Source organism: Bradyrhizobium australafricanum (genome assembly GCF_020329495.1).
Taxonomy (GTDB): Bacteria; Pseudomonadota; Alphaproteobacteria; order Rhizobiales; family Xanthobacteraceae; genus Bradyrhizobium; species Bradyrhizobium australafricanum.
On sequence record NZ_JAGKJL010000019.1, the window covers coordinates 1 to 57,445 of the forward strand.

At 65.3% G+C, this 57,445-nt stretch carries 53 protein-coding genes (1 of these 53 cut by a window edge); 38 read left to right on the plus strand and 15 right to left on the minus strand.

Annotation, left to right across the window (positions count from 1 at the left end):
• Positions 1-274 (plus strand): transposase (locus J6525_RS18330; RefSeq protein ID WP_225645691.1); only part of this gene is annotated, 274 nt, incomplete at its 5' end.
• Positions 275-357: 83 nt separating this feature from the next.
• Here J6525_RS18330 and J6525_RS18335 read toward each other — a convergent pair.
• The 3 genes from J6525_RS18335 to J6525_RS18345 all read right to left on the minus strand — a co-directional run bounded on the left by J6525_RS18335 (position 358) and on the right by J6525_RS18345 (position 2,760).
• Complete coding sequence (locus J6525_RS18335; RefSeq protein WP_028341258.1) at positions 358-654, minus strand: hypothetical protein; 297 nt, start codon at positions 652-654, stop codon at positions 358-360.
• 658 nt (positions 655-1,312) lie between these two features.
• The gene (locus tag J6525_RS18340; protein ID WP_092090234.1) at positions 1,313-2,086 is read right to left on the minus strand and encodes a DUF2182 domain-containing protein; all 774 of its coding nucleotides are present in this window, start codon (positions 2,084-2,086) and stop codon (positions 1,313-1,315) included.
• 44 nt (positions 2,087-2,130) lie between these two features.
• Positions 2,131-2,760: a DUF1326 domain-containing protein gene (locus J6525_RS18345; RefSeq protein ID WP_057015186.1), complete on the minus strand. Its 630-nt coding sequence runs from the start codon at positions 2,758-2,760 to the stop codon at positions 2,131-2,133.
• A gap of 265 nt (positions 2,761-3,025) precedes the next feature.
• Here J6525_RS18345 and J6525_RS18350 point away from each other — a divergent pair, with 265 nt between their 5' ends.
• Together J6525_RS18350 and J6525_RS18355 are read left to right on the plus strand one after the other, a co-directional pair.
• Positions 3,026-3,493 carry a hypothetical protein gene (locus J6525_RS18350; RefSeq protein WP_225645692.1) on the plus strand — a complete coding sequence of 156 codons (468 nt, stop codon included), beginning with the start codon at positions 3,026-3,028 and terminating at the stop codon, positions 3,491-3,493.
• Positions 3,494-3,705: 212 nt separating this feature from the next.
• Complete coding sequence (locus J6525_RS18355; RefSeq protein WP_375166553.1) at positions 3,706-4,863, plus strand: MFS transporter; 1,158 nt, start codon at positions 3,706-3,708, stop codon at positions 4,861-4,863.
• Positions 4,864-4,870: 7 nt separating this feature from the next.
• On the opposite strand, the gene J6525_RS18360 is transcribed toward J6525_RS18355, so the two are convergent.
• Positions 4,871-5,275, minus strand: a complete 405-nt coding sequence (locus J6525_RS18360; RefSeq protein ID WP_225160594.1) for a DUF4864 domain-containing protein — start codon at positions 5,273-5,275, stop codon at positions 4,871-4,873.
• 120 nt (positions 5,276-5,395) lie between these two features.
• Entirely contained in the window at positions 5,396-5,779 is a 384-nt protein-coding gene (locus J6525_RS18365) for a hypothetical protein (protein ID WP_141342804.1), read from the minus strand.
• Positions 5,780-5,966: 187 nt separating this feature from the next.
• On the opposite strand from J6525_RS18365, the gene J6525_RS18370 reads away from it, so the two are divergent.
• Positions 5,967-6,719 carry a Crp/Fnr family transcriptional regulator gene (locus tag J6525_RS18370; RefSeq protein WP_225645694.1) on the plus strand — a complete coding sequence of 251 codons (753 nt, stop codon included), beginning with the start codon at positions 5,967-5,969 and terminating at the stop codon, positions 6,717-6,719.
• A 302-nt stretch (positions 6,720-7,021) separates the two neighbouring features.
• Here the strand turns inward: J6525_RS18370 and J6525_RS18375 are convergent, their stop codons facing one another.
• Together J6525_RS18375 and J6525_RS18380 are read right to left on the minus strand one after the other, a co-directional pair.
• Positions 7,022-8,554, minus strand: coding sequence for a lysozyme inhibitor LprI family protein (locus J6525_RS18375; RefSeq protein WP_225645695.1), 1,533 nt, complete (start codon positions 8,552-8,554; stop codon positions 7,022-7,024).
• A gap of 67 nt (positions 8,555-8,621) precedes the next feature.
• Positions 8,622-9,170, minus strand: a complete 549-nt coding sequence (locus tag J6525_RS18380; protein ID WP_018273259.1) for a cupin domain-containing protein — start codon at positions 9,168-9,170, stop codon at positions 8,622-8,624.
• A gap of 160 nt (positions 9,171-9,330) precedes the next feature.
• Between J6525_RS18380 and aptA the strand changes: the two genes are divergently transcribed.
• From aptA to J6525_RS18395, 3 genes are all read left to right on the plus strand, one after another.
• Positions 9,331-10,659 carry an omega-aminotransferase AptA gene (aptA, locus tag J6525_RS18385; RefSeq protein WP_038377699.1) on the plus strand — a complete coding sequence of 443 codons (1,329 nt, stop codon included), beginning with the start codon at positions 9,331-9,333 and terminating at the stop codon, positions 10,657-10,659.
• A gap of 106 nt (positions 10,660-10,765) precedes the next feature.
• Positions 10,766-12,031: a D-amino acid dehydrogenase gene (locus tag J6525_RS18390; RefSeq protein ID WP_225160598.1), complete on the plus strand. Its 1,266-nt coding sequence runs from the start codon at positions 10,766-10,768 to the stop codon at positions 12,029-12,031.
• 155 nt (positions 12,032-12,186) lie between these two features.
• On the plus strand, positions 12,187-12,633 hold the full coding sequence (locus tag J6525_RS18395; RefSeq protein WP_225645696.1) for a GNAT family N-acetyltransferase: 447 nt from the start codon (positions 12,187-12,189) through the stop codon (positions 12,631-12,633).
• 48 nt (positions 12,634-12,681) lie between these two features.
• Here the strand turns inward: J6525_RS18395 and J6525_RS18400 are convergent, their stop codons facing one another.
• Positions 12,682-15,813 carry a multidrug efflux RND transporter permease subunit gene (locus J6525_RS18400; protein ID WP_225645697.1) on the minus strand — a complete coding sequence of 1,044 codons (3,132 nt, stop codon included), beginning with the start codon at positions 15,811-15,813 and terminating at the stop codon, positions 12,682-12,684.
• Positions 15,814-16,198: 385 nt separating this feature from the next.
• On the minus strand, positions 16,199-16,402 hold the full coding sequence (locus J6525_RS18405; protein ID WP_016844551.1) for a hypothetical protein: 204 nt from the start codon (positions 16,400-16,402) through the stop codon (positions 16,199-16,201).
• A 146-nt stretch (positions 16,403-16,548) separates the two neighbouring features.
• Here J6525_RS18405 and J6525_RS18410 point away from each other — a divergent pair, with 146 nt between their 5' ends.
• Together J6525_RS18410 and J6525_RS18415 are read left to right on the plus strand one after the other, a co-directional pair.
• Entirely contained in the window at positions 16,549-16,902 is a 354-nt protein-coding gene (locus J6525_RS18410; protein WP_225645698.1) for a hypothetical protein, read from the plus strand.
• Positions 16,903-17,234: 332 nt separating this feature from the next.
• Complete coding sequence (locus J6525_RS18415; protein ID WP_225645699.1) at positions 17,235-17,495, plus strand: cupin domain-containing protein; 261 nt, start codon at positions 17,235-17,237, stop codon at positions 17,493-17,495.
• Between the two features lie 48 nt (positions 17,496-17,543).
• Here J6525_RS18415 and J6525_RS18420 read toward each other — a convergent pair whose 3' ends face one another.
• Complete coding sequence (locus tag J6525_RS18420) at positions 17,544-18,191, minus strand: TetR/AcrR family transcriptional regulator (RefSeq protein ID WP_225645700.1); 648 nt, start codon at positions 18,189-18,191, stop codon at positions 17,544-17,546.
• A 164-nt stretch (positions 18,192-18,355) separates the two neighbouring features.
• Between J6525_RS18420 and J6525_RS18425 the strand changes: the two genes are divergently transcribed.
• Genes J6525_RS18425 through J6525_RS18435 form a run of 3 tightly spaced genes read left to right on the plus strand, consistent with a single transcriptional unit; the run spans position 18,356 to position 22,167 of the window.
• Positions 18,356-18,853: a (2Fe-2S)-binding protein gene (locus tag J6525_RS18425; RefSeq protein ID WP_225645701.1), complete on the plus strand. Its 498-nt coding sequence runs from the start codon at positions 18,356-18,358 to the stop codon at positions 18,851-18,853.
• The gene (locus J6525_RS18430) at positions 18,850-19,896 is read left to right on the plus strand and encodes an FAD binding domain-containing protein (protein ID WP_225645702.1); all 1,047 of its coding nucleotides are present in this window, start codon (positions 18,850-18,852) and stop codon (positions 19,894-19,896) included. The genes J6525_RS18425 and J6525_RS18430 overlap by 4 nt, the downstream gene beginning before the upstream one ends.
• Before the next feature lie 3 nt (positions 19,897-19,899).
• Positions 19,900-22,167, plus strand: a complete 2,268-nt coding sequence (locus tag J6525_RS18435) for a xanthine dehydrogenase family protein molybdopterin-binding subunit (protein WP_225645703.1) — start codon at positions 19,900-19,902, stop codon at positions 22,165-22,167.
• 219 nt (positions 22,168-22,386) lie between these two features.
• Here J6525_RS18435 and J6525_RS18440 read toward each other — a convergent pair whose 3' ends face one another.
• Positions 22,387-23,046: a cupin domain-containing protein gene (locus J6525_RS18440; RefSeq protein WP_225645704.1), complete on the minus strand. Its 660-nt coding sequence runs from the start codon at positions 23,044-23,046 to the stop codon at positions 22,387-22,389.
• Between the two features lie 182 nt (positions 23,047-23,228).
• Between J6525_RS18440 and J6525_RS18445 the strand changes: the two genes are divergently transcribed.
• From J6525_RS18445 to J6525_RS18475, 7 genes are all read left to right on the plus strand, one after another.
• Positions 23,229-23,996, plus strand: coding sequence for an ABC transporter substrate-binding protein (locus J6525_RS18445; RefSeq protein ID WP_225645705.1), 768 nt, complete (start codon positions 23,229-23,231; stop codon positions 23,994-23,996).
• A 183-nt stretch (positions 23,997-24,179) separates the two neighbouring features.
• Positions 24,180-24,833: an amino acid ABC transporter permease gene (locus J6525_RS18450; RefSeq protein ID WP_092086188.1), complete on the plus strand. Its 654-nt coding sequence runs from the start codon at positions 24,180-24,182 to the stop codon at positions 24,831-24,833.
• On the plus strand, positions 24,830-25,561 hold the full coding sequence (locus J6525_RS18455; protein ID WP_225645706.1) for an amino acid ABC transporter ATP-binding protein: 732 nt from the start codon (positions 24,830-24,832) through the stop codon (positions 25,559-25,561). Before J6525_RS18450 ends, J6525_RS18455 begins: the two co-directional genes overlap by 4 nt.
• Positions 25,562-25,575: 14 nt before the next feature.
• On the plus strand, positions 25,576-26,868 hold the full coding sequence (locus J6525_RS18460; protein ID WP_225645707.1) for an NAD(P)/FAD-dependent oxidoreductase: 1,293 nt from the start codon (positions 25,576-25,578) through the stop codon (positions 26,866-26,868).
• Between the two features lie 80 nt (positions 26,869-26,948).
• The gene (locus J6525_RS18465; protein ID WP_225645708.1) at positions 26,949-30,176 is read left to right on the plus strand and encodes an adenylate/guanylate cyclase domain-containing protein; all 3,228 of its coding nucleotides are present in this window, start codon (positions 26,949-26,951) and stop codon (positions 30,174-30,176) included.
• 47 nt (positions 30,177-30,223) lie between these two features.
• Positions 30,224-30,715, plus strand: a complete 492-nt coding sequence (locus J6525_RS18470; RefSeq protein ID WP_225645709.1) for a hypothetical protein — start codon at positions 30,224-30,226, stop codon at positions 30,713-30,715.
• Between the two features lie 7 nt (positions 30,716-30,722).
• Complete coding sequence (locus J6525_RS18475; RefSeq protein WP_225645710.1) at positions 30,723-31,418, plus strand: class I SAM-dependent methyltransferase; 696 nt, start codon at positions 30,723-30,725, stop codon at positions 31,416-31,418.
• Between the two features lie 73 nt (positions 31,419-31,491).
• On the opposite strand, the gene J6525_RS18480 is transcribed toward J6525_RS18475, so the two are convergent.
• Together J6525_RS18480 and J6525_RS18485 are read right to left on the minus strand one after the other, a co-directional pair.
• Positions 31,492-31,884 (minus strand): PaaI family thioesterase, encoded by a 393-nt coding sequence (locus J6525_RS18480; protein ID WP_249796081.1) that lies wholly within the window; start codon positions 31,882-31,884, stop codon positions 31,492-31,494.
• Between the two features lie 138 nt (positions 31,885-32,022).
• Positions 32,023-33,612, minus strand: a complete 1,590-nt coding sequence (locus J6525_RS18485) for a gamma-glutamyltransferase (protein WP_225645712.1) — start codon at positions 33,610-33,612, stop codon at positions 32,023-32,025.
• A 104-nt stretch (positions 33,613-33,716) separates the two neighbouring features.
• Between J6525_RS18485 and J6525_RS18490 the strand changes: the two genes are divergently transcribed.
• Complete coding sequence (locus J6525_RS18490) at positions 33,717-34,490, plus strand: enoyl-CoA hydratase-related protein (RefSeq protein ID WP_092086169.1); 774 nt, start codon at positions 33,717-33,719, stop codon at positions 34,488-34,490.
• A gap of 18 nt (positions 34,491-34,508) precedes the next feature.
• Here the strand turns inward: J6525_RS18490 and J6525_RS18495 are convergent, their stop codons facing one another.
• A complete protein-coding gene (locus tag J6525_RS18495; RefSeq protein WP_225645713.1) occupies positions 34,509-35,522 on the minus strand; it encodes a zinc-dependent alcohol dehydrogenase family protein in 1,014 nt (337 codons plus the stop codon).
• A 204-nt stretch (positions 35,523-35,726) separates the two neighbouring features.
• Here J6525_RS18495 and J6525_RS18500 point away from each other — a divergent pair, with 204 nt between their 5' ends.
• Positions 35,727-36,596 (plus strand): DUF2066 domain-containing protein, encoded by an 870-nt coding sequence (locus J6525_RS18500; protein WP_225645714.1) that lies wholly within the window; start codon positions 35,727-35,729, stop codon positions 36,594-36,596.
• A gap of 131 nt (positions 36,597-36,727) precedes the next feature.
• On the opposite strand, the gene J6525_RS18505 is transcribed toward J6525_RS18500, so the two are convergent.
• Positions 36,728-37,681, minus strand: a complete 954-nt coding sequence (locus J6525_RS18505) for an AraC family transcriptional regulator (RefSeq protein ID WP_092086160.1) — start codon at positions 37,679-37,681, stop codon at positions 36,728-36,730.
• A 456-nt stretch (positions 37,682-38,137) separates the two neighbouring features.
• Between J6525_RS18505 and J6525_RS18510 the strand changes: the two genes are divergently transcribed.
• The 17 genes from J6525_RS18510 to J6525_RS18590 form a co-directional block, all read left to right on the plus strand.
• Positions 38,138-38,671, plus strand: a complete 534-nt coding sequence (locus J6525_RS18510; protein ID WP_092086157.1) for a hypothetical protein — start codon at positions 38,138-38,140, stop codon at positions 38,669-38,671.
• 21 nt (positions 38,672-38,692) lie between these two features.
• Positions 38,693-39,718: a formylglycine-generating enzyme family protein gene (locus tag J6525_RS18515; RefSeq protein WP_225645715.1), complete on the plus strand. Its 1,026-nt coding sequence runs from the start codon at positions 38,693-38,695 to the stop codon at positions 39,716-39,718.
• Positions 39,715-41,358: an arylsulfatase gene (locus J6525_RS18520; RefSeq protein WP_225645716.1), complete on the plus strand. Its 1,644-nt coding sequence runs from the start codon at positions 39,715-39,717 to the stop codon at positions 41,356-41,358. The genes J6525_RS18515 and J6525_RS18520 overlap by 4 nt, the downstream gene beginning before the upstream one ends.
• A 194-nt stretch (positions 41,359-41,552) precedes the next feature.
• Positions 41,553-43,961, plus strand: a complete 2,409-nt coding sequence (locus tag J6525_RS18525; protein WP_225645788.1) for a fused MFS/spermidine synthase — start codon at positions 41,553-41,555, stop codon at positions 43,959-43,961.
• Positions 43,962-43,965: 4 nt separating this feature from the next.
• Entirely contained in the window at positions 43,966-45,000 is a 1,035-nt protein-coding gene (locus tag J6525_RS18530; protein ID WP_225645717.1) for an AAA family ATPase, read from the plus strand.
• 8 nt (positions 45,001-45,008) lie between these two features.
• Positions 45,009-45,995, plus strand: a complete 987-nt coding sequence (locus J6525_RS18535; RefSeq protein WP_225645718.1) for a DUF58 domain-containing protein — start codon at positions 45,009-45,011, stop codon at positions 45,993-45,995.
• Entirely contained in the window at positions 45,988-46,479 is a 492-nt protein-coding gene (locus tag J6525_RS18540; protein ID WP_176937044.1) for a DUF4381 domain-containing protein, read from the plus strand. Before J6525_RS18535 ends, J6525_RS18540 begins: the two co-directional genes overlap by 8 nt.
• Complete coding sequence (locus tag J6525_RS18545; protein ID WP_225645719.1) at positions 46,472-47,470, plus strand: vWA domain-containing protein; 999 nt, start codon at positions 46,472-46,474, stop codon at positions 47,468-47,470. Before J6525_RS18540 ends, J6525_RS18545 begins: the two co-directional genes overlap by 8 nt.
• Complete coding sequence (locus J6525_RS18550) at positions 47,463-48,983, plus strand: VWA domain-containing protein (protein WP_225645720.1); 1,521 nt, start codon at positions 47,463-47,465, stop codon at positions 48,981-48,983. The genes J6525_RS18545 and J6525_RS18550 overlap by 8 nt, the downstream gene beginning before the upstream one ends.
• A complete protein-coding gene (locus J6525_RS18555) occupies positions 48,980-50,374 on the plus strand; it encodes a BatD family protein (RefSeq protein ID WP_225645721.1) in 1,395 nt (464 codons plus the stop codon). The genes J6525_RS18550 and J6525_RS18555 overlap by 4 nt, the downstream gene beginning before the upstream one ends.
• 85 nt (positions 50,375-50,459) lie before the next feature.
• On the plus strand, positions 50,460-52,130 hold the full coding sequence (locus tag J6525_RS18560) for an arylsulfatase (protein WP_225645722.1): 1,671 nt from the start codon (positions 50,460-50,462) through the stop codon (positions 52,128-52,130).
• A 37-nt stretch (positions 52,131-52,167) separates the two neighbouring features.
• A complete protein-coding gene (locus J6525_RS18565) occupies positions 52,168-53,184 on the plus strand; it encodes an HAD family hydrolase (protein WP_225645723.1) in 1,017 nt (338 codons plus the stop codon).
• Positions 53,181-53,423 (plus strand): DUF3302 domain-containing protein, encoded by a 243-nt coding sequence (locus J6525_RS18570; protein WP_225645724.1) that lies wholly within the window; start codon positions 53,181-53,183, stop codon positions 53,421-53,423. Before J6525_RS18565 ends, J6525_RS18570 begins: the two co-directional genes overlap by 4 nt.
• Positions 53,423-54,364 carry an HlyD family secretion protein gene (locus J6525_RS18575; protein ID WP_225645725.1) on the plus strand — a complete coding sequence of 314 codons (942 nt, stop codon included), beginning with the start codon at positions 53,423-53,425 and terminating at the stop codon, positions 54,362-54,364. The genes J6525_RS18570 and J6525_RS18575 overlap by 1 nt, the downstream gene beginning before the upstream one ends.
• 15 nt (positions 54,365-54,379) lie before the next feature.
• Complete coding sequence (locus J6525_RS18580; protein ID WP_225645726.1) at positions 54,380-55,816, plus strand: DUF1254 domain-containing protein; 1,437 nt, start codon at positions 54,380-54,382, stop codon at positions 55,814-55,816.
• Positions 55,813-56,835 carry a DUF1254 domain-containing protein gene (locus J6525_RS18585; RefSeq protein WP_225645727.1) on the plus strand — a complete coding sequence of 341 codons (1,023 nt, stop codon included), beginning with the start codon at positions 55,813-55,815 and terminating at the stop codon, positions 56,833-56,835. The genes J6525_RS18580 and J6525_RS18585 overlap by 4 nt, the downstream gene beginning before the upstream one ends.
• Before the next feature lie 49 nt (positions 56,836-56,884).
• Positions 56,885-57,445, plus strand: partial view of a SphA family protein gene (locus J6525_RS18590; RefSeq protein ID WP_225645728.1) — the 5' portion only. Its footprint extends 465 nt past the window's final position; 561 of the gene's 1,026 nt are visible here — the first part of the coding sequence; it begins with the start codon at positions 56,885-56,887; its stop codon lies beyond the right edge, outside the window.

Sequence of the window (57,445 nt, forward strand, 5' to 3'; positions counted from 1 at the left end):
TGCCGACCGGGTCTACCGCGGAAATCAACTCCTCGACGCGCTCTCAGACTGCGGTCCATGGACTGTCGAGATCGTCGAGCGGCCTCAAGGCGTCAAAGGCTTCCAGCTTCTGCCGAGGCGGTGGGTGGTTGAACGCACATTCGCTTGGTTCGGCAGATGCCGCCGCCTCGCCAAGGACTTCGAGGCGACGGTGGCAACCGAAGCTGCCTGGCTGCTGATTGCACACATCAGGCTCCTGACCCGCAGACTCGCGGCTGCAGCTAAGGTTGGGTGATTTATGAGTCAGACTCTGAGGAGCCCGCCAAGGGCGGGCGTCTCGAAGGATGGCCACGGATAAGGCCGCCGGCCTTGCGGCCTCTATCTGAGCGCACCGAGCACGACGCCCGATGCGGCGATGATGCCGAGCGTGATGACGCTGGCGCGCCATAAGAACTGCTGCCGGGCGGCGCGCCGGTCATGAAAGGCCAGCCAGTCGTGGACAAAGCCCGCGGGGATGTCGAACACCACCGCCGACTTGTTGCGACGGTGCGTTTCATGCTCGCAGTACATCGTCCGGACTGTCGGCACGCCCAGCCGCTCGAGCTCGCAGTGCCATTCCCAGGCATGCTTGCCGTTGGTCCAGCGATTTTCGAAAGGGATCACGTGTGATTCCATGACGAGCCTCCTGGCCCACCCTTGAACCTCACGCGATAAGTCTAGCCGATTTCATGGGCTGGCGCGAGATTGACGCCGCACCGGGGCTCGTGCCCGTGCGGTGCGATGGCGGTAACTCGTCCGGGCGCGCCATGGAGCGTCCCCGGCGGCCCTGCGCCGGGTCCGCCCGGCGGTGCAGGGGCCCGCTTTAGGCGGGCTCAGTCCAACTGCGCCAATGCGTCGGTTGAACATGGACGTGGTTATTTGAACCAACGACCCAGTCGGTGCCGTCCTTGTGGCAGGGGACCACGAGCGCATGGACCATTCCATCATAGTCCAGGACACAGACTTCGAGATCCCGGTCTGCTGGCGCAGTTGAAACGGGTAGCCATTCTGCGGGCAAGGTATGCATGATGTACCCTCCGATGAAATGCATGCGGTTCTCTCGGCGCGACGGCCGGGGGCGTGGGGCATGGCTTGACGCCAGCACGCGAGCGTCTGTCGCTCGTCAGTTCCGTCACAAGCAGCGCTGCCGGCCTGCGACGCACAATCCACCGTCCGAACGATCTTGGCACGGATGACGATTGGCAAGTGTGAACCAGCTCGCACTGCTTTCAATCTTCTTCGACAGGATGATCGCCGTCGCGCGATCGATATTCCTACACGTCCGGACACTTTCTCAAGTCGTATGCACGAGCACGATCAGTCCCGCCACAATCAACGCGGCGCCGGCGGCATAGCTGAGGCGGTGGCCGACCGGGAGCAGCTTCTCGCAGGCGACGTAGACGGTGATGCCGACGATCCAGAGCAGGTTCATCACGCCGCCGACGAACAGCAATGCCATCAGGAACCAGCAGCAGCCGAGGCAGTAAAGGCCGTGCCGCAGCCCCATGCGCAGCGCACCGGCCGTGCCCGGTTGCCAGTGCCGGCTCAGGAACAGCACCGGGCTCTGGCAGTAGCGCAGGCAGGCGCGCTTGAGCGGCGTGAACTGGTAGAGCCCGGCCAGCAGCAGGACGCCGCTGGCGAGCGTCGCGCTGGTAGCAGCCATCGCCATCGACAAGAGGCCGGCGAGGTCGAGTTGCCATTGCGCCAGCGTCGCGGCGAGGCTGAAGCCGGCCCAGATCACGAGATAGCCGCACAGGAAGATCCAGGCCTCAGCGAAGGGAGAGGGCGTTGCCGATTGCTTGCGCTTCAGGGCGGCGAACAGCAACACCATCGGCGCGGCGCTCGAGATCATCATGGCGACCATCATCGTCAGCCACATGACGAACACCAGCACGGCATGGGAAGGCGTCCATGGCGTCGGATCCATCGGCATATCAGCCATGCTCATGTCGATGCCGGCGCCGGCCAGGAGATAGGCCCAGGCCAGCGCCATCACCGCGGCGATGCCGCCTGCAAAGATCAGGCGGTCATGCCGCAGGACGTTTTCGAGCGCCGATGTCTCGCTCATGGTGGGATCCCAGCAGCCGAACGGCCGAACCGCGCCCGGCTGTGTCAGGCCGCGACGCCGTCCGGCGTCTGCACGACGTTGGCGAGCGAGCTGTGCGAGCCCTTGGTCTCGTACTTGATTGCCCCGGTCGAGCGGATGTTGGAGGAGGCCACTTCGGCCCCCCTGTGCTCGAACCCCTCCGGCATCACGACCTGGATGCGATGCGGCGTGCCGGTGACAGGATTCTTGATCGGCTCGACCTCGGTCTCCAGCACGCCCTTGGCGACGAGCTTGGCGACGCGCCCGTTCTTGTCGAAGGAGAACTCGATCGGCACGAACACCGGATCATGGATCTTGGTCACGATCAGGCTGAAGATCTGGAACAGCGTGCCTTCGGCCGAATTCTTGCCGGACAGGATGTTGAACAGCGCTTCGCGCTGTTCCGCCGTGGCGCGCTCGTCGATGATCGGCTGCATCTGCCCGTTGCCCTCGTGCAGCGCGCCGGGAAAGTCGACGGTTGCCGCGAACACCAGGCCGTCGAGCTTGGTGCTGCCGAAATGCCCCTTGGTGATCCGCATGCCGACCATGCCTTTGCAGGAACCATGCGTCGGCAGCGCATTGAAATCGCAGGGGCAGCCAAATGCACAATTGCAGTTCTTGATCCATTCGCCTTCGAGACGCCAGTCAGAAGCCATGGCAAACCTCCATATGACTGTCGGTGATCAATGCAGGCGCTTCAGAATGCTTTCCGCTTCAAAAAAACCGGATCAGTTCAAGTAGGCCGGGATCATAGCAGCAACCGGTCCGGCGGTACAGGAAGCGCTGACGCCCGATCGCCCAAACATCGCCGCGGCGGCGCACGGAGGCGCCGATCGGGGAGGGAGGACGGACCGGGATTGAACGTCCAAGCCTCGACGTCAGACGAAATACCGAGCAAGTGGCTTCGTGTCGGGGGATTCCATGACAAGCCAAGGAGACCGTGCGGCGGCAACGACCGGCAAACCCTGGATTGGTGGTTTCGGGTCTGTCGCGGCTGTCACCCTTTCCGTCGCGACGGGTGCTGCCGCAAAGCCTCCGGGCCAGGACGCCGCCATGATGCGCATGCTGGCGTGCGACGGCGAAGGCGTCAGGATGGAGGTCTATCTACCGCTATCGGTTGCATTGGCAGGCCAAGGCCTGCGCGCCGGCCAGACGGAGATCGGCTACTACGCACTCGACCTGACCGAGGCCAACAAGGGCAAGCCGCTTGAGCCGGTTCGCGTCACGATGAGCGCGGACAAGAAGACGGTGACCGTCGACCAGTACACAAGGGGACTGCCGCCGACACAGATTCCGGTGGGCGGGGGCACGGTCGATTTCGATCAGCGGTTTGCGAAACGCGCCAAATGCGGCCCCTTCCAGTCGCAGGACCCGAACTTCGGGAATTGATGCGACGCTAGCCGCGCGCGAATCCGCCGCGGAGCGTGCCGTTTCAAGGGGCGGCGTCCCCTTGCTGGCGCATGCCTAATCTCTCGGCAATGTGGCTTGACCCGGAGGCAAATGCCGACGAAGTTCCGCCTGCCGTGGTAATTTCTTCTGAATTTTCCCCTGAAGTCGCTACGTTCATTCCCGACTCGCGCCGGGCATGGCTGCGCCTTGTCGTGGCCGTGGTGATCGGCTCGCTCGGCAGCGTCGGCATGTGGTCGGTCGTGGTGGCGCTGCCGGTGGTGCAGACCGACTTCGGCGCGACGCGCGGAACGGCCTCGCTCGCCTTCACCATGGTGATGCTCGGCTTCGGCCTCGGCCAGGTCGTGACCGGCAAGATCAGCGACCGCTACGGCATCGTCGCGGCGATCGGCGCCGGGATCGGCATCCTCGGCCTCGGCTATGTCGGCGCCGGCTACGCGCCGTCGATCTGGGCCTTCATCCTGCTGCATTTCGCCATCGGCCTGTCGTCTGCGGCGACCTTCGGCCCGTTGATGGCGGAGGCGTCGCACTGGTTCGAGCGCTACCGCGGCCTCGCGGTCGCGATCGCCGCGAGCGGCAATTACGTCGGCGGTACGGTGTGGCCGCCGCTGGTCAATTTCGGCATGCAGAGTGTCGGCTGGCGCACCACCCATATTGCAATCGGCATCTTCACCGCGATCTCGATGCTGCTCGCACTCATGGTGCTGCGCGTGTTGATGGGCGCAGCGACCAGGCGCAGCCATGGCAACGCGGCACCGCCCCGGGTCGACCTCAAGCTTTCCACCAACGCGCTGACCGCGATCCTGTCGCTCGCGTCGATTTCCTGCTGCGTGGCGATGTCGATGCCGCAGGTCCATATCGTCGCCTATTGCGGCGATCTCGGCTACGGCGTGGCGCGCGGCGCCGAGATGCTGTCGCTGATGCTCGGCTTCGGCATCATCAGCCGGATCGGCTCCGGCTTCCTCGCCGACCGGATCGGCGGTATCCGCACCCTGCTGATCGGCTCGATCGCGCAAGGCGCGGCGCTGTTGTTCTATCTGTTCTTCGACAGCCTGACCTCGCTCTACATCATCTCGGCGATGTTCGGCCTGTTCCAGGGCGGCATCGTGCCGAGCTACGCGATCATCGTGCGCGAGGCGATGCCGGCGTCGGAGGCCGCGACGCGGATCGGCATCGTGATCTTCGCCTCGGTGTTCGGTATGTCCTTTGGCGGCTGGATCTCGGGCGTGATCTTCGACGCCACCGGCTCCTATGCCGCCGCCTTCGCCAACGGCCTCGCCTGGAACCTGCTCAATGTCAGCATCATCCTGCTGCTCATGATGCGGGCGCGGCAGCGGGTGGCGCTGGCGTAATTTTCGATCACACCGCCTGGCCGGCCTTGAGCAATGAGCAGCCGGTGATCTTCAGGCTGCCGTCGGCCTGCCGCTCCAGCGTGTAGAGCGCCTCCCACGCCTCGCCATTGGCATCGACGATGTGGACGCGCTGCGCGATCCGGTCGCCGTCGCTGCGCGCCTCGCCGAACTCGAAGCTTCTGTGCCGATAGACCGGCGCGTATTGGTTCTGCACCATCGACATGAAGATGTCGGCTTGCGGAAAGATCTGCCGGATCGCCGGTGCGGCATGCGAATAGGCCGCCGCGGCGTCGTCGCGGCCGAACGCCTGCTCCTGCGCGCGGATCACGGCCTGCGCGGCGCCGACGTCGTCGGCCGCTGCGGGAGCGAGCGAGCCGAGCAGAATAGCGACGAACATCAGGATGATGCGCATGCGGTGGCACCGTCGACAGTCGGACCTTCCAGCCGCCGCAAGGCTACTCCCCCACGACCACGGCGGCAACGGAGCAGGGCGCATTCGGCGGCTGGCTCCGAACGACCGAGCAGTGCGATGTTAGTTGACGCGCCGATGGTGCCGCAGCGCCTCGGCAGTCGGGCATCCGGCGTGCCGTGCATGACGCGTTGCGAATGGCTGCTCGATGGTGACGATCTGGCAACCGTATTGCGCCGAAACCTCGGCGATGACGTTCGACACCGCGTCGTCGATCCGCGAGCCGGGCAGATGCGCGACGATCAGGTCGCCGATGCTGAGCCGCTTGCGGACGCGCAGGTCGTTGTCGATGCGGTAACTGAACAGGGCATGGATCACGCCGCGGCGATCGCGAATCGCGATAAGCCCGGTCTCGGGCGAGCTGCCGCGGCAGCGCCGGCGCACGAACCGCAGCCATTGATCCGTGGTAATACTGGCATCATGCATGAACACCAGCGGATAGGCCACGATCGCATGCTGATGGTCGATCGGAAGTGCCTGGAATTGCTCGTTCATCGCCGGATTCCCCGATGATGGCGAAACTGCTGGGGAAAGCGCGGCGCAGCATTGATCTGCATCAATGCCGCCGGCGGTTGATCCAGATCAAATCGGGGTTGATAGTGTCAAGCACCTAACCAAGCGGACACCCGAAGCCATGACCATTGCCGAGCCACTGCAGGATTCCTGTGCAGGCGCGACGCGTTCCGACTGCAGGCACGGCCGCGCCACGAATGGCTGCGAAGACTGCAAGGTCAGGCTGTTCAGCGTCTGCGCTGCGCTGGAGCCGTCCGAGCTCGAGGAGCTCGACCGGATCAGCCAGGCAAAGCAGGTTCCGGCGCGAACGACGCTGTTCGAGCAGAGTGCGCTGGCGGGGAGCGTGTTCAATGTCACCGAGGGGGTCGTGCGGCTTTACAAATCATTGCTCGACGGCCGGCGCCAGATCGTGGGTTTCGCGCTGCCGGGCGACTTCCTCGGACTTGCGCTGCAGGACCGCTACGGCGTCACCGCGGAGGCGGTCAACGACGTCGCGGTTTGCCGTTTCGTGCGATCGGCGTTCCTCGCCTATGTCGACGGCAAGCCGCATCTGCTGCGCCGCCTGCATGAGTTCGCGGGGCACGAGTTGAGCCTGGCGCAGGACCAGATGTTGCTGCTCGGACGGCGCAGTGCCGAGGAAAAGATCGCTGCATTCTTGCTCAACATGCAGACGCGATACGCCCGGATCGGAAGCGTGTCCGTCACCGTGCCGCTGCCGATGAGCCGGCAAGACATCGCCGACTATCTCGGTCTCACCATCGAGACGGTGAGCCGCACGCTGACCCGCCTTGCGCGCGAGAAGGTGGTGTTGATCGTGCCTGATGGCGTGCGGCTGCTCGACCTCGAACGGCTCAAGCTGAGCGGCGCGAGCTGACGCTTCGGCGTCGGCTTTTTGATCCAGCACAAGGCGATGCGCGCGCAGGCGCGCTAGGTCTCTCCATCACATGCAGGAGACGACCCATGCCTCTCGACACCATCCTCGTCATGATCGCAGTCACAGCGATGTTCGCCACCATTGCCGCCGTTATTGCCTGGGGCGACCGGCAGACGCGCGATCTGTGATACTGTCGTGTGACCAGAGCCATTCCGGTCCGATTGAATCGGAACGGGTCTCTGGATCGTTGTCCTGACGCGTTTTCGTCACGCGAACCGGTATCCACTTCGCCTGAAGACGCTCTATCTGATCGAGCCCTTGAAATTATCGATGTCCGACGAGGGGCGGGCGGGAAACATCCGCGCGGTCGAGGAATTGTCGAGCCGGCGCTTGCATTTCGCTTCGTCGGCGTCCTTGTTCTCGGTGCCGTCCTTGTTCGAGTAGCGCTTCTTCGCGAACAGACCGTCCTGCCGGTTGACGATCAGCATGGAGTGATCGCGCTCGAGCGTGTCCGGGTTCTTGCGCTGCTCGTCGGAGCGGAATGTGCCGCCGACGATCTTGCCCGTCATCTCGTAGTCGCAGCCGGCCTTCCAGTCGCCCTGGTCCCACTTCCATCCCGTCGCCTTCACGGCGCCGTTGCTCTCGGTGGTGATCTTGATGATGGCGTTATGGGCGAGCCAGATGCCGGCAAGCCCGCTGCGCTTGTCGTCAAAGCCTTCGAGCAGCGCCAGGCGTTCGCGCTGCAATCCGTCGACGTGGTCGCGGGCATCGAGGGTGAAGTGAAACTGGGAGCTCTGCTTGTTCCAGGCCGGGTGCAGGAATTCCGGATATTGCTGCGCCTGGCTCTTCACCCAGTTGCGCTGGTCGTCGATCAGCGCGCGCCGCGTCGCCTCGTCGAGGTGCGGCTGCAATGCCTTCCAGGCGCGGTTCAGCCGCCGGTCGTTGTCGGCCAGATCAGGGTCGGCGCAGATTTCCTCGTCGGTCGCCGTCTCCGGCCTGGTGCAGTCGAAGGTCGGGACGACGAAGGCGGTGTCCGCACTGTCGGATGCCGTATCCTTGCCGGCGGCAAAATAGCTGCCGGTGACCTGCCACATCGACGAGCAGTCGGCGAAGCCGTGCCACTCCTCGTCATCGATGGTGCCGACGATCCGCAAGGTCTCGCCCTGGCGGCGGAGTTTGACTGACGGCGGCCTGGCGGCAGGGGCCGCTGCGTCGGCTTTCGGCTTGTCGGCCGCCGTGTCCGTATTGATCACCACGGTGCCGGCGAGCCAGCCACTCCCCGAAGGCTTCAGGTCGGCGGTGAGCTTGCAGCTTCGCCTGCGGTCGCCGCCATAGTCGCCGCGCAGATCGGCGGCGAGGCGATAGGCACCGCCGTCGGCCGGCGTCAGCGTGATGTTGCCGAAGGCATTGACCCAGTTGCCGGCGATGCCGGAACGGCCGGATGCCATTCCCTCAAGCGCGGCGGCGCGGCGCCGCAGGGTTTGCGCAAAACGCTCCTTCAATTCGTCCGCGTCGCTATCGGCCAGCACCTCGGCGGCGTCGATGATCATCTCGTTGAACCAGGCCTGGTCGCGCTTCAAGAGCGGCTTGATGTTCGCCGGCATCTTGCCGAGCGCCACGTCGAACGCCCCGTCGATCTGCGTCACCAGCCTGTCGGTGCCGGCCTTCCTGCAGTCCGCGATCTTGATCGTGCCGTCGCCGCCATCGCCGCACAGCCTGATCGCGGTCGGCCCGCTGCTTGATGCCAGCAGATCATCGTCCAACGCAACGGACGGGCCGGATGCAAGGACCGCGATGGCCGCGACGGCGGCCGCAAGCCGTGGAGAGCAAGGCATCAACGTCACCCGCACGGCCGCGCCATGCGGCCCCTGCGGCTTGGGTCGCCCGCCGCGCGCGCCGGGTTCAAAATGTCGGCGGCGTGCAGGCCGAGATCACTTCGCACGGCTTGGCGCCGATGCAGCGGAAGCGGTGCGGGCGGCGGCTTTCGAAGTAATAGGCGTCGCCGGCGTTGAGCACCCGCCGCTCGTCGTCGACCGTGACCTCGAGCCGGCCCGAGACCACAATGCCGCCTTCCTCGCCCTCATGCACCAGCGGCACCCGGCCGGTGTCGCTGCCGGGCTCGTAGCGCTCCTTCAGGATCTGCAACGCCCGGCCGAACAGGCTGTCGCCGATTTGCAGGTAGGAGATCGGCTTCTTGCCGATCTCGGTCAGCTCGTCGGCGCGATAGAACGCCTTGCGCGGCCGCTCCGGCTCGATCGCGAAGAATTCGGCAAGCCCCATCGGGATCCCGTCGAGGATGCGCTTGAGGGCGCCGACCGACGGGTTCATCTGGTTGGATTCGATCAGCGAAATCGTCGAATTGGTCACGCCGGAGCGCTTGGCGAGCTCGCGCTGCGACAGCTTGTGCCGCGCGCGGATGAATCGAAGCCGACCGCCGATGTCGACGCTCATGGCAGTCCCCTTGGCAAATCCCTGTTGCAGGTGTTGCGGATCGAACAAATCTTGGCAGACCGCCTCAACAAGATCAATGGCTTGCGGTGCAGCAGAAAAGGACTTGTTGAGTGCCTGGAAGAGTGGTCCGACTAGCATCAGTCAGCAATGGAGCGCCGCCGTGACCGTTCATCAGATTCCGAACACCATCAAGACCGACTCGTTTTGGATGCCGTTCACGGCCAACCGGCAGTTCAAGAAGGCGCCGCGGCTGTTCTCCTCCGCCAAGGGCATGTACTACACCTCGGTCGACGGCCGGCAGGTGATCGACGGCTCAGCCGGCCTGTGGTGCGTCAACGCCGGCCACGGCCGCCCGCAGATCGCGGCCGCGGTCGAGCGGCAGCTGTCGACGCTGGACTTCGCGCCCTCGTTCAACATGGGCCACCCCTTGGCGTTCGATTTCGCCGAGCGGCTCGCCGAGATCGCCCCGAAGGGGCTGGATCGCGTCTTCTTCACCAATTCGGGCTCTGAATCGGTCGATACCGCGCTGAAGATCGCGCTGGCCTATCATCGTGCCGCCGGCCAGCCGAGCCGCACCCGTTTGATCGGCCGCGAGCGCGGCTATCACGGCGTCGGCTTCGGCGGCATGTCGGTCGGCGGCATGGTCGCCAACCGCCGCCAGTTCGCGACCCATCTGCCCGGCGTCGACCACATCCGTCATACCCACGATCTCGCCCGCAACGCCTTCGCCAAGGATCAGCCGGAGCACGGCGCCGAGCTCGCCGACGATGTCGAGCGGATGGTGGCGCTGCATGGCGCCGACACCATCGCGGCGGTGATCGTCGAGCCGGTGCCGGGCTCGACCGCGGTGCTGCCGGCGCCGAAGGGTTATCTGCAGCGGCTGCGCGAGCTCTGCACCAAGCACGGCATCCTGCTGATCTTCGACGAGGTCATCACCGGCTTCGGCCGCCTCGGCACCCCGTTCGCCGCCAACTTCTACGGCGTGACGCCCGATATGATGACAACCGCGAAGGGCATCACCAACGGCACCGTGCCGTGCGGCGCTGTGTTCACCAGCCGCCAGATCCACGACGGGCTGATGGTTGGCCCGGACAACGCCATGGAGCTGTTCCACGGCTACACCTATTCGGCGCATCCGGTGGCCTGCGCGGCGGGTCTTGCCACGCTCGACATCTACAAGGACGAGGCTCTGCTGACCCGCGGCGCCTCGCTCGCCGACTACTGGCGCGATGCGCTGCATTCGCTGAAGGGCCTGCCGAACGTGGTCGACATCCGCAACCAGGGCCTGATGGGCGCGGTCGAAGTCGCGCCGCGCGATGGTGCCGTCGGCGCGCGCGGCTACGACATCATGGTCGATTGCTTCAACCGCGGCCTCTACTTCCGCATGAGCGGCGACTCGCTGGCGTTGTCGCCGCCCTTGATCGTCGAGAAGTCGCACATCGACGACATCGTCTCGATCCTCGGCGACTCCATCAAGCGCGTGGCCTGATAATTGCTAGCTATATTTTAGCTGGCTCTACAAATTGCTGTCGCCGTTGCGAAGCAGAGTGGTTTCGCAGCGGCGATTGCGTTTTCGCTGCAGGATGTGAAGAAAAGTGAAGGTCCTTGTTCTCGGCAGTGGCGTGATCGGCGTCACCTCTGCCTATTACCTTGCGCGCGCAGGCCACGAGGTCACGGTGATCGACCGTCAGCCGAAGCCCGCGCTGGAAACCTCCTTTGCCAATGCCGGCGAAGTGTCGCCGGGCTACTCATCGCCCTGGGCCGGCCCCGGCGTGCCGGTCAAGGCGGTGAAGTGGCTGTTGATGAAGCACGGCCCGCTGGTGATCCGCCCCAAGCTCGATCCCGTGATGTGGCTGTGGCTTTTGAAGATGCTGCGCAACTGCACGACGGCGCGCTACGCGGTGAACAAGAGCCGGATGATCCCGATCGCGGAATACAGCCGCGACTGCCTGCAGGCGCTGCGTAGCGAGATCGGCATCCGCTATGACGAGCGTGCGCGCGGCACGCTGCAGCTGTTTCGCGAGCAAGCGCAGCTCGATCACACCGGCGACGACATCGCGGTGCTGAAGCAGTACGGCGTGCCGTTCGAGGTGCTCGGCCGCGAGGGCTGCATCGCCGCCGAGCCTGCGCTGGCCGGCGTGAAGGAAAAGTTCGCCGGCGGGCTGCGGCTGCCGCATGACGAGACCGGCGACTGCCACATGTTCACGCAGGCCCTGGCGCTGGAAGCCGAGAAGCTCGGCGTGCGCTTCAACTTCAATGTCGGCATCGACGGACTGAATGCGGACACGACCCGGATCACCGGCGTCGCGACCAGCGCCGGGATGATGACGGCGGACGCCTATGTGCTGGCGCTCGGCAGCTACTCGCCGATCCTGCTGCGGCCGCTCGGCATCTCGCTGCCGGTCTATCCGGTGAAGGGCTATTCGATCACCGTTCCGATCAAGGACGCGACCGGCGCGCCTGAATCGACCGTGATGGACGAGAGCTACAAGGTCGCGATCACCCGGCTCGGCGATCGCATCCGGGTCGGCGGCACCGCCGAGATCTCGGGCTATTCGACCAAGCTCTACGCCGCGCGGCGCGCGACGCTGGATCATTCGCTGACCGACCTGTTTCCGCGCGGCGGCGACCTTCCCAGGGCCACCTTCTGGTGCGGGCTGCGCCCGATGACGCCGGACGGCCCGCCGGTGATCGGCGCGACGCGCTTCGCCAATCTGCATCTCAACACCGGCCACGGCACGCTCGGCTGGACCATGGCTTGCGGCTCGGGCCGCGTGCTGGCCGACATGCTCTCGGGGAAGAAGCCCGAGATCGACACCAAAGAGCTGTCGATCAAGCGCTACGATGTCAGGTTCGGCTAGCTCGTTTCGAGCGAAGTTTCGTAGCCCGGATGAGCGCAAGCGATATCCGGGTCTTTGTCCCGCATGTCGCTTTCGCTCATGCGGGCTACGCGGCTTCGGTTCTGATTCAATCAGAACCGAGAATGCTCTAGCGGCTTGATCGAAGGAACGCGCCAATGCCGATGCAGCGGATGCCTGCCGACTACGAGATATCAGCCGATCCGCACCGCCTGGACGTCGAGGTCATTCACACGTTTCTGGCGAAGGATAGCTATTGGGCGCGGGGCATTCCGGGATCGACCGTGGAGCGGGCAATCGACAACTCGATCTGCTTTGGCGTCTATCATCGCGCCGCACAGGTTGGCTTCGCGCGTATCGTCACCGACAGGTCGACCTTCGCATTGCTTGCCGACGTGTTCATCCTCGAGGCGCATCGCGGCAAGCGATTGTCGAAATGGCTGGTGCGTTGCGTTGTCGAGCATGAAGACCTGCAGGGCCTGAGGCGCTTCCTGCTCGCGACCTCGGACGCCCATGGACTGTACCGTCAATTCGGGTTCGAAGCGCTCGGCAACCCGTCGCGCTTCATGGAGATCGTCCGGCCGGATATCTACCGGTCGGCTTGACCGCCCCGCCAGGGCGGTTGCGATCGCGGGTTCGCTTCCACTCCGGGGCTATTCGGCGGCGTTCTTCACGGGCGGTTCGACATCGTCGTCTCGCTTCGTTGCCGTCCAGTTCGACAGCGCGTTCGAGAATCGGTCGAGATAGAGATACACGACCGGCGTCGTGAACAGCGTGAGCGCCTGGCTTACGATCAGGCCCCCGACCATCGCATAGCCGAGCGGCTGACGGATTTCCGATCCCGTTCCGGTGCCCAGCATCAGCGGGACGCCGCCGAGCAGCGCCGCCATCGTCGTCATCATGATCGGGCGGAAGCGCAGCAGGGCCGCTTTCCGGATCGATTCACGCGGCGATAGGTGCTCGTCCCGTTCGGCGGTGATCGCGAAGTCGACCATCATGATACCGTTCTTCTTCACGATCCCGATCAGGAGGATGATGCCGATCAGCGCGATCAGGCTGAAATCGAACCCGAACGCCATCAGGATTGCCAGCGCGCCGACCCCGGCCGATGGCAGCGTGGACAGGATCGTGAGCGGATGGATGTAGCTTTCATAGAGCACGCCGAGGATCAGGTAGACCACGACCAGCGCGGCCAGGATCAGCAGCGGCACCGAGCTCAATGATTGCTGGAAGGCCTGCGCGGTGCCCTGGAAACTCGAGCTGAGCGTGGCCGGAGCGCCGAGATCGGCGACGGCGCTCTGGATCGCGTCGGTGGCCTGGCCGAGCGCCACCCCTTGCGCGAGGTTGAAGCTGATCGTGGTCGCAGGAAACTGCCCCTGGTGCGCGATCGCGAGCGGGCGCACCGGAATCGTGGTCCACTTGCAGAACACGGAGAGCGGTACCTCGTCCCCCGTGGTCGGCGACTTGATGTAGATCTTGTTGAGCGTGTCGAGCTTGCCCTGCAATTCCGGGAGGATCTCCAGGATGACGTGGTAGCTGTTGAGCTGGGTGAAGTATTGGGTCACCTGGCGCTGGCCGAACGCGTCGTACAGCGTGTCGTCGATCAGTTGCGGCTGGATGCCGAAGCGCGACGCGGTGTCGCGATCGATGGTCAGCGTCAGCGTCGTTCCCTCGGTCTGCTGGTCGGTGGCGACGTCGCGCAGTTCCGGCAGCGTCTTCATCCTGGCCAGAATCTTCGGCGCCCATTCGTTCAGCTCGTCGAGCTTTGCATCCTGCAGCGTGTATTCGAACTGGGTCCGCGTGGCGCGGCCGCCCAGCCGGACGTCCTGGGACGCCTGCATGTAGAGGCGCGCGCCCTCGACCGCCTCGAGCTTCGGCCGCAGCCGTTCGATGATCTGCTGCGCGCTCGCGTCGCGCTCCTCGCGCGGCTTCAGCGTGATGTACATGCGACCCGAATTGAGCGCGGTACCGCCGCCGCCGATGAACTCGGCCATGCTGTCGACCGCGGGATCAGCCCGGACGATGCTGCTGAGTTCTTCCTGATGCCGCTTCATGTCGGTAAACGAGATATCTTGCGCCATCTGCGACACGGCGATCAGGAAGCCGTTGTCCTGTTGCGGGAAGAATCCCTTGGGAATGATCACGAACAAATAGACCGACAGTGCCACCGTCGCGAAGAAGATGCATAGCGTGGTGCGGCTCCAGCGCAGCGCCAGATCAAGGCCGCGTTGATAGCCATTCAGCATCCTGTCGAATGCCGCTTCGCTCCATTGGTAGAGCCGGCCGTGCCTCGTTTCGGCACGCGCGCGCAGGAAGCGCGATGCCATCATCGGCGTCAACGTCAGCGACACCACCAGTGAGACGAAGATCGCCATTGCCAGGGTCACCGCGAACTCGCGGAACAGCCGGCCGATCACGCCGCCCATCAGGAGCAGAGGGATCAGCACCGCGACCAGTGAGATGCTGATCGACAGGATGGTAAATCCGATCTCGCCGGCACCTTGCAGTGCCGCGGCGAGCGGCCGTTCGCCCTGCTCGACATATCGCGTGATGTTTTCCAGCATGACGATGGCGTCGTCGACCACGAAGCCGACCGCAATCGTCAGGGACATCAGCGAAAGGTTGTCGAGCGTATAGCCGAATACCCACATCAGCGCGCAGGCGCCGAGCAGCGCGAGCGGTACCGTGACGGCCGGAATCACCGTGGCCCAGAAGCTGCGCAGGAACAGGAAGATTACCATCACGACCAGAACGATGGTGATGAGCAGCGTGATCTGAACGTCCTCGACGGCGGCGCGGATGGTCAATGTCCGGTCGCTGATGATCTTGATCTTGATGGCGGGCGGAATGGCGGCAATAAGTCTCGGAAGTTGCTCCTTGATCCTGTCAACCGTTCCGATCACATTGGCGCCGGGCTGCTTGAAGATGACGAGGAACACGCCGCGTTGGCCATCCGCCCAGGCGGCCTGTTTCATATCTTCCGGCGCGGCGACCGCTTGGCCGATGTCGCGAATCCGCAACGGGCCGCCGTTGCGGTAGGCGACGATGACGTCATTCCAATCCTTGGCATCCGGGAGCTGATCGTTGGCGTAGATCGTGTAGGCGCGGCTGGCGCCGTCGATGTTACCCTTCGGACTGTCCGTCGTCGTGATGGCGATCTGGCTGCGGATATCTTCTAGCGAGAGCCTCTTGGCGACCAGCTTGGCGGGATCGATCTGCACGCGTATGGCGGGCTTCTGCTGCCCTCCGATGAACACCTGGGCGACGCCCGAAATCTGGCTGATTTGCTGCCCGAGCTGGGCGTCGACCGCATCGCTCACCCTGATGAGCGGCAGGGTGTCCGAGGTCGCCGACAATATGAGGATGGGCGAGTCCGCCGGGTTGACCTTGCGGTAGATCGGGGGCGTCGGCAGATTCTTGGGCAACTGACCGCCTGCGGCATTGATCGCCGCCTGAACATCGTTGGCGGCGCCGTCGATGTTGCGGTTCAGATCAAACTGGATGGTGACCGCGGTCGACCCGAGCGAACTCGTCGAGGTCATCTGGGCAATGCCGGGAATCTGCGCGAATTGCCGCTCCAGCGGCTGCGCGACGGAGGACGCCATGGTTTCGGGGCTGGCGCCGGGCAGGCTTGCGGAGATCTGGATGGTCGGAAAATCGACCTGCGGCAGCGGCGCGACCGGCAGCAGCGGATAGGCGACCAGGCCGACGAACAGAATGCCGGCCATCAGCAGCGAGGTGCCGATCGGGTAGCGGATAAACGGAGATGAGATGCTCTCGCTCATTTCTGCAATCCAAATGAACGGCAGGCGCATCTTTTCCCGGATATCGGGAGTCGTCCTCGAAAGCTCGAGCGCGAACGCGCGTTTTCCTCGCCATGGCCAATCGGCAGATCGTGGAGTTTGCCTCCGCGTCTACCTGTTTTTTGCCAGCATAATCATTCCGGGGCACGCCGCGCGAATGGAAACGTCGGATCGGCCATTCGACGTTCGTTCAATGGCCGGAATTCGCGTGCCGTTATCGCCGTTTGGGAAGCGTCAAACATGTCCCCTGGCGCAGAATATATCGTGGGACGATATATTATTGCACGCGCGGTCGGCCCGACGCCGCGAGGGGCGTCATGATTGTTCAGGCGCGGCTCGTCCGGTGCAACGTGCTCGTGCGGCGGTCCTAGGCGATGTCGAACTCGTCCTGCATCCTGGTCACGATGTCGCGAAGCTCTTTTTCCTTCGCCTCGTCCAGCGCCGTCTCGCGGGTGCCGCCGAGATCCCAGCTCGGCGTATAGCCCTTGAGCCGGATCAGCTTCAGGCCAGTGACACCGGATCGTCTTTCCAGCTCGGCCGTGATCTCGTGCTGCATTTGAAGCGTCTTCATCGCGCATCTCCGGGAACGCTATCCCGCTCAACAGGACAGCCAGCATCATGTTCCTCGCGAGCCCGCGCCGGATGTGTGTCCCGCCGTGCGGGAACGTGCGCCGTGCGGTCCACGTTGCTTCCGGTCGAACCAGGAAAGGATATCACATGAAGAAACTGGCAACGATCGGATTGGCTGCGGCCATGATACTGTCGACATCGCACGCCTTCGCGCAGGGTGGCGGCGGTGGTGGGGGCGGCGCCGGTGGCGGATCGGCCGGAGGCGCGAGTGCAGGCGCGGGGCCTGGAAGCTCCGGCGCAGGAACCGGCACCGGCGGCACCACCGGGATGGGAACAGGCTCGGGAATGAGCAATCCGCCCGGCAGCACGACCGGGAACATGAACAACCCAGGCACCTCGACGCCGAACTACTGGACCGACCCAAACAACAATTCGGCGACCGGGACTGGGACATCGAACCTGCCCGGCAACAACAGCGGAACGCGGACCAATCCGCGATGATCCGAAAGCCCCGCCTCAGCGCGGGGCTTTTCGTTACGCCCCCGATCGCGAAGACCAACAATGGACGTAGCGACAAAGCGCCAAAGGTGATCCATATTGCGCTAAGATTGACGTTTATCGAGCACGTAATGAAGCTCCTGCTATTGGCAAGAAAGGAGTATTGGCATGACGTTGCGCAATCTCTCTTATAGCCTCCTAATCTCTTTATTATTTGATTATTTGCATTTGGCGTAGAGATCGCTGTCTCGCGGGCCGCAGATGCACCGAAGGACAACAAGGGATACACAACGAGCAAGACGACAGTCGTCGAACTGGGCCCCGAATTTCCAGGCATGGAAGGTCGGCAACTGAGGCTCCGTTTGCTCACAATCGAGCCGGGAGGCCACATCGGCCTGCACGATCACAAGGAACGGCCTGCCGTCGTATATTTCTTGCAGGGAACCGACACCGTCATTCGGGACGACGGCACCTCTCAGACCTTCAAGGCTGGGGATGCGACGGGCGAACCTGGAACGACAATTCATTGGCACCGCAATGATGGCAAGGATGCCGTCATCTTCGTCACGGCTGATATCTTCAAACCAAAGAACTGAGGCGATCGGCAGAACCGGCGATTGTATCAGACCGCTGTTGGCCGGTAGCTATGCCTTGCGCGGGGCTTTTCGTGCGGTCTTGTTCGCAGGCTTTGCCGCGGAGGCCGCCTTGTCTGCCGGCTGCACCCGCAGCCCGTCCACGAATACGTCCAACAGCCTGAGCGCGGTGGTCTGCCAGCCGGGCTGGTCGTGCATGTAGCACATGCCGATCAGCGCGCGCAGCACGTCCTCGGCGCTGATGTCGCCACGGATCGCACCGGCCGCGACCGCGCGCGCGAGCAGGGTGCCGATCGCTTTGGTCAGGCGGTCGAACGAATAGGCGTGCAGCTCGGTCGAGCCGTGAGCGACCAGCGCCAGTGCTGCGACCATGCCCTTCTTGGTGGCAACGAATTCCACGTTAGCGCGCAGCCAGCGCCGCAGCGCCTCGACCGGCTCGGGCGCGCATTGCAGTTGCTCGGCCAGATCGCCGAGCTGCTCGACCTCGCGGCGGTAGACCGCCTCATAGAGCGCTTCGCGCGTTGGGAAGTGGCGATAGAGCGTGCCGATGCCGACGCCGGCATGGCGCGCCACCGCCTCGAGACTCGCCTCGCTGCCGCCGGCCGAGAACACGGCCTTGGCCGCTTCCAGCACGCGCTCGCGATTGCGCACGGCGTCGGCGCGGGGCTTGCGTGCAATTTCTGGTGATCGACCGGCCATTAGTTTTTCATCGGCTTTTTCTTTTCACCCTCCCTTGTAAACGGAGGATGCCTCCGTATATGGCGACCAGCACCGGACCTGACAAGGCGCGCCGATCCTGCATCGGCGGCCACGGGCTTCCGTTGCCTCGATTCAACCCGACCATACACGGATCGGAGCCCTGCATGAATCTCCCACTCAGCCTCACCATCAACGGTGTCCGCCGGGAAATTGCCCTCGACGACCCCCGCGTTACCCTGCTCGACCTGTTGCGCGAGCGCCTCGACCTCACCGGTACCAAGAAGGGATGCGACCGCGGCCAGTGCGGCGCGTGCACCGTCCTGGTCGACGGTCGCCGCATCAATTCCTGCCTCGCGCTTGCCGTCAGCCATGACGGCGCCGAGATCACAACCATCGAAGGCGTCGCGCGCGGCGACCAGCTGCATCCGGTGCAGGCCGCCTTCATCGCCCATGACGGCTTCCAGTGCGGCTTCTGCACGCCGGGCCAGATCATGAGCGGCATCGGCCTGATCCAGGAAGGCCAGGCCGGCGACGATCCGGAGCGCGTGCGCGAATGCATGAGCGGCAATCTGTGCCGCTGCGGGGCCTATCAAGGAGTCACCGAGGCCGTGCTCGAGGCGCAGGCCGACATCAACGCGACCAAGCAGAGGCGCTCCGCATGATGAACTTCGATTATGTCAGGCCGGCCAGCGTCGCGGACGCGATCGCGGCGGCATCCGAGAAGGGCGCGAGCTATCTCGCCTCCGGCACCAATCTGCTCGACCTGATGAAGGGCGGCGTCAGCCGGCCGAGCCTTCTCGTCGACGTCACGTGTCTGCCGGGGCTCGACCGCATCGAGCATCTGGCCGACGGCGGCTTGCGGATCGGCGCGCTGGTGCGCAATGCCGATCTCGCGCATGACGCGGAGTTTGCGCGCGACTATCCGGCGGTCGCCGAGGCGTTGCTGTCGGGCGCGTCCGCCCAGCTGCGCAATGCCGCGACCGTCGGCGGCAACCTGATGCAGCGAACGCGCTGCGCCTATTTCTACGACGCCGGCAGCGCCTGCAACCGGCGCTGGCCGGGCGCCGGCTGCGACGCGCTGAAGGGCGAGAACCGCCTGCACGCGGTGCTCGGCTGGAGCGAGGGCTGCATCGCAACCCATCCGTCGGATTTCTGCGTGCCGCTGGTCGCGTTCGACGCCGTCGTCGAGATCGAGGGCAAGACCGGCCGGCGCGAGCTGCCGCTCGAGGCGCTGCACCGTCTGCCGGGCGAGACGCCGGAGCGTGAGACCGCGCTGGAGCGCGGCGACCTGATCGTCGCGCTGCGGCTGCCGGCCGAAGCGCAAGGCTTCTCCGGGCATGCCCGCTACATCAAGGTGCGCGAGCGCACGTCCTACGCGTTCGCGGTGGTCTCGGCCGCGGCCGGCTTGCGCATCGAGGATGGAAAGATCCGCGAGGCGCGGCTCGCGCTCGGCGGCGTCGCGGCAAAGCCGTGGCGGGCGCGCGAGGCCGAGCAAGTGCTCGCGGGCGCCGCGCCGGATGCGGCGACCTATCGCGAGGCGGCGCGCGCCGCGCTCGCGGGCGCAAAACCGTCCGGCGACAACGCCTTCAAGATCGAGCTCGCGCAACGCATCGTCGTGCGCGCGCTCACCCTTGCTGCCGCAGGCACGCCGGACCGGATTCCCGCGCTGCCGGGCTCTCCCTTCTCATCCGTTGCAGGAGCGTAACGCATGACGGCTGAACTCAATCTGACCCGCGACCCCGCCCATCTCAGGCACGGCTCGAATATCGGCCAGCCGCTGACCCGCACCGACGGCACGCTGAAGGTGACCGGCAAGGCCCGCTATGCCGCCGACAATCATCCGCCCGGCATGGTCTATGCCGTGATCGCGACCAGCTGCATCGCGCGCGGCCGCGTCACCGCGCTCGACGTCGCTGCCGCCAAGCGCCACCCCGGCGTCATCGACGTGATGACGCCGGCGCACAAGCCGGAGCTCGCCGAAGACCCCGACGCCAAGGGCAATCCGTTCGCCTTCCGCATGGAGCTGTTGCAGAGCGACGAGGTGCGCTACGCCAACCAGGCGATCGCGGTCGTGATCGCCGAGACGCTGGAGGCCGCCACCGAAGGCGCCGCGCTGCTGTCGCCGCGCTATCAGGTCGAGATCGCGCGTGTCGGTCTCGACGCCGGCGAAGCCTACGCGCCGCCGGTGGTCGGCATCGGTAATCCCGCCGAGGTCCGGCACGGCGATATCGATGCCGGCCTTGCCGCTGCGTCGAAGCGGATCGACGCAACTTACGAGACGCCCGCGCAGTACCACAACGCGATGGAGCCGCACGCGATCGTCGCGGTGTGGGACGGCGACCGCCTGTTCCTCGACACGCCGAGCCAGGGCATGGCGATGGCGCAGATGCGGATCGGCGGCCTGTTCGGCATTCCGCCCGGCAACATCCACATCAACAGCCCGTTCCTCGGCGGCGGCTTCGGCTCCAAGGGCCTGGTCTCCGGGCCGCAGGTGCTCGGCGTCATGGCGGCGAAACTGGTCGGACGTCCGGTCAAGCTGGTGCTGCGGCGGAGCCAGATGTACGGCCCGGTCGGCCATCGTCCGCAGACCCGCCAGCGCATCCGGATCGGCACTGGTGACGACGGCCTGCTGACCGCGCTCGATCATGAGGCGCGCGTCACGACGTCGAGCTTCGACGATTTCTACGAGCCTGCGGCGGACGCCTCGCATACGCTCTATGCCAGCCCGGCGATCCGCACCGCGCATGAGGCGGTGCGCGTCGACACCGGCACGCCGCTGTTCATGCGCGCGCCGGGCGAGGCCACCGGATCGATCGCGCTGGAAAGCGCGATCGACGAGGCGGCGTTCGCCTGCGGCATCGATCCCCTGGAATTCCGGCTGAAGAACTACGCCGAGGTCGAGCCGACCACCGGCAAGCCGTTTTCCTCCAAGGCGCTGCGGCAGTGCTACGCCAAGGCCGCCGAGCGTTTCGGCTGGGCGGGGCGGCCGCTGCAGCCAACGCAGATGCGCGACGAGAACGGCTTTCTGATCGGCTGGGGCATGGGCACCGCGACATTCCCGGCGCTGATGTTCCAGGGCAATGCGCGCGCCGTGATCCGCGCCGACGGACGCGGCGTGATGGAGAGCGGCGCGCATGACATGGGGCAGGGCGCCTGGACTGCGCTCACGCAAATCTCGGCCGACGCGCTGGCGCTCGATCTCGAGCAGATCTCGTTTCTGTCGGGTACGTCGGACCTGCCGGATGCCGGCATCGCCGGCGGCTCCGCGCACACCGCAACGGTCGGTGCCGCGATCCACAATGCCGGCGCGGCGGTGATCGCAAAGCTCGCCGAGCTTGCGACCTTCGACCAGCGCTCGCCGCTGTTCGGCGCCGGCAATGCCGGCGTGGTGGCGCGGGCCGGGCGGCTCCATCGCCGCGACGATGATGCGCGCAGCGAAAGCTACGCCGAGATCCTGGCGCGCGCCGGCGTTGCCGAGGTCGAGGCCTCTGGCGCGGGTGCGGCCGATCCGGCGGCGCAATCGCAATATGCGATGCACGCGCATGGCGCTGTCTTTGCCGAGGTGAAGGTCGATCCGGATCTCGGCCAGATCCGCGCCACGCGGCTGGTCGGCGCGTTCGCCGCAGGGCGTATCATCAATCCGTTGATGGTGCGGAGCCAGCTGCGCGGCGGCATGATCTGGGGCCTCTCGTTCGCGCTGCACGAGGAGGCGGTGATGGACAAGCGGTCCGGCCGCATTCTGAATGCGAACCTTGCCGAATATCATGTGCCCGTGAATGCCGACGTGCCGCCGATGGAGGTGATCACGGTCGACGAGCACGATCCCCATGTGAACCCGCTCGGCATCAAGGGCGTCGGCGAGATCGGCATCACCGGCAGCGCCGGCGCCGTCGCCAACGCAGTCTTCCACGCCACCGGCATCCGCGTGCGGAATTTCCCGATCAAGATCGAGGAAGTGGTGATGGGGTTGAAGTGATGCGGCTCGATAGGATCACGGTGTAACCATCATCGTCGTCCCGGCGAAAGCCGGGACCCATAACCACAGGGTCGTGTTGTTTAACAAGGCTGCGGCCCCAGCGTCGTGCAATCACTCATATTCGTGGTAATGGGTCCCGGCCCCCGTGCGCAATTGCGCACCAGGCCGGGACGACGCTGGATGGTTTTCGCCGGGACGACGGCGGAGGGAGATGGGCCGTCACCCCGCCGCCGTCACGCAATTCACCCACAGCACCACGGCCTTCGCATCCCGTGCCGGATTGGAGAACCGGTGCGGCCTTCGGCTCGCGAATCTGAAACTGTCGCCCTGCTTCAGCGTCCAGGTCTCCGTGTCCACCGTCAGCGTCATCTCGCCCTGGAGCACGAGGCCGGCCTCTTCGCCGTCATGGGTATAGAACTCGTCGCCGGTGTTGCCGCCGGGTTCGAGATGCACCAGGAACAGGTTGAGCCGGCTCTCGCTGCCGGCCGGGCTCAGCAGCTGCTTTGAAATTCCCGTGCGCCACAGCTTCAGCTCGGCGCGCTGCACCTCGCGGGTCACGATGCCGCTGGCGCCGTCATCCCTGGGCGTCGCGCCGAACAGCGCAGCGATGCCGACGCCGAGCACGTCGGCCAATGTCGCCAGCACGCGCAGCGAGGGCGACGACAGGCCGCGCTCGATCTGGCTGATGAAGCCGATCGACAAGTCGGTGCGCGCGGCGACCACCTCCAGCGACATTTCCTTGCTGCGGCGCAGGTCGCGGATGCGGCGTCCGACCGCGAGATCCATCGCGGGCTCGGCCGGCTTGCTGGCCGGTTTCTTGACCGGTTTCCTGGCCGCGCGGCCTGCCGTTGCGGGCTTCGCTGCCGCGCCTTTACGCATTCTCTTGCCGCCGCTCACGTCAATCCGCTTCCTTCATGTGCATGAAAACCGCTTGCATTGGCCGCGGTTTCGTGACCACAATTTCATATTGGTGAAAATAGGCCGGAACGGCGTCGACCGCAACCAAAAGCCCGAAACGCGCGGGCGATGCGGCGCCAAGGCCAGCTTCGGGAGGTGTTGCGATGTCGTTTCAGCGTCTCGTCCAGGCCGCGGTGGCGGCGCTCGCCCTTGCCTTGACCGCGCCGTCAGGGGCGCAGCAGGTGCTCAAGGTCGGCTCGACCCCGACCGGCATTCCCTTCACCTTCCTCGACACCAAGACCAACTCGATCCAGGGCATCATGGTTGATCTCGCCACCGAGATCGGCAAGGACGCCGGCTTTGCCGTGCAGATCGAGCCGATGCAGTTCTCGGCGCTGATCCCCTCGCTGACCGCGAACAAGATCGACATCATCGCAGCCGCGATGTTCGCCACCGCCGCGCGCAAGGAGGTGATCGACTTCTCCGAGCCGGTCTACACCTATGGTGAAGGTTTGGTGGTGCCGAAGGCCGACACCAAGGCCTATGCCTCGCAGGAGGATCTGAAGGGCACCGTGGTCGGCGCCCAGGTCGGTACGGCGTTCGTCGATGCGCTGAAGAAGACCGGGCTGTTCAGCGAGGTCAAGGTCTACGATACCATTCCCGACATCCTGCGCGACGTGAATGCGGGCCGCCTCAAGGCCGGCTTCGCCGACTATCCGATCCTCGCCTACAATCTGCAGCAGGGCAATTTCGCCGACGTGCGGCTGGTCGACGGCTACAAGCCGTTTACCGTCGGCACCGTCGCGATCGGCGTCCGCAAGAGCGACACCGAGCTGCTCGCGAAGAGCAACACCTCGCTGGCGAAGCTGAAGGCGAACGGCACGATCGCAAAGATCCTGGAAAAGTGGGGCCAGAAGGCCAACGCGTCGTGACGCGCGTGTGCTTCTACTGGGCTTGCCGGGCTACGCAAGAGTGACCCGTCACCCTGAGGAGCGCGTAGCGCGTCTCGAAGGGTCGACGGCCACCAGCCGGGCCGATTCATCCTTCGAGTCGCGGCGAAGACGCCGCTCCTCAGGATGACGGGAGCGGGTGACGGGACGGGATAAATTTAGCCGATGCAAAAATTCTTCCATGACGCCGTCGAGTTCGTGCCGATCCTGCTGCAGGGTGTCTGGCTGACCATCGTCGTCACCGTCGGCTCGCTGTTGCTGTCGACCGTGCTCGGGCTTGTGTGGGCCTTGATGCGGGTGTCCGGCATCGGCGTCCTGGTCGGGCTCAGCGCCTCGTTGATCAACGTGATCCGCGGCATCCCGATCATCGTGCTGCTGTTCTACATCTATTTCGTGATGCCCGATTTCGGCATCGCGCTGTCGGCGCTGCAGGCCGCGATCATCGGGCTCGGCATCGCCTATTCGGCCTATCAGGCGGAAAATTTCCGCGCCGGCATCGAGGCGATCGACAAGGGGCAGATCGAGGCAGCGCAGACCATCGGAATGGGCTGGTGGCTCACCATGCGCCGCGTGGTGCTGCCGCAGGCGGTTCGGATCATCCTGCCACCCTACGGCAACATCATGATCATGATGCTGAAGGATTCCTCGCAGGCGTCCACCATCACGGTCGCCGAACTGGCGCTGCAGGGCAAGCTGATCGCATCCTCGACCTTCAAGAACACTAGCGTGTTCACCCTGGTGGCGCTGATGTATCTCACCATGAGCATCCCGCTCATCCTGCTGGTTCGACACTTCGAGAACAAGGCGAACCGCAAATGATCGAGCTCAACGACGTCCACAAGAGCTTTGGCAAGGTCGAGGTGCTGAAGGGCATCACCGCCTCCGTCGCCAGGAGCGAGGTGGTCTGCATCATCGGTCCGTCCGGCTCCGGCAAGTCGACCATCCTGCGTTGCATCAACGGGCTCGAGAGCTACGATCGCGGCGAGATCAGCGTCGAGGGTGCGCGCGTCGACAGCAATGACCGCTCGATCGTGGCGATCCGCACCCAGGTCTCGATGGTGTTCCAGCGCTTCAACCTGTTCCCGCATCGCACCGCGCTCGAGAACGTCATCGAGGGGCCGCTTTATGTGAAGAAGGAGCCGCGCGAGCAGGCGATCGCCCGCGGCCGCGCGCTGCTCGCGCAGGTCGGGCTCGCTGACAAGGCCGAGGTGCATCCGCCAAAACTCTCCGGCGGTCAGCAGCAGCGCGTCGCGATCGCGCGTGCGCTGGCGATGCAGCCGAAGGCGATCCTGTTTGACGAGCCGACCTCCGCGCTCGATCCGGAGCTGGTCGGCGAGGTGCTGTCGGTGATGCGCAAGCTCGCCGACGACGGCATGACCATGGTCGTCGTCACCCACGAAATGGGCTTTGCCCGCGACGTCGCCGACCGCGTGCTGTTCATCGACGGCGGCGTCATCGTCGAGCAGGGCGCCGCCAAATCCGTCCTCAACCAACCCCAGCACCCGCGCACCCAGGATTTCCTGCGCCGCGTGCTGCATCCGCTGTGATCAGGTCACCTGTAATGAACGCGCCTATTCGCCTGCCGCTGCCACCGAGCCTCTATGCCGACACCGCGGTGGAGGCCACGCCAACGCCGCCGCTGATGTCAGACAAGAGCGTGCCGGTGGCGATCATCGGCGGCGGCTTTACCGGCCTGTCGACCGCACTGCACCTCGCCGAGCAGGGCGTGCTGGCGACCGTGCTGGAAGCGCAGGAGCCGGGCTGGGGCGCGTCCGGCAACAATGGTGGGCAGACCAATCCGGGACTGAAACACGACCCGGATCAGATCGAGCGGGATTTCGGCGACGATCTCGGCCGCCGCATGATCGAATTCTCCTACGGCACCACCAACTTCACGCACGATTTGATCCGCCGCTACCAGATCCCCTGCGAGGCCAGGCAGAACGGCACGCTGCGCGCCGCCTACAACGAAGCCAGCGCAGCGGCGATCGAGACCACGGCCAAGCAATGCATTCGGCGCGGCATGCCGGTGAAGTTGCTCGACGCCGCCAAGATGCGCCAGATGACCGGCAGCGACCGTTACCTCTGCGCCATGCTGGATGCGCGCGGCGGCGATTTGCATCCGCTGAGCTATGCCCGCGGGCTGGCACGCGCCGCGATCGGGGCCGGCGCCGCCGTCCATGGCGAGACCCCGGCGCTGCGGCTGCGCCGCGACGGCGGCCGCTGGCGGATCGAGACGCCGCGCGCGGTCGTGCTCGCCGACAAGGTGCTGCTCGCGACCAACGGCTTTACCGATGATCTCTGGCCTGCGCTTCGCCGCAGCATCGTGCCGGTGTTCTCGTCGATCGCGGCAACCGCGCCGCTGTCCGAGGCGATCGCGCGCGCGATCATGCCGACCCGGTCGGTGCTCTACGAGAGCGGCCACATCACGGTCTATTACCGCATCGACCAGCACAACCGCCTCTTGATGGGCGGCCGCGGCCCGATGCGCTGGATCAGCAAGCCGACCGACGTCGCCTATCTGATCCGCTACGCCGAGCGGCTATGGCCGCAGCTCACGGGCGTCAGCTGGACCCACGGCTGGAACAGCCGCCTTGCCATCACCGCCGATCACTACCCGCATGTCCATGAGCCCGCGGAGAATTTGCTGATCTCGCTCGGCTGTAACGGCCGCGGCGTCGCGCTCTCGACCGCGATGGGCGCACAGCTGGCGCGCCGGCTGATCGGCGGCCCCAAGGCCGAGATCGACATGCCCGTGACCGGTATCAAACCGATCCCGATGCACGCCTTCTGGCGGGTCGGCGTCACCACGGCCGTGCTGACCGGCCGGGTGCGGGACTACCTCGGTGTGTGAGGCATTTAACACAATTACAGAATGTGCTGGGCTAATCTCGCGCGTCGGATATATTCGCAGTCTTTACTGGAAGGCTGTTCATGCAGTGCGAGCGATGCGGCCGCGCAAACCGGGCTGGCAACGATTATTGTGAAGATTGCGGTGCGCCATTAGGCCTCAAATGTGACTCCTGTCAGCATGTGAACGGACCCTCCAGCCGCTTCTGCGGCCGCTGCGGCACCGCGCTCGCCGCGGGCAGCGTTCGTCCCGACGCGCCCTCGCAGCGGCTGCTGCGTTCGCTCAGCACCAAGGGCGGCGAACGCAAGAACCTCACTCTGCTGTTTGCCGATATCCGCAACTCGACCAATCTGATCGACAGCCTCGGCGATCCCGAACTCGGCATGCGGCGCCTCGAGCCGGTGCTCGACCTGATGAAGGAGGCGGTCCACCGCTACGACGGAATCGTCAACAAGATCCAGGGCGACGGCGTCATGGCGCTGTTCGGCGCGCCGCCGCGCCCGCACGAAGATCATGCGGTCCGCGGCTGTCTCGCCGCGCTCGCCATGCAGGATTCGGTGGCCAGGCTCGCCGATCCCGGCATGCAGATCCGGGTCGGGCTGCACACCGGCGAAGTCGTCGTTCAAACGGTGGAAAACACAATCTATCAGACCTACGACGCCGCCGGCGCCAACGTCCATATCGCCAACCGGATGGAGCAGATGGCCGATGAGGGGGCGATCCTCATCACGCGGGACACCTATCTCGGCGCCAGGCAATTCGTCGAGGTGATGCCGCTCGGCATGCAGACCATTCGCGGCATCTCCTCGCCGGTTGAGGTCTTCAGGCTGACCGGGCTGCTCAGCGCGCCCGCCAGCGACGTTTTCCGCAGCGGCCGCCGCCTGACCTCGATGGTCAACCGGACCGAGCAGATGGCGGCGTTGGAGCATGAGCTGTCGCGTGCAGTTGGCGGCGACGGCCGGGTCGTCGGCATGGTCGGCGACGCCGGCATCGGCAAGAGCCGGCTCTGCTTCGAGTTCGCCGAAAACTGCCGCCGCAAGGGCATTCGCGTCTACGAGGCCCGCGTGCTGGCGCATGGCCGCGCAACACCGTTCCAGCCCGTGCTCGAGCTGTTGCGCGACATCTTCGGCATCCGCGCCAAGGAGCCGATCGAGACATCCCGGCGTCGCGTCATCGACCGTTTTGCCGAGATGGCCGCGTCGGAGCAGGAATTGCTGGTGCTGCTCGAATTCCTCGGGCTTGCCGATCCGGCGTATCCGGCACCGAAGCTCGATCCGCGCGCGCTGCGGCTGCAACTGCTCGATCTCGTTCGAACGCTGGTGCATGCACGCCCCGGGGACACGCCGGCGGTCGTCATGATCGAGGACCTGCACTGGATCGACGCCGCGAGCGAAGAGTTCGTCGAGACGCTGGTCGATGCCATCGTCGGCACCGCGACGTTGCTGGTGGTCAATTTCAGGCCGGGCTTCACGGCACCTTTCATGCAGCGGTCTCACTACCGTCAGATCGCCATCCCGCCGCTGCCGTGGTCCGATTCGAACGAGCTGCTCCGCGAGCATTTCGGCAGGCATCCCTCGCTGGCCTCGCTGAGCAGCAATGTCATCGAACGCGCGCAGGGCAATCCGTTCTTCATCGAGGAGCTTGCCAACACCGTCGTGGAGCGCGGCAATGTCGAGGGCGAACGCGGCAACTACCGGCTCAAGCATGGCGTCGATGCGGTGCCGCTGCCCGCGACGGTGCAGGCCGTCGTGGCCGCCCGCATCGATCACCTCGAGGATATCGCCAAGCAGGTGCTCGAGACGGCGGCGGTGATCGGCCGGCTGGTCGCGATGTCGGTGCTGCGTCCGGTCGCGGCGTTGCCGAACGACGATTTGCAGAACGCCATCGCGCAGCTGCGCCAGGCCGAGCTGCTGTACGACCTGCCGCCCTACGACAAGGGACTGCTGGCGTTTCGCCATCCATTGATCCAGGAGGTCGCCTACGCAACGCAGTTGCGGTCGCGGCTGACCACGCTGCATGCGACCGTCGCCAAGGCGATCGAGGGCTTCGACTGGGGCAAGCTCGACGAGTTTGCCGGGCTGCTCGCCTATCACTACGAGGCCGCGGGCCAGCCGCTGGAGGCGGTCACCCATTTGCAGCGTGCGGCGCGCTGGATCGGCAAGACCAACTCCGCCGAGGCAATGAAGAGCTGGAAAAAGGTTCGCGCCCTGCTGCAGGACCAGCCCCCGTCCGAATATGTCGACCGGCTGCGGGCGATGTCGAGCGGCCAGATCCTCAACTTCGGCTGGCGTGAGGGAATGTCCGCCGAAGAGGTCAAGCCCTACGCCGAAGAGGCGATCAAATACGCACGCGCGGCGGACCCGGTGCACGAGCCGATCCTGCTCGGCGCCTACGGCAGGATCCTGGCCGCGACCGCGGCCGCCGATGACTATGTCAATCTCGTGCAGGACGCCTTGAAGCTCACCTCCGGCACCGGGGACGTCGGACGATTTGCGACGGTCAACGCCATGCTAAGCCAGGCGTTCTTCCTGTCGGGCCGTCTTGCCGAGGCGCTCGACGCGGGGCAGGTGGCGGTTGCCGCGATTGCCGAGCAGGGCGGCTTTCACAACAACGTCACACTCGGTCTCAACCCGAACCAGATTCTCGGCTTCGACGTCGAGCACTGGATCAGGTGTCTCGGCACCAGAATTCTGGTGCGGCTCGGCCGATTCGACGAGGCCGAACGGCGGATCGCCGAGGTGCTGCGGGCCGAGCCGGAGCGCTTCGCCGCCGTCGTGCAGTTCATTCCGCATTTTGCGATGGTGGAGATGGGCTGGAGCCGCGGCCGGCCGGAACTCGCCAAGCCGCACGCGGCGAGGATCGCCGAACTGGCCGAGCAGTCCGGCACGCCCTATCTGCGGGTCGCGGCGCTCGCCAGCGCCGGCCTCGCCAGCGGCGCCGCGGGCGATTTCAAGGTTGCCGCCGCCCAGCTTCAGGAAGCAATCGACTTTGCGCGCTCTGCGCGAGCCGGCCTCGAATTCGAGGCGCGCATGCTGGCGGATCTGGCCGAGGCGCTCTATCGCGCCGCCGACCACCATGCGGCCCTGCAAGCGGTGGACGAGGCGCTGACGGTCGCGCGGCGAAGGACCGATCGCGTCGCCGAGTTGCACGCGACCGTGCTGCGCGGCCTGATCGTTTGCGCCTTGGGCAGCACGTCACATGAGGAGCTTGACGAGATTGTCGGCGACGCTCAGAATCTGCTCGATGTCTCGGGGGCAGTCTATTTCACACCACAACTCGATCAGCTTCGATTGCATCTTGAGCGACGCTAGACGCGACGATTTTTCATTTCTGGAAACAGGGTACTGAGGGGGTTTTAATGGGACGGATGATCCAAGACGATACGACGCGCGATGTCCTTGATCTGCTGAACAAGCGGTTTGGTCCCGGCGGGATCATGGAGATGGTGGAGCTGCAAAAGGAGTTCGACATCTTCTCTCCCAATCATCCCCTCGAACAGTCGTTCCGGCTGATCGGGATCGAGCCGGCCGACCGGGTCGAGCGGAAGCGCTGGTATACTTTCCTCGGCACGCTGAAGGACTATCCTTCCGATCAGCCCAATGTGAGCGGATACAAGCGGGTGGTCCAGGCGTTCCGACAGGCGCTCACGCAGGGTCCGTATCTGCCGGTGCTCGTTAGCGTTCACGCCATGAAGGAAAATCCGAAGGTGACGTTTGCAGATGGCCATACGCCGCTGATCTACTCGACCCAGTCGTATCGGGTTCTGTCGATCCCGACCAAGCCAAGCCAGGTCGCCCGCAAGGAGCTTGCTGCGATGGCGAAGCAGCGGCGGGCCAAAGCCAAGAAATGAGCAAGACGTGAGCATCGCAGCGGAGACCGCAGGTTTCGGCGCCGAAGGCGACCGGGCGCGGTTCTCCGACCTCTATGCCGATGTCGAATCCTACTACAGCGCGCGGGTCGCCAAATACGGCGCCACCCCGCGCGGGGTGGACTGGTCCTGCCAGGCCACCCAGGACCTGCGCTTCGTCCAGTTGCTGAAGCTCTGCGACTTCTCCGCACCGTTCAGCCTGAACGACATCGGCTGCGGATACGGCGCGCTGTGCGCCTATCTTGCAAGGCGCCATCCGCAAGCCGAGATCGACTATCTCGGGATCGACCTGTCGTTCGCCATGATCAGCCGCGCGCGCCGCCGTTTCTCGGCGCCGGGGCGCCGCTTCAAGGTCGGCAAGGGCAGCCTGCGTCGCGCGACCTATTCGGTCGCGAGCGGCATCATGAATGTCGATGTCGGCGGCTGCCGCAGATCCTGGGAGGCATTTGTCGCCGGGATGCTGGCCGACCTGCGCCGCGCCAGCCTGCGTGGCTTCAGCGTCAACTTCGTTACCGGCGGGACGGAAGGCACGGCGGCCGCCGATGCGTCGCCGGTGCAGCTCTATTGCACCAGCCCCGAGCCGTGGATCGATTATTGCGAACGCGAGCTTGGCTGCACCGTCGAGACCATCGACGGCTACGGACTGAACGAAGTCACCCTGCTGGCGCGATGTAGGGATTGCTGATCGATCGGACCTGCGCCACCAGGCAGATGGGAGCAGGTCGAGAGGCGTGACGCGATCGAATCCTGCCGCACGGCTATCGCTTGTCCAGAATCCGCAACTCGGCGGTGGCGCTGGCGACCGTCACACCGCTGGCGTCGATCAGATCGGCTTCGACGATCATGTCGCGGTCGGTCTGCGAGACGACCTTCGCCTTGGCCGTGATCGGGCCGATGCGCGCCGGTTTGAGAAACCGCGTGGTGAGGGTCCTGGTCACGACGGTCCGCGTTGCGGGCAGCGCTGCGAGGGCGCCGAGACCGGTGGCTGAATCCAGCATCGCGGCAAGGAAACCGCCCTGGATCGTTCCATGGCGGTTGGTGAACGAGGGTTGCGCCTCGAAGCGGACCGTGGCGATTTCACCGTCGAAGCCCAGCCACTCGCGTCCAAGAAGTCGCGCGCCGGGCGGCACGTCTGCGCTTGCTTCACTCAAGCCGGTCACCGCGATTGTTGTCGGTCCAAATGTATCAGCCCGTTCGGGTCATGCAATGAACTCGGTGTCGTCCCTGCCTAGTGCGCAATTGCGCACGGGAGCAGGGACGACGACGTCAATGAACCGCGCGACTGGCCGTCACCCCTCCGCGACCGCGTCGCCCCAGGGCTGGAACGGCTCGGTGACGCCGCTGTTGGTGGTGCCGTCGCGCAGCACGACGCTCGGGCAGGCGAACTTCATCGGCAGGGTCTGGATGCGGGCCTCCTCGAAGTCGAAGCGGCCGCGCAGCGCCTCGCGCACGCTGGCGGGCAGGCGCTTGTCGCCGATCACCACGGCGCCCTCGCTGGCGTCGATGCGGGGCTGGTGGATCGCGGCGTCGAGATCCATGCCGAAATCCATCACGAAGGAAAGTAGCTGCGACACCGCCGGCAGGATGCGGCGGCCGCCCGATGCGCCCGCGGCAAGCGTGCGGCCGTCGGCGGCCTGCGCCACGACAGGCGTGTAGTTGGTCAGGCAGCGCTTGCCGGGCGCGAGCGAGTTCGGATTGCCTTGCGTCGGATCGAACCACATGATGCCGTTGTTCATGGTCAGCCCGGTGTTCGGCGTCACGAATTTGGAGCCGAAAGTCGACAGCAGCGTCTGCGTCACCGCGGCCATGTTGCCATCGCGGTCGACCGCGGAAAAATGCGTGGTGCAGCTTGGCGCAATCGCTTCGGCGCCGAGCGCGCGCCGGCCATCGACGTCGCCCATGTCCTTCAGCCGCTCGCGATAGGCGGCTTGCAGCGCCTCGGCATAGGCTGCGTAGGCCGCCGCATCCGGACCGCCCTGCGCGGGCGCCAGCGCCTTTTGCAAAAGGCCGAGCGTGCGCGCCATGGTCGGACCCGCGGTCAGCTCCGGCGTCGCATAGACCGTGCCGCCGCGATAGGGAATTTTCAACGGCTCGCGCAGATGGGCACGGAAGGCGGCGAGGTCGCGCACCGACAGCGCGCCGCCGGCGGCCTGGATGTCGTCGGCGATGCTGCGCGCCAGATCGCCCTCGTAGAAATCGCGCGGGCCGGCCGCGGCGAGCTGCGCCATCGTGGCCTTCAGCCTGTCCTGCGGCATGCGGACCACCGACCTGATGCCCCATTGCGCATTCGGCGGCAGGCCATCCTGCAGATACGCCGCCGCGCTGGCGGGATAGCGCCGCAGATCGGCGGCGGAGCTTGCGATCATCGCGGTGGTCCACCAATCGACCAGAAGGCCCTCGCCGGCGAGCTTGACGCTCGGCGCCAGCAGGTCCTTCCACGGCATTTTGGCGTGGCGACGATGCGCTTCCTCCATGCCGGCAACGACTCCGGGCACAGCGATCGAGCCGGGGCCGTGCAGGTTGCGGTCGTCCTTGACCCGCGCCCAGGGGAACAGGTCGGAGGCCGCGCCGCCGGTCAGCGGATAATCCTCGATGCGCAGGCCGTCGGGCGCGCGCATGCCGTAGTCGATCACCTCGACGCGGTTCTCCTTGGCGCGATAGAGCACCATCGCGCCGCCGCCGCCGGCGCCGCTCATCCAGGGCTCAACGACGCCAAGCGCGAAGGTGGTTGCGATCACGGCGTCGACGCAATCCCCGCCCGCAGCCAATACCTCCGCGCCGACCGCGGCCGCCCGGCGCGACTGTGCGGCGACGATGCCGCCCTTGGCGCTGACGGCCGGCTTGCGGATCACTTGCGAGTTGGAGAACTGGTCGGACATGGCGTTGCTTTCGCTGTTCTTGTTGCGGGTGGGACACGTTGGCGTAGCATGCCAAGCATGGCACTGTCAGTGCAACAACAAGAACCAATTTCAGGGAGCGGAAAATGACTGGTGTGAAGCGTGAACGGGACGGCAAGGTCGGCATCCTGACGCTCAACGATCCCGCGAGCCTGAACGCCATGACGCCGGAACTGCTCGGCGATCTCGCGCGCGCCGTCGGCGAGATGAGCCTCGATCCGGACATCCGCGCGCTGGTCCTGACCGGGGAGGGACGCGGCTTCTGCTCCGGGCAGAACCTCAAGGCGTTCCAGTCGCTCGGCGACAACATCTACACCGGCGTGATGAGGCATTATTGGCCGGCGATGCAGGCCTTGCGCGAATGCCGCATGCCTGTCGTGGTCGCGGTCAACGGCGTCGCGGCCGGCGGCGGCTTCAGCCTCGCGATGTCCGGCGACATCATCCTGGCGGCGCGCTCGGCGAGCTTCATCCAGGTGTTCAGCCGGATCGGCCTGGTGCCCGATCTCGGCTCGACCTGGCTGTTGCCGCGCCTGATCGGCCGCCAGCGCGCGCTCGACCTGATGCTGCTGAACGAGCCGCTGCCGGCCGAGCGGGCCAAGGAGTGGGGATTGGTGCGCGACGTGGTCGACGATGCCAAACTGCTCGATGAAGCAAAGGCGCTCGCCGGCCGTCTCGCCGACGGACCGACGCGCGCGCTGGTCGCGACGCGGCAGCTGCTCGAGGAGAGCGAGCACGCCAGCTACGCGGATCAGTTCCGCCGCGAGATCGAACTGCAGCAGGTGATCCGCGAGAGCGCCGACGCGAAGGAAGGCCGCCAGGCCTTCGTCGAGAAACGCAAGGCTCAGTTCACGGGACGGTAATCCTTGATCGCAGGCACGCTAGCCAATCGCAATCGCGATCTTGCCGAAATGCGCGCCACTCGCCATGTGGGCGAACGCGGCCTTGACCTGGTCGAACGCGAACACCTTGTCGATCACGGGCTTGACGCCGTGCAGGCTGATGCCGTCGCACAACGCCTGCAGGTCCTCGATCGAGCCGACGGTGACGCCCTGCAGCCGCTGCTGCTGCATCACCATCAGCGGCAGCCGCGTGTCGGACGCGGCGGGACCCGCGAGCACGCCGATAAAGGCGATGGTGCCGCCGATCCTGGTGGCGCGGATCGATTCGTTCAGCGTGCCGACGCCGCCGACCTCGACGACGAGGTCGACGCCGCGCCCGGTCAGCTCGCGCGCCCTCTTGCCCCAATCGGGCGTGGACTTGTAGTTGAGCGTGACATCTGCGCCGAGCTGCTTCAGCCGCGCGATCTTGGCGTCGCTGGAGGAGGTCGCGATGACGCGGGCGCCGCACATCTTGGCGAATTGCAGCGCGAACAGCGAGACGCCGCCGGTGCCCTGGGTCAGCACCGTCTGCCCCGGCTTGATGTCGCCGAGCTTGACCACCGCGCTCCACGCCGTCAGGCCGGCGCATGGCAGTGCCGCGGCCTCGATGTCGTTCAGATGATCCGGCGTGCGCACCAGCGCATGCGCGGGGAAGACCCGGTACTCGGTCAGCACACCGTCGACGCTGCCGCCGAGCGCCGCGCGCATCCGCGCCTCGCTCGGCTCGCCGGCGAGCCAGCTTTCGAAGAAGCTGCCGATCACGCGATCGCCGGGTGCGAAGCTCCTGACGCCGGCGCCGACCGCCTCGACCACGCCGGCGCCGTCGGAGACCGGCACCAGCGGAAATTTCTGACGCGAGCCGTAACCGCCCTTGACCGTGAGCAGGTCGCGATAGTTCAGCGTCGCCGCCTTCAGCCGTACCAGGACCTCGCCCGGGCCGGCTTGCGGAACCGGCTTGTCGACCAGCGCCAGCGCATCGACGCCGCCGGGGCCTTGCAACTCATAGCATTTCACGGAACGTCTCCTGCTCGGTGCTCTTGTGTTGGGCAGCGCTTGCGGCGCCGCCGCGCATGCGCCGAGCATATGTCAGGCCTGCCGCGCGTGGCCATAGCGCGCAGGGCGGCCGATGGAATGGCGCGCATGCCCGAACGCGTTGGCGCGCGACCGGGAAATACCGCCAATCTGTGGCGGCAATGAAGTGACCGTGCGGAGGTGACCATGGCTGCCTTGCTTGAGACGAAGCGCGATCTGATCGCAACGCTCGCACGCGGCGCGGTTTGCGTGCTGCTTGCCGCTGCATGGATCGCTTGCAGTGGTGCGATGGCCGCGGCAGACGACAGCCTCTACCGCGCGCAGACCGTCGTCACCGGCCAGGGCGAGCCGAACCGCATCATAGGCTTCGGTGCGTGTCTGGAAGATGTGCTGATCAAGGTTTCCGGTCAGCCGATGCTGGCAGGCGACCGCCGGCTAGCCGCATACAAATCGAAGGCCAAGGCGTTCGTCAGCAGCTTCGACTATCACGATCAATATGCCGGCAAGCCGCATCATGACGAGCAGGGCACCCGCGACCGGCCTTACGACCTGACGGTGGATTTCGACGAGAAGAAGATCGACGGCATTCTCGCCAGGCTCGGTCTCAAGCCGTGGCGGTCGCAGCGGCCGGTGCTCGGCGTCTTCGCCGAGATGCAGCACGGTCCGAAGGACTACATCGTCACATCCGACGGGACGCAGTCCGACCTGCAACGCGACGCGCTTGCGGCTGCGGCCGGAAAACGCGGCATGCGCTTCGTGCTGCCCGATACAGCGGCATTGACGAGCGCCAGCGTCACCGCCGCCGAACTGTTGAAGACGCCGCCGGCGAAGCTGAGTTCGATCGTCGCGGCGCAAGGCGGCGAGGCCACCCTGCTCGGTCGGCTGGTCTGGGACGACAAGGATCTCGGCTGGGCCACGCAATGGCGGATGGCCTGGCACGGCAAGGATTACAAATGGCAGTTTCGCGGCGTCACCTTCGATGAAGCTTTCCGCCGCGGCATCGGCGGCGCCGCGCAGGTGCTGTCAGGCAATGGCGATCCGGCGCGAGCGAGATGAGTTTGCGCAAGCGTAGCGGCTGGATCGCGCTAGAGCCATTTCCGTTCCGATTGAATCGGAACGGGGCTCTAGACTCTCATTTTGACGCGCTTTCTTCACGCGAACCGGTATCCACTTCGCTCGAAAACGCTCTACCCCGCGTAACCGAGCGTCTGCGACGGATACTCCCCGAACATCGCGCGGTAATATTGCGAGAAACGCCCGAGCTCGATGAAGCCCTGTTCGATTGCAACCTTGGAGACGGTGGTCTGGTCCGGGGTGCTTTCGCGCAGGATCGAACGGATCATGCAAAGCCGCTTGTAGCGCAGGAACGTCACCGGGCCGACCCCGAACACTTCGTGGAAGGCGCGGTGCAGGCTGCGTCGCGACAGCCGAAGCTCGGTGCAGATTTCCGAAACATGGACCGGGCGCGTGCCCGCGGCGTGCAGATAGTCCTCGACGTGGCGCACCAAGCGCATCGCCGACGGCAGATAGCTCGTTCCGTCGGGCGGCAGCGATGTCACGACGGTCGCGGTCACGCAGTCGACGATCGCGCGCTTCCAGAAGTCGGCCGACGCGTCCGTCAAGGCGTCCGGATAGCGCGCGAGGTGCGCAACGATCCGCGGCAGTTTGTCCGCCGCGCCCATGCCGATCGTGGGGTCGGCGCGAAAGTGGTTCTTGGCCTGCCAGGTTTCGGCGTCGGCGAGCCGCGGCTCGCCGCCGAATATGTCGGGCAGATCAGCCAGATCGAAGCGGATGGCGGCGTAGGACGAAGCGCTGTGAAAGACCCCGTCATGCTCGACCGACGGTGGAATCACCAGCACATCGGCCGGCTGCATGTCGAACGCCCAATGCGTGACACGGTCGGTCGCGTTCAGCAGCATTCCGATGATCAGCTTGGGATCGGTCGAGATGCGCTGGGTGCGGACCCCGACATTGAACGCGCCGATGCTGAGCGAAAAGTCACCGATCCCGACGTGAGACAATGTGCCGCGCAACTTGCCGCGCTCAAGCTGCATGACTTCGACATGCGAGCCTTTGACGGCATCGTGGAGACCCTCGAAGCCGTCAAGCTCGCCGGTGCTGACCGTCAGGTGCTGGCCCATATCCACGTTCACAACTGCAGCGCGATTAATCTACTAAAACCAAATGCTTGAAGTTGGTACAAAAAGTGCGGCCGCGACAATGTGCCTAAATTGGTTTGAGTCGCATGGCGAGATCGTGGTGGTGGATTTGCTAACGTGCAGATTTTCGCTTGTTTTTCCGAGAAAGCAATAAGGCCGACCGGATCGGATTGATCGAATTGGAGCATCTTTCGTTAAGCCTGCACGCCTCGGGGTTGAGATTGGCACAAAGTGCACATCACTTGTATAGTGCGTTCCGCTATCGTTTGAACTGACAGCAGAATTCGCTCGTGACAACGTCCAGTGGAACGGGTCACGATGGAGAATCCTGTGCACGCAAGTGTGCACATGGATTGGCAACGGAGGAAAAAAGGGAAGAAGGCCTGACTGATCAACGCTGCCGAAAAGTGCAGCACAGAAAAATGGAAGGGCGCGACAATGCACTCAGGCACGACGCAATCATGGACGACGTTCGGTCACCGGGATCGTAAGGCTGCGATCTTCAACAGGATTTTCCGTCTGGCGCTCATTGGAGCAGCCGCGATCGTCGCGCAAGCCGGCCCGGCGTCGGCGGTCAGCATCGGCTCTTCCGCTTCACTGCCGATCATCAAACAGCAAGAAGGCAGCGGTAACGTTGTGCAGGTGCGCGCTGTTGCGCGCCGGGGCGGGGTTGCGGTGGGACCGCGCGGCGGTGCGGTTGCTTATCGTAGCCGGACGGTTGTGCGCCCAGGAGTGAGGCCCGGCTGGCACGGCGGCGGCACGCGCTGGGTCGGACCACGGCCGGGAGGTTGGGCGCGGCCCGGCTGGTACGGCTGGCCGATCGGGGGCGCGGTCGCGGCCGGCGCAGCGATCGGTTTCGTCAGCGCGGCGAGCGCAGCCGCCTGGGCGGGACCGCCGCCGGCGGCGGGCATGTGCTGGTACTACACCGACCCGTCGCGAACACAGGGCTTCTGGGACTATTGCTCGCGGTAATGCGCAAAGAGGTGCATCGCCATGTCCCGGGTAGAGATCGCCCCCACTGAGCGAGAGCGTGAGGACCGCGTCCAGACCGACGACATGGTCTGGATTCCCGGTGGCACGTTCCGCATGGGCTCCGACCAGCACTATCCTGAGGAGGCGCCGGCGCATCGCGCGTCGGTCGACGGCTTCTGGATCGACCGCACCCCGGTGACCAACGCTCAATTCCGCGAATTCGTGCGGGAGACCGGGCACATCACGGTTGCCGAGCGGCCGCCAGACCCCGCGCAATATCCGGGTGCGCTGCCGCATATGCTCTACGCCGGCTCGCTGGTGTTTCAGCCGCCGCGCCGGGTCACCACCCTGCGGGACTGGAGCCAATGGTGGACCTTGATGAAGGGCGCGAACTGGCGCCGCCCCTACGGCCCGCGCAGCAACATCAACGTGCTCGGCAGCCATCCGGTGGTCCACGTCGCCTATGCCGATGCGCTCGCCTACGCCAAATGGGCCGGCAAGGAACTTCCGACCGAAGCGGAGTGGGAGTTCGCGGCGCGCGGCGGGCTCGAGGCCGAGGAGTTCGCCTGGGGCAATGCCTTGACGCCCGGCGGCAAGCACATGGCCAACACGTGGCAGGGCAACTTCCCGATTCAAAACCTCTGCGAGGACGGCTTCGACCGGACTTCGCCGGTGACCGCGTTTCCGCCCAACGGCTACGGCGTCCACGACATGATCGGCAATATCTGGGAGTGGACCGCCGACTGGTGGTCCGCCCGTCATGAGGCCGACGCCGCGAAGCCCTGCTGCATCCCCCAGAATCCGCGCGGCGGTCGCGAGGAGGCGAGCTACGACCCCGTCCAGCCCGCGATCAGGATTCCGCGGAAGGTGCTGAAGGGCGGCTCGCATCTCTGCGCCCCGAACTATTGCCGCCGTTATCGCCCCGCCGCGCGGCATGCCGAACCGGTCGATACGTCGACCAGCCATGTCGGCTTTCGTTGCGTGGTGCGCCGACCCGATTCTCAATCGTCACAAAGACCGTTCGACAAGCAAGGAGCGTCAGAATGAGCGATGAGAGCAATATCGTTGCCAGGCAGTCCGGTAGTCGCGGAGGGTTGCTTCGTGGCTTGTTCGCGGCGGCGTTGGTCGCGACAAGCCTGGCGCCATTTGCCGGGTCTCCCGCCTCAGCGCAGCAGCCGAACGCGGCCAAGCCGAACATCCTCGTGATCTTCGGCGACGATGTCGGCCAATCCAACATCAGCGCCTACACGCGCGGTGTGGTCGGCTACAGGACGCCGAACATCGACCGGATCGCCAATGAAGGCATGATCTTCACCGACTACTATGCCGAGAACAGCTGCACGGCCGGCCGCTCGACCTTCATCACCGGGCAAGCCTGTCTGCGTACCGGGCTCTGCAAGGTCGGCGTCCCCGGCGCGACGGTGGGCCTCCAGAAGGGAGACATCACGATAGCTCAAGCCCTCAAGCCGCTTGGCTATGCGACCGGACAGTTCGGCAAGAACCATCTCGGTGACCGGGACGAATACCTTCCGACGGCGCACGGCTTCGACGAATTCTTCGGCAATCTTTACCACCTGAACGCCGAAGAGGAGCCAGAACGACCCTATTTCCCGAAGGACGATCCCGCCTTTATCAAAGCCTATTCTCCACGCGGTGTCATCAAGGCGTCCGCCGACGGCAAGATCGAGGACACCGGACCGCTCACGCGCAAGCGCATGGAAACTGTCGACGACGAGACGACGGGCGCCGCGATCGATTTCATGCAGCGACAGGCGCGGGCCAACAAACCCTTCTTCACCTGGATGAACTTCACCCGCATGCACATCTTCACGCATGTTCGGCCGGAGTATCGCGGCAAGAGCGGCATGCCTGGCAATGAATATGCCGACGGCATGTGGGAGATGGACCAGAATGTAGGCAAACTGCTGAAGATGCTCGACGATCTAAAGATCGCCGACAATACGATCGTTATCTACTCGACCGATAACGGTCCGAACGCCTTCACCTGGCCGGACGCGGCGACCACGCCGTTCCGTTCGGAGAAGGACACCAACTGGGAAGGCGCGTTCCGCGTTCCGGCGATGATTCGTTGGCCGGGCCGCGTGAAGGCCGGCGAGACAGCCAACGGCATCGTTTCGGGTCTCGACTGGTTCCCAACCCTGCTTGCCGCGGCCGGGGATACCTCCGTCAAGGAGCGCCTCTTGAATGGTTGGCAGCCCCAGGGCAACCCGACCACCTTCCGAGATCACCTCGATGGGTTCAATCAGCTGGACTACATCACAGGCAAGACGGACAAGAGCGCTCGCGACGAATTCTACTACTTCAATGACGACGGCGATCTCGTCGCCATGCGCAGCGGAAATTGGAAGCTCGTTTTCGAGAAGCAGGAACTGCCTGGACAATTCGACGTTTGGGCGAATCCGTTCAAGGCGCTGCGTGTTCCGAAGATGTTCAATCTGCGCATGGATCCATATGAACATGCGGAGATATCTGGCAGCCTTTATGATCAGTGGCGTCTCGAGAATGTCTATCTCGGCTTCCTGGGCGCTCAAAAAGCGTCGGCGTTCCTGGAGACGTTTGTCAATTATCCGCCGAGCCAGCGCCCGGCGAGCTTCAGCATCGATCAGGTTCGCAAGCAGGTCGACAAGAAGATCGACGAGTCGTTCAAGAAGCGCGGTCTCGAATAGTCGCGAGGCCTTGCGAGACAGGCCAGTGGTATTGGCCTGTCTCGCACTGTATCCAAGGGGACTAGCGGATGGATGCTCGATCAAGCCTAGGGTCTGCATCGACCGCGACCCGAGCACAGCGAAAGAATCTGGACGCCGGTGCGAGCCGGAGGCTTGTCGCAGCGGCGCTGGCATTCGTCTCGGGTGCCGCCGGCCTGATCTACCAGGTGATCTGGATCAAGCAGCTCTCGCTGGTCGTCGGCGCTGATGTCTATGCCATCACGACCGCCGTGAGCGCCTTCTTTACCGGCCTGGCGTTGGGCGGCCTGATCTTTGGTGGAAGGGCTGACCGCGCCAGCCAGCCGGCGAAACTCTACATCGCGATCGAGATCGGCATCGGCATAACCGGCGTCGCCACCACATTGATCCTGGCGAATATTGCGCCGGTCTTCGTGGCGATCGAGAGCGCGAGCGGCCTGCTCGCATGGGCCATGGTGTTCGTTCTGGTCGGCATCGCCCCGCTTCTGATGGGTGGGACGCTACCGGTCCTTGTGCGTGCGGTGCTGCAGAATTCTGGCGATGCCGGCCGCGTCGGTGGCCGGCTGTACGCCGCCAACACCGCCGGCGCGATTGTTGGCGCTCTGCTGCCGATGTTTGTCCTCATTCCGCTGTTCGGGGTGCAAGGGACCTCGGTCGCGGCGGCGACACTCAATGTCCTCGCTGCGGCGGGAGCGACGGTGCTCGGCCGCATTCCCCTGGCTTCGGCGAGGATCAGGCCTGCCCGCGGCGCGGCAGCGCATCAACCGCGCCGGGTCGGATTGGCCGTTGCCCTCTATGCCGCCGCCGGTGCAATTGCCCTCGGCTATGAGGTCGTCTGGTCCCAGTCCATCGTTCAGTTCATGAGTACGCGCAGTTTCGCGTTTTCGGTGGTGCTTGCCACGTACCTCGCGGGACTTGCGGCCGGCGCCGCGATCGTTGCGCGGATAATCGACCGGATCCGCGATCCCTGGAGTGTCTTTGGCCTTCTGATCGCCGCCGCCGGGTTCCTGGCCTTGATCGAGATCGCGGCACTTGGCCATTGGCTCGTGGTCGCGCAGACAGCGACCGAGGCGTTCGTGCTCCGCCTCACCGAGAACCAGTTCGCCGGCATGTGCGCCCGCTTCGCGGTGGCCGCGTTCTGCATCGTATTCGTGCCGACCTTGCTGCTCGGGGCGGCCTTTCCGGTGGCGCTGCGCCTGGTGGTGCGGGATGCGCACATCGGGCAGGACGTTGGCGCGGTCGTGGCGGTCAATACGCTGGGCGGTGTGGGCGGCGCGCTTCTCACCGGCTTCGTGCTTCTGCCCTGGCTCGGGCTTGTCCATACCCTGGCATTGCTCGCAATTGGTGCCAGCCTGCTGGGTGTCTTGGCCTGCTGGGGCGGTCGCTCGAGCCGCACCGGCCTTGGACTGGCAGTCGCGGTCGGCGCAGCCTGCATCGTCGCTGCGGTCGCCACGCCGTCCGACCGATTTGCCCAATTGCTGCCGGCAGCGCGTTCGGGAAAAATCATGTTCTATGAGGAGAGCCCGGGTGGGACGGTCGCGGTGGTCAACACCGGCCGCTTCCGCCGGCTCTATATCCAGGGCGTATCCAATTCCGGCGACGCGATGCCGTCGCTGCGCTACATGCGGCTGCAAGCGCTGCTGCCTCTCATCATTCACAACGGCGAGCCGAAATCAGCCCTGGTGATCGGCTACGGCACGGGCATTACGGCCGGCGCTCTCTCGCAATTCCCTGCTCTCGACAGGAGGGTGGTGGGTGAGCTGCTCCCGGCGGTCCTTCGCGCGGCTCCGATATTCGACGGCACCTTCAACGCCGCGACCGACCCGGGATTGGAGAAGCGCTTGGGCGACGGCCGTCGCCTCCTGCAGCGCGAGAGCCAGACCTACGACCTGATCACGCTGGAGCCGCCGCCGCCATCGGCGGTGGGCGTCGTCAATCTCTATTCTCGCGACTTTTATCGCCTGGCTTCGTCGCGACTGAACGACGACGGGATTGTCGCGCAGTGGTTGCCGCTGCCAACGCAGAACGATGAGGACACGCGCGCACTGGTTCGCAGCTTCATCGATGTGTTTCCGTACGCGTCTCTGTGGACATCGGAGCTGCATGAGATGTTGCTTGTCGGGTCGCGTCGTCCGATTCAGTTGGATGCGCAGCGCATCAGCGCGAGATTCAACCAGCCCGAGACGTCCGCGGCGCTTTCCGCGGTCGGCGTCAACTCGGTCGCGGCGCTGATCGCAACCTGGATCACCGACCGCGACGGGCTCAAGCGCTACGCGGCGGACGCGCCGGCAGTGACGGACGACAGGCCGCGGATCGAATACGCGACATGGGTTCGTCCGGACGAGTTCAGCCGGACGATTTCGCACATCTGGCAGTACCGTAGCGAACCGCCGCTCAAGGGAGCGGACGAGCAATTCACCACTTCGCTGCTGGGCGAAAGGCGAGATCTTGATGCGTTCTATCGTGCCGGCCTCAGCGCCTATGCAGGCAACAGGCAGGCTTACGCGCGCGAGATGGCGAGCCTCAGCCAAGCGGCGAGGCGAAACCCCTATTACAGGTGGTTTACGGGGTCCAAGGAGCCGTAGTGCAATGTCAGACCACGCCGCAACACAGTTAGCGGCCGCCCCGGCGCGGCGAACTGCCAAGGACTCGGCGGCCCGCGACGCCGTGCTCGATCTCAAGGCGCGCATCGGCAAGTCGGTGCTCGGGCAGGATCATCTGGTCGAGAGCATGCTGATCGGCTTGCTGGCCAACGGCAACCTTCTGATCGAAAGTCTGCCGGGACTAGCCAAGACACGCGCGGTGAAGACGCTGGCGAAGAATCTTGCCGCCGACCTGTCGCGCGTGCAGTTCACGCCGGACCTGCTGCCGTCGGACGTGACCGGCGCGGAGATCTACCTGCAGACCGAGAAGGGCGGCCAGTTCCAGTTCCAGAAGGGGCCGATCTTCGCCAACCTCGTGCTCGCGGACGAGATCAACCGCGCGCCGGCCAAGGTGCAGTCGGCGCTGCTGGAGGCGATGGAGGAGCGTCAGGTCACCGTTGCCGGCAAGACCTACAAGATGCCTGACCTGTTCATGGTGCTCGCGACCGAGAATCCGATCGAGCAGGAGGGCACCTATCCGCTTCCCGAGGCGCAGCTCGACCGCTTCCTGATGCATGTCGTGATCACCTATCCCGACGAGGCGACCGAAGGCGAGATCATCAAGCTCAATCGCGCCGAGAATGCGCGGAAACCGGAAGCCGGAGCTGCCGAGCCGCCGCCGGTGCCGCAGCAGGCGATCCTCGACGCGCGCGGCGAGCTCGACGGCATTTTCGTCTCCGACCTCGCGCAGAAATATATCGTCGACCTGATCTATGCGACGCGGTTTCCCGGCCGCTACGGCGAGCCGTTGAGCAAATGGATCCAGATCGGCGCCAGCCCGCGCGGCAGCCTTGCCATCGACCGCTGCGCGCGGGCGCGCGCATGGCTCGACGGGCAGGATTTCGTCACGCCCGACCACATCCGCGCCGTCATCCACGACTGTCTGCGGCATCGGCTGATCCTGAGCTACGAGGCCGTATCGCAGGGCATCAGCCCCGACCAGGTGATCGACAAGATCACCGAGCTTGTCGCTGCAGCGTGAGGGCCATGATGACGGAGACATCAGCCAGAACGCCCGGTGTCTACGTCAGCCTCGACGATCTGATCGCGCTCGAATTCAGGGATCGCAGGGTTTCGTTCCTGCCGCGCCAGCCGGTGCATAGTCTGCTGTCCGGCCGGTTCGCCTCGCGCATGCGTGGCCGCGGGCTGAATTTCGAGGAGATCAGGGACTATCGCCCGGGCGACGATGTCCGCGAGATCGACTGGAAGGTCACGGCGCGGCTGCAGAAGCCGCATGTGCGCGTCTTCAACGAGGAGCGCGACCGTCAGGCGCTGCTCGTGGTCGATCAGCGGCTGTCGATGTTCTTCGGCAGCCGGCGCGCCATGAAGTCGGTCACCGCGGCCGAGACCGCCGCGATCGGCGCCTGGCGTGTGCTCGGCGTCGGCGACCGGATCGGCGCGATCGTGTTCAATGACAGCGATGTCGTCGAGCTGGCGGCGCGGCGCAGTCGCGCGACGGTGTTGCAGATATTGTCCACCATCGTCGCGCAGAACCAGGCGCTCGGCGTCGGCCGCGGCATCGTTCCGGCGTCAGGCATGCTCAACCGGGCGCTCGAACATGCAGAGCGGCGGACGATGCACGACGCCACGGTGATCCTGATCAGCGATTTCGATGGCGCGGATAGCGCGACGCGCCGGATGATCGGGGCGATCGCCCGGCATAACAACGTGGTCGCGGTGCTGGTCCACGATCCCTTGCAAAGCGATTTGCCTGCCTCGAGCCGGATGACCGTCACCGATGGCGAGCTGCAGATTCAGCTCGAGGTCGGCCGCGAGAGCGTCCGCAAGAGTATCGCGCAGGCGTCGCAGGAGCGGCTGCGCGGCGTATTCGCGTGGACGCGCGAGCTCGGCATTCCGGTGCTGCCGCTGAGCACAGCCGAGGAAACGGCGCCGCAAATCCGGCGTCTCCTGGGCGGGCTGCCGGCCCGGCACGGACGCGGTGGCGGTCACACCAGAGCGGAGGCGGCTCTTGGCTGACACCCAACCCGGCATTGTGGATCCCGTCGCGGGCCTGATCGATATCCCGCTGCCACCGTCGGTGAGCCTGCTTCCGGCGACATGGGCGTCGCGGATCGTGATCGTGCTGGTTGCCGCGGGCGTTGTTGTTGCGACGTGGCGCCTGCTGCGGCGTTTCCGCGCCAACCGCTATCGGCGCGCGGCGCTCGCGGAGCTTGACCGGCTGCTGCAGACACAAGGCGGCGTCCCGGAGGGAATGGCCGCGAGCCTCGCGCTGCTGGTGCGGCAGACTGCGCTCGATGCCTTTCCGCGCGAAACCGTCGCGCCACTTGCCGGCGCGGGCTGGCTTGCGTTCCTCGACCGCAGCTATGGCGGGGACGAATTCTCGCAAGGCGCGGGACGGCTGCTCGCGACCGCGCCGTACGGGCGGACGACGGCGGATGCCGGCGATCTAACGGCGCTGCAGGATCTGGTGCGGCGCTGGATCAGGGGGCACCATGTTTGAGTTCGCATGGCCCTGGATGCTCGCGTTCCTGCCGCTGCCGATCCTGGTGTGGTGGCTGTTGCCGCCGTATCGCGCGCGGCAGGCCTCAGTGATGGTGCCGTTCTTCGACCACCTTGCGGCGGCAACCGGACAGACGCCGCAGCGCGGCGCTGTCGTGCTGCAGCGGCGGCGCATCCAGATGGTGACGGCCGCATTGATCTGGGCGCTCGTCGTCGCGGCGCTGGCGCGGCCGCAATGGGTCGGTGATCCCGTCACGCGCGAGGTTTCGGCGCGCGATCTCATGCTCGCGATCGATATCTCCGGCTCGATGGACCAGCGCGACTTCCGCGGCAGCGACAGCGCGATGTTGACGCGGCTCGACGGCGTCAAGCGCGTGGTCACGGATTTCATCGCGCACCGGCACGGCGACCGCGTCGCGCTGGTGCTGTTCGGCACCAGGCCCTATGTGCAAGTGCCGTTCACGCAGGATCTGCAGACCGCGACCGCGCTGCTGGCGCAGACCGAGGTCGGCATGGCCGGACAGCAGACTGCGATCGGCGACACCATCGGGCTTGCGATCAAGACCTTCGAGACAAGCAAGGCGCGCGAGAAGCTTCTGGTCCTGCTCACCGATGGCAACGATACGGCGAGCCGCGTCCCTCCGGAGCATGCCGCCGACATCGCGCACCAGAACGGCCTCGTGATCGACACGATCGGCGTCGGCGATCCGGCCGCGACCGGCGAGAACCGCGTCGATCTCGGCGTGCTGCGGTCGGTCGCCGCCACGACCGGCGGCCATTTCTACCGTGCCGAGGACGGTGCGCAGTTGCAGGCGATCTATGCGGACATCGACCGTCTCGCGCCGGCCAAGCTCGATACGCTGTCATGGCGGCCGAAGCAGCCGCTGTTCCAGTGGCCGCTCGGCGCCGCCGTGATGCTGTCGCTGCTGCTGTGGCTCGGCCTTTCGCTGGAAAGCGGGCTGGGGCGAAGGGGAGCGATCGGCCATGCATGACGCGGCCGCGATTCCATTCCATCTGCTGCGGCCGCTGTGGCTGCTCGCGCTGATTCCCGTCGCTGCCGTCTTCGCGTGGGTGCGGTGGCGGCAGAGCCCGCAGGCGCAATGGGGCGGGGTGATCGCGCCGCATCTGCTCAACCATCTCATCGTGCAACCGGGCGCGGGACGCGGCGTCAGCCCGCTTTATCTGGTCGCCGCCGCGCTGTCGCTCGGCATCGTCGCGTTGTCGGGCCCGACCTGGCGGCGCGAGCTGCCGCCCTTCGTCGAGGACAAGGCGCCGCTGATGATCGCACTGTCGCTCGATGCAACGATGGGTCAGAGCGACGTCGCGCCGACGCGGCTCGAACGCGCCAAGCAGAAGATCAGGGATCTGCTTGCGGCGCGCGCCGGCGCGCGCACGGGGCTGATCGCCTATGCGGGCACCGCGCATCTGGTGATGCCGCTGACCGACGATCGCGCCGTCATCGAACCCTTCCTCGCCGCGCTTGCCCCGGGCCTGATACCGTCGCCCGGGAAGAACGCCGTCGCGGCGGTGGCGCTCGCCGCGGAGGCGCTCGCGACCGAAACCGTGCCCGGCACGATCCTGCTTGTCGCCGACGACGGCGGTGACGAGGAGGGAGCGGTTCGTCAGGCCGCCGGACGGAACGGCCTGGTCAAGCTGAGCGTCACCCCGAACAGGGGCGAAAGGTTCGCGCTCGGTTCCGACGTCGTCCAGGTCAGCATCGACGACGCCGACATCGCGGCGCTCGAGCGCGGGATCGAAACCCGCTATCAGGCCGCGCAGGGCGACGCGTTCGGTACGCAATGGCGCGATGAGGGCTTCTGGCTGCTGCTGCCGATTGCGCTGCTCAGCCTGCTCTGGTTCCGGCGCGGCACGACGGTGGCCTGGGTTGTCGCCTTCATCTGTCTGTCGCACGTGTCGTCCGCGAGGGCGGAGGAGCCGCGCCGTTTTGCCGACCTGTGGCTGACGCCGGATCAGCAAGGACGCATCGCCTTCGATCGCGGCGACTATGGGACCGCGGCCAAGCGTTTCTCCGATCCGATGTGGCGCGGCATCGCCGCCTATCGGGCGTTCGACTTCCTGACGGCCGCGCAGGAATTTTCGCATGTCGATACGCTCGAGGGACGCTTCGCGCTGGGCAACGCCCAGGCGCAGAACCACGCCTATGAGAAGGCGATCGCCGCCTATGATGCGGTTCTGAAGATCGCGCCCGGCCATGTCGCCGCGAAGACCAACCGTGCCATCGTGGTAGCGGTGCTGAAGGCGAAAGAGGAGAAGCGGAAGAAGCAGGAGCAGGACGACAGCGCGCCGCCGGACGAAAAGGCCGACGAGATGCGGGTCGACCCGACCCAGAAGGGCGGCAAGCGGATCGAGGTGAAGCCGACGGATCTCACCACGGCCGGCGCCGCCGAAGCCTGGATGCGTCAGGTCCAGACCACGCCGGCTGACTTCCTCAAGCTGAAATTCGCGATCCAGGACGCGGCGCGGCCGATGGGGGCGAAGCCATGAGGCACCCGCTCGCCGCCGTAGCCCTGATGCTCGGACTGCTCATATCCTGCGCGGCGCTCGCCCAGCAAAGCGCGCCGGAGCCGATCCTGCGGGTGACGATCGATCCGCCGCGCGTCGTGGTGGGGCAGGCGGCCGCGCTGCGGATCGATGTGCTGGCGCCGAACTACATGACGGCGCCGCCCGAGCTGCCCGACTTCCAGGTCCGCAACGCCGTGACCCGTCAGTTGCGGAGCATCAACGAGAACGAGCAGCGGGACGGTGTGACCTATGCCGGCGTCCGGTTCGAATTCGCCATCCATCCACAGGAGCCGGGCAGCTACGCGATCGCCGGCCAGCCGATCACCATCAAATACGCCGCGGAGCCGCCGGCGACGCGCGAGGCCACGCTCGCGCTGCCGCCGATCGCATTTGAGGCCTTCATCCCGGACGCGGCCTCCGCCCTGCAGCCGTTCCTGGCCGCGCGCAATCTGTCGATCGAGCAGACCGTCAACCGATCGTCGGACCAGCTCAAGGCCGGGGATGCCGTGACGCGGACCGTCACTATCAAGGCCGAAGGCATTCCGGCGATGCTGCTGCCGCCGGTGAAGTTCACGGCGTTCGACGGACTCAAGCTCTATCCTGCGCAGCCGTCGCTCCAGGACAAGACCGACGGGCGCACCGATGTGCTGTCCTCGGCGCGCACCGACAGCGGCGTCTACATGCTCGAGAAGGCCGGCGATTACGTGCTGCCGCCGATCGACCTGCGCTGGTGGAACACCAGCGCGCAAAGCATCGATGTGGCGCATCTCGATCCGGTGACGCTGCACGTGGAGGCGAACCCCGCAGCCGGCGGCGCGTCCTCAGTCGGCACCTCCCGCCCACGCATGTCATGGGGCGCGCTGCGTGATGTCGTCGCCGATCGCTGGAAGTCGGCCGCGGCCGTGCTGCTGGCGCTTGCCGGGCTCGGCTGGCTGATGCCGCGGATGGTCCGCGCGATCGCGGCGCGTTATCGCCGGCATCGCGAGGCCTACCTGCGCTCGGAAGCGTTCGCCTTCAGCGAGCTGCGGCGGGCCGCGCGCCATGGCGATGCCAAGGCGGTCTACTTCGCGCTGCTCGACTGGCTGCAGCGGTTCGAGCCGGTCGCGCCGCAGCACACGGTCGAGGCGTTCAAGGCCGTTGCTCATGATGCCGCGCTCGATGACGAGATCGGCGCGGTCGAGCGCGAGCTGTTCGCGCCGTCTGCCGGCGCGGCGCGCTGGTCACCGCACCGGCTGCTGCGCCAGGTCGGCGGTGCCCGGCGCAACCTGCGTCGGCGGGCGAGACGCCGCGAAGACACGCGCTTACTTCAGAACCTGAATCCGGTCGGGCTTTCCTCCACCACGTCCCTTGGTCGACCAAAGCCCGCCAGATGAACGAAGCACATTGAGACCGATCGAGCAGAACGCATGATTCGTAATCACCGGAGCGAGCAACCCTAGAGCAACTCAGGAGTATCGAATGAAGAGTGAGACGAAGAAACATGACGCCGGCGCCAATTCCGATTGCGGTGCCTCGACCATCGATCGCCGAGCCGTGCTGCTCGGCACGTCATCGCTTGCTGCCACGGCGGCGCTGACGTCGCAGGCTCTCGCGCAGGCCCAGAAGGCCGCGCCCGCCGCGGCGCCGGCCGGTGGCCGCAAGCCGAACATCCTCGTCATCTTCGGCGACGACATCGGCGTCCCGCAGATCAGCGCCTACACCATGGGCATGATGGGATATCGGACGCCCAACATCGACCGGATCGCGCGCGAGGGCGCCATCTTCACCGATGCCTACGGTCAGCAAAGCTGCACGGCAGGCCGCGCCTCCTTCATCCTCGGGCAGGAGCCATTCCGGACCGGCCTGCTTACCATCGGCATGCCCGGCGATCCCCATGGCATCCAGGACTGGATGCCGACCATCGCCGACACCCTGAAGACCCAGGGCTATGCCACCGGCCAGTTCGGCAAGAACCATCTCGGCGACCGCGATGAGCATTTGCCGACCAAGCACGGCTTCGACGAGTTCTTCGGCAATCTCTATCACCTCAACGCCGAGGAGGAGCCGGAAGGCTATTTCTATCCAAAGGACCCGAACTTCCGGAAGCAATATGGTCCGCGCGGCGTCATCAAGTCGTCGGCGGATGGAAAGATCGAGGACACGGGCCCGCTGAACACAGCGCGCATGCCTACGGTGGACGAGGAATTCCTGGGCGCTGCCAAGGATTTCATCGGCCGTCAGGCCAGGGCAGACCGGCCGTTCTTCGTCTGGTTCAACTCGACGCGCATGCACGTCTTCACGCACCTGAAGCAGTCATCCCTCGGCAAGACCGGCAAGGGCATTCACGCCGACGGCATGGTGGAGCACGACGGAATGGTCGGCGAATTGCTCAAGCAACTCGACGATCTCGGCATCGCCGATAATACGATCGTTCTCTACACCACGGACAATGGCGCGGAGATCGCGCTGTGGCCCGATGGGGCGATGACGCCGTTCCACGGAGAGAAGGGTACGACGTGGGAGGGCGGCTTCCGCATCCCGATGATGGTGCGATGGCCGGGCGTGGTGAAGCCGGGAACGCAATACAACGAGATCATCTCGTTGATCGACTGGTTCCCGACGCTGTGCGCAGCGGCGGGGATTCCGGACATCAAGGACAAGATGAAGGCCGGATTTGCCGGCGCAAGCGGCAAGAGCTTCAGGGTTCATCTCGACGGCTACAACTTCATGCCGTTCTTCAAGGGAGAGGCAAAGGAGCCGCCCCGCGATGCGATTTACTATTTCGACCAAGGCGGCAACCTCAACGCGCTCCGGTGGAACGACTGGAAGCTGAGCTTTGCCGTCGCATCGAAGGGCAATATTGCGACCGCCACCCGCGAAGTGCCCTCATGGGCGCTGATCGCCAATCTGCGCATGGACCCCTACGAACGCGGCATGGAGGAAGGCGGCGGAGCGATCCAGTTCCTCGCCCAGAACATGTGGCTGATCGTACCCGTGCAGGGGAAGATCAAGGAGTTCTTCTCCGACTTCGATCAGTTCCCCTATCAGGGGGGCAGTTCGCTGAACGCAAGCGGCATCAATTACGGACTGCTTCGACAGCAAGCGGCCTTGAAGCGGCTCAACGAGCTCGAACGCATGAAGCCGCAGTGATGCGGGAAGAGCAACGGACGGAAAGAGGGAAAGTGCGATGATGGTTCGGCTTGCCGCTGTGCTGCTTGCGTGTCTTGTGGCCATCTCCGTTGCGGTGGCGCAGCCGGCGGATCCCTTGCCATCCTGGAAAGACGGCGCGGCGAAATCGGCGATCGTCGATTTCGTCGCGCGCGTCACGACGCAGGGCGGGCGAGACTACGTGCCGCCGGCCGAGCGCATCGCGACATTCGACAATGACGGCACGCTGTGGACCGAGCAGCCGTTCTATTTCCAGCTCGCCTTCGCGTTCGACCGCGTCAAGGCGATGGCGCCGGAGCACCCGGACTGGAAGATGCGGCAACCGTTCAAGGCGTTTCTCGAGAGGGACACCAAGGCGCTGGCCGCGAGCGGCGAGAAGGGCCTGCTGCAGATCGTGGCGGCGACGCATGCCGGCATGACCACCGACGCGTTCGCCAATTCGGTGCGCGACTGGCTCGCGACCGCCAGGCATCCGCGCTTCAACCGGCCGTATGACAGCCTGGTCTACCAGCCGATGCTGGAGCTGCTGGCCTATCTCAGGGCCAACGGCTTCAAGACCTTTGTCGTCTCCGGCGGCGGCGTCGAATTCATGAGGCCGTGGATGGAGAAGGTGTACGGCATCCCGCCGGAGCAGGTGGTCGGCTCGTCCGGCGTGGTCAAATTCCAGGTCGGCCCCGACGGCAAGCCGGTCCTGATGAAGCAGGCCAAGGTCGAGTTCATCGACGACGGCCCGGGCAAGCCGGTCGGCATCAACCGCTTCATCGGCCGCCGTCCGATCTTCGCGTTCGGCAACTCCGATGGCGATCTGCAGATGCTGCAATGGACCGTGGCGGGATCGGGCGCGCGCTTCGCCGGCATCGTGCACCACACCGACGAGGTTCGCGAATACGCCTATGATCGTCAATCGAAGGTCGGCAAGCTCGACAAGGCGCTCGACGCGGCCGCCGCGGGCGGCTGGACCGTGGTCGACATGAAGCAGGACTGGAAGGTGGTGTTTCCGCCTCTAACCGGCGCCGCGAAGGAGGCGAAGCCATGAGCGGCTACGACATCTTCGCCTGGATCGTGCTCATCATCCTGGTCGCCAGCGCGATCGGTGTGTTCTGCATCGCCGGCTGGCTGCCCGGGCATATCGCGAAGTCCCGCAATCACCCCTATGCGCAGGCCGTGATGGTCGCCGGCTGGATCACCTTGATCTGCGGCTTTGCGCTGTGGCCGATCGCGTTCATCTGGGCCTATGTCGATGTGCCGGCGCCCCGCCGGACGGGAGATGCGTGATGGGTGTCGCGATCTTCAACGTCTATCTGGTGTTGCTGTTCCTCTTGGTGCATTTCAAGATCGTGCGCTTCAACCTGTTCTGGACGGCGTCTCCCTTCATCGTGCTGGTGCTGCTGCTGTTCGGCCTGCTGGTGCCGATGGGCTGGGGCGCCCCGCAGGGCTCGGCGCTGGTGGTGCGCAACGCGGTGTCGATCGTGCCTGACGTCGCCGGCGAGGTGACCGAGGTGCCCGTCGTCGCCAACGTGCCGCTGAAGGCCGGCGACGTTCTGTTCAAGATCGATCCGACGCCCTATGACGCGCAGGTCAAGGCGATCACGGCGCAGCTCAAGTTGTCGAAGACGCGGCTGGCGCAAATGACGACCCTTTATGAGCGCGATGCGGGGCGCGGCTTCGACGTCGAGCAGCGGCAGTCCGAGGTCGATCAGCTCAGCGGCCAGCTCGAGGCCGCGCAGTGGAACAGCGACAAGACGGTGGTACGCACGCCGGCCGACGGCTACGTCACCAACCTCGCGCTGCGCAAGGGCGCGCGGGTGGCGAACCTGCCGCTGTCGCCGGTGATGGCGTTCATCGACACTTCGAACACCATCATCGGCGTCGAGATCAACCAGATCGATGCGCGCTACGTTGCGCCCGGGCAGGAGGTCGAGGTGACCTTCAAGTTCGCGCCCGGGCAGATTTACTCAGGGAAGGTCGAAAGCGTGCTGCAGGCGGTCGCGACCGGCCAGGCCACGACCTCGGGCACCGCCGTCCTCCCGAAGGCGATCGAGACGGTGCCGTTCGTCGTGCGCGTCAAGCTCGATGATGCCGCCTTCGCCAACCGCCTGCCGGCCGGCTCGACCGGAACGGCGGCGATCTACACCGACCATCTGAGGCCGACCCACGTCGTGCGCCGCGTGATCCTGCGGCAACTCGCGATCGTCAATTACGTGAATCCGTTTTGAGGGATGGAGATTGTCATGAAGCCATTGATCGCCGCAGGACTTGCGCTGATGATGTCGACTGTATCGGCGTATGCCCAAACGCCGTCCAGCGACGATCTCAATCGCCGTCTGATCGAGCGCCGCGCCGTTGAAGCCGTGATCTGGGGCATTCCCGCGGTCAATACCGACCTGATGCGGCAGGAAATGCTGACCAGGACGCCGGGCAAGGTGGGGCAGGTGATTTATTGGGGGCGTCCGCTTGATTGGCACAACCAGACGCTGACACCGAATCCGGACGCGCTGTACTTCATGACGTTCTTCGACACGCGGAATGGTCCGATCGTGCTCGATCTCCCTCCTGGCGATGTGAATGGTTCATTCAACGGCAATATCGTCACGGTATGGCAGATGCCGCTCGAGGATGCCGGCCTGCTCGGCGTCGACAAGGGTGCTGGCGGCAAGTTCCTGATTCTGCCGCCGGGCTACAACGGCCCGAAGCCCGACGGCTACATCGCGCTGCAGTCCGACACGTTTGGCGGCTACATGCTTTTGCGCTCCAACCTCAAGAGCCACGGCGACGCTGACGTCCAGGCCGCGATCGCCTACGGCAGGCGCATGAAGGTCTATCCCCTGGCGCAGGCGGCCAGCCCACCGGCGACGGTGTTCAGCGACGTGGAGGACATCGATTTCGATTCCACCATTCGCTACGACGCGGCTTTCTTCGAACATCTGAATCGCATCATACAGGACGAGCCGTGGATCGACCGGGATCGGGTGATGATCGATAGCCTGAAGTCGATCGGCATCGAGAAAGGAAAGCCGTTCGCGCCGTCCGAGGCGATGAAGACGGTGCTTGCTTCGGCGGCGAAGGAGGCGGGCGCCTGGCTGGCGGCGAAATACGACGCCGGCCTCCCGCCGTTCTTCTCCGAGACCAGCCGCTGGACACTCCCGGCGCCGCCGGACGTCGTCAAGGCTTACGCCGATGGGTTCGCCGATCCGAACGCATATCCGACCGACAGTCGCGCTGTCGGCTACAGCTACGCCTATATCGGAATCAAGCGTTTGGGCGCCGGTCAGTTCTACGCGATCTCGATTCGCGACAAGGCAGGCGATGCTTTCGACGGCAGCAAGACATATCGCCTCAACGTCCCGGCCAATGTTCCGGTCGAACAATACTGGTCGGTGACCGCCTACGATCGCGAGACCCATGCGTTGATCAAGAACGTCGCTCGGGCCAGCCGGTCCTCGCAAATCCCCGACCTGAAGAAGAACCCGGATGGCTCAGTCGACATCTATATCGGGCCGGCGGCTCCGGCCGGGCAGGAGACGAACTGGCTGCCGACGGACCCCGCGCGCAGGTTCGAGCTGATGGCGCGCTTCTACGCGCCAAAGAAGGAGTTTTTCGACAAGGTGTGGAAGCTGCCCGACGTGGAGAAGATCAATGCCACGGTCGGAAATGGAGCGAAGCAGTGAAGTTCAGATATCTGTTGACCGGTGTACTTTGCCTCGCGGGCCAGAGCACATCGCTCGCGCAATCGCCGGTGCCTGTCACGGTCGACAATTTTGCCCGTGCCGAGTCCGATCTCTATTTCGGCAACAACGTCAAGGATGCGGGCGGGACCGGCAAGCTCTTCCACCGCCGCGGGCCGATGTCGATCGACAAGCAGGCGGTGATCCGGGCGAATCGCGATACGCTTTACTCGTCGGGTGTGTTCGACCTCAATGCCGGCCCGGTGACCATTACGCTGCCAGATGCAGGTAAACGCTTCCGCTCGCTGATGGCGATCAATGAGGATCACTATGTGATCGGCAAGATCGAATATCACGCGGGTAGCTTCACCTACGACAAGGCGAAGGCCGGAACGCGTTACATGCTGCTCGCTTTGCGCACGCTGGTCGATCCCAACGACCCAAAGGACGTCGCTCAGGTTCACGCGCTGCAAGACGCGATCAAGATCAGCCAGAAGGCTTCCGGCAAGTTCGAGGTGCCGAATTGGGACCAGGCCAGCCAGAAGAGCATCCGCGATGCGCTTTTGGTGTTGAATGACCATACCGGCGGCTTCGCCCGCGCGTTCGGAGCCAAGGGGCAGGTCGACCCGGTGAGGCACTTGATCGGCACCGCCGCCGGCTGGGGTGGCAATCCCGACAAGGACGCCACCTATCTGAGCGTCACGCCCGCCAAAAACGACGGCACGACGGTCTACAAGCTGACCGTCCGCGACGTCCCGGTCGACGCGTTCTGGTCGATCAGCGTTTACAATGCCAAGGGATATTTCGAGAAGAATCCCTATGACGCCTACACGCTGAACAACATCACGGCAAAGAAGTCCGCTGATGGCTCGATCGCGGTCCAGTTCGGCGACTGCGACGGCAAGCTCCCGAATTGCCTGCCGACCATGAAGGGCTGGAACTACACGGTCCGGCTCTACCGGCCGCGTGCGGAAATCCTGAACGGCAAATGGAAGTTCCCCGAGGCGCAGGCGGTTAACTGAAGCGCGCGCGAATCCGCTAGGATGGCTTGAACGAAGGGGGGAGATCAGGATGAGGATAGTCAGAAATCACAGGTGCGCCGCATTGGGCATCATCGGCGCGCTCGCGCTGTCGGCAATGCCGCGCACGGCGCTGGCCGACGCCGGTGGAGTGAGCTTCTGGCTGCCCGGCGCGTTCGCGAGCCTGACCGCGGCGCCGGCCATGCCCGGTTGGGCCTATGAGACGATCTACATTCATCTCGACCAAAGCGCCAACGCGGGCAAGAATTTCGTGATCGGAAACCGGGTGCCCGGATCGGTCGTCGCCGGTCTCAACGCGCATGCGGACGTTCTCGTGGAAGGATTTACCTACACCTGGGCTCAGTCCGTGCTTGGAGGCCAGGCCGCCGTAACCTTCCTTGCCGCACCGGGAAATATCGGCGTCGGCGTCGACGCGACGCTGACGGGGCCGCGGGGCAATACGGTCTCGGGCGTCGCAACCGACAACCGCAACACGGTCTCGGATGTCTTCTACCAGGGCACGCTGAAATGGAATCAGGGTGTCAACAACGAGATGGTCTACATCTTCGGCAACATCCCGAGCGGGACCTATGACAGCAGCCGCCTCGCCAAT

Coding starts and splice junctions, on each gene's coding strand:
- J6525_RS18555 (WP_225645721.1), top strand. CDS start 48,980: ATGAGGCACCCGCTCGCCGCCGTAGCCCTGATGCTCGGACTGCTCATA.
- J6525_RS18430 (WP_225645702.1), top strand. CDS start 18,850: ATGATGAACTTCGATTATGTCAGGCCGGCCAGCGTCGCGGACGCGATC.
- J6525_RS18490 (WP_092086169.1), top strand. CDS start 33,717: ATGACTGGTGTGAAGCGTGAACGGGACGGCAAGGTCGGCATCCTGACG.
- J6525_RS18500 (WP_225645714.1), top strand. CDS start 35,727: ATGGCTGCCTTGCTTGAGACGAAGCGCGATCTGATCGCAACGCTCGCA.
- J6525_RS18465 (WP_225645708.1), top strand. CDS start 26,949: ATGCAGTGCGAGCGATGCGGCCGCGCAAACCGGGCTGGCAACGATTAT.
- J6525_RS18515 (WP_225645715.1), top strand. CDS start 38,693: ATGTCCCGGGTAGAGATCGCCCCCACTGAGCGAGAGCGTGAGGACCGC.
- J6525_RS18450 (WP_092086188.1), top strand. CDS start 24,180: ATGCAAAAATTCTTCCATGACGCCGTCGAGTTCGTGCCGATCCTGCTG.
- J6525_RS18435 (WP_225645703.1), top strand. CDS start 19,900: ATGACGGCTGAACTCAATCTGACCCGCGACCCCGCCCATCTCAGGCAC.
- J6525_RS18360 (WP_225160594.1), bottom strand. CDS start 5,275: ATGCGCATCATCCTGATGTTCGTCGCTATTCTGCTCGGCTCGCTCGCT.
- J6525_RS18410 (WP_225645698.1), top strand. CDS start 16,549: ATGAAGAAACTGGCAACGATCGGATTGGCTGCGGCCATGATACTGTCG.
- J6525_RS18375 (WP_225645695.1), bottom strand. CDS start 8,554: ATGCCTTGCTCTCCACGGCTTGCGGCCGCCGTCGCGGCCATCGCGGTC.
- J6525_RS18340 (WP_092090234.1), bottom strand. CDS start 2,086: ATGAGCGAGACATCGGCGCTCGAAAACGTCCTGCGGCATGACCGCCTG.
- J6525_RS18335 (WP_028341258.1), bottom strand. CDS start 654: ATGGAATCACACGTGATCCCTTTCGAAAATCGCTGGACCAACGGCAAG.
- J6525_RS18550 (WP_225645720.1), top strand. CDS start 47,463: ATGCATGACGCGGCCGCGATTCCATTCCATCTGCTGCGGCCGCTGTGG.
- J6525_RS18440 (WP_225645704.1), bottom strand. CDS start 23,046: ATGCGTAAAGGCGCGGCAGCGAAGCCCGCAACGGCAGGCCGCGCGGCC.
- J6525_RS18520 (WP_225645716.1), top strand. CDS start 39,715: ATGAGCGATGAGAGCAATATCGTTGCCAGGCAGTCCGGTAGTCGCGGA.
- J6525_RS18535 (WP_225645718.1), top strand. CDS start 45,009: ATGACGGAGACATCAGCCAGAACGCCCGGTGTCTACGTCAGCCTCGAC.
- J6525_RS18425 (WP_225645701.1), top strand. CDS start 18,356: ATGAATCTCCCACTCAGCCTCACCATCAACGGTGTCCGCCGGGAAATT.
- J6525_RS18405 (WP_016844551.1), bottom strand. CDS start 16,402: ATGAAGACGCTTCAAATGCAGCACGAGATCACGGCCGAGCTGGAAAGA.
- J6525_RS18575 (WP_225645725.1), top strand. CDS start 53,423: ATGGGTGTCGCGATCTTCAACGTCTATCTGGTGTTGCTGTTCCTCTTG.
- J6525_RS18395 (WP_225645696.1), top strand. CDS start 12,187: ATGCCGATGCAGCGGATGCCTGCCGACTACGAGATATCAGCCGATCCG.
- J6525_RS18545 (WP_225645719.1), top strand. CDS start 46,472: ATGTTTGAGTTCGCATGGCCCTGGATGCTCGCGTTCCTGCCGCTGCCG.
- J6525_RS18580 (WP_225645726.1), top strand. CDS start 54,380: ATGAAGCCATTGATCGCCGCAGGACTTGCGCTGATGATGTCGACTGTA.
- J6525_RS18400 (WP_225645697.1), bottom strand. CDS start 15,813: ATGAGCGAGAGCATCTCATCTCCGTTTATCCGCTACCCGATCGGCACC.
- J6525_RS18505 (WP_092086160.1), bottom strand. CDS start 37,681: ATGGGCCAGCACCTGACGGTCAGCACCGGCGAGCTTGACGGCTTCGAG.
- J6525_RS18485 (WP_225645712.1), bottom strand. CDS start 33,612: ATGTCCGACCAGTTCTCCAACTCGCAAGTGATCCGCAAGCCGGCCGTC.
- J6525_RS18380 (WP_018273259.1), bottom strand. CDS start 9,170: ATGAGCGTCGACATCGGCGGTCGGCTTCGATTCATCCGCGCGCGGCAC.
- J6525_RS18445 (WP_225645705.1), top strand. CDS start 23,229: ATGTCGTTTCAGCGTCTCGTCCAGGCCGCGGTGGCGGCGCTCGCCCTT.
- J6525_RS18420 (WP_225645700.1), bottom strand. CDS start 18,191: ATGGCCGGTCGATCACCAGAAATTGCACGCAAGCCCCGCGCCGACGCC.
- J6525_RS18470 (WP_225645709.1), top strand. CDS start 30,224: ATGGGACGGATGATCCAAGACGATACGACGCGCGATGTCCTTGATCTG.
- J6525_RS18460 (WP_225645707.1), top strand. CDS start 25,576: ATGAACGCGCCTATTCGCCTGCCGCTGCCACCGAGCCTCTATGCCGAC.
- J6525_RS18560 (WP_225645722.1), top strand. CDS start 50,460: ATGAAGAGTGAGACGAAGAAACATGACGCCGGCGCCAATTCCGATTGC.
- J6525_RS18510 (WP_092086157.1), top strand. CDS start 38,138: ATGCACTCAGGCACGACGCAATCATGGACGACGTTCGGTCACCGGGAT.
- J6525_RS18565 (WP_225645723.1), top strand. CDS start 52,168: ATGATGGTTCGGCTTGCCGCTGTGCTGCTTGCGTGTCTTGTGGCCATC.
- J6525_RS18370 (WP_225645694.1), top strand. CDS start 5,967: ATGACCATTGCCGAGCCACTGCAGGATTCCTGTGCAGGCGCGACGCGT.
- J6525_RS18530 (WP_225645717.1), top strand. CDS start 43,966: ATGTCAGACCACGCCGCAACACAGTTAGCGGCCGCCCCGGCGCGGCGA.
- J6525_RS18455 (WP_225645706.1), top strand. CDS start 24,830: ATGATCGAGCTCAACGACGTCCACAAGAGCTTTGGCAAGGTCGAGGTG.
- J6525_RS18570 (WP_225645724.1), top strand. CDS start 53,181: ATGAGCGGCTACGACATCTTCGCCTGGATCGTGCTCATCATCCTGGTC.
- J6525_RS18415 (WP_225645699.1), top strand. CDS start 17,235: ATGGAAGGTCGGCAACTGAGGCTCCGTTTGCTCACAATCGAGCCGGGA.
- J6525_RS18345 (WP_057015186.1), bottom strand. CDS start 2,760: ATGGCTTCTGACTGGCGTCTCGAAGGCGAATGGATCAAGAACTGCAAT.
- J6525_RS18350 (WP_225645692.1), top strand. CDS start 3,026: ATGACAAGCCAAGGAGACCGTGCGGCGGCAACGACCGGCAAACCCTGG.